Below are 57,671 nucleotides of genomic sequence, written 5' to 3' on the forward strand. Positions count from 1 at the left end.
TCTCCCCACGGAGCATTTCCAACACGATGTTTGCTTTTTGTTCAGCTGTAAATTTTTTTCTCTTTTCCATGTCACCATTATAGCTTAATTTTTTTGTTTTTGTGTCTTAACCTATGGGTCCATTATAAGTTGGCTGGCCTGGTACCAGCCAGAAGCTCCACGGGAAATTTCGTCTTGCAAAAACCGCATTTTATCCCAATATTTCCTCATTATATCCCACAAATGGATCCGATTAGGAAAAGTGATGGTAAAATAGAGGTAGCAAGAATAGGGAGGGGGAGATACCGTTGGATTAATTTAGAAGAATTATATAAAATGTAACCCCGGTGAAGGGAGAAAGTGGATGAACTAACAGCATGCGCAGCAAAGTGAAGTTGCTGTAATAACAAAAAATAATGTTAAAGACATGTTAGAAAAGGCTAATAAAGGCGACCAAGCTGCCATTAAAGCACTTTCCAAATTCTCAATTTTTGACTCCAAGAAAGTTGCAGAAAAAGTTAATGGTGTACGAGTATACGCTGGCCAAACCAAAACCATTGATTTCGGAGACGGAAGTGCCATTACATTAGACTATCAGATAACTTCCGGTGGAACTCAAATCCCAGCCTATTATACATGGGAAGGCGATTACGTACATGCTATAGCGATGCATAAGTGGTTTCTTTTGGGAGTAGAAGTTGGAAGATACGAGTTACATTTCATTTATGATCCTAATGGCAACAATCCCATTCTCAAGGAAAAATGGGATACTGGGTCTGCTATTTATGGTAATCAGGTGAATCCGCTTGGAACAGATGTGTTAACCGATGTTGGCCCTTACGCAGTTGGTGTTACTGGTAGGGGTATTTGGTCAACAAATATGGGGGCAAGCCAAACAGTAAAAATAAACGCTTATGGATACTTTGATCCCTCTCTCAATTGGGCTGAAGAATGGATATATTATTAGTTTAACCTAACGGGGGGTCTATATGCTAATGCCTCCAGAGGCACCATGGTATGCCGGTTTCTACAACTCCTTCCTATTGCTAATTCCTATAGTGATTATAATTGTTTTTGGGATCTTATTAACGACGATTATTGTTTTATTGCTTAGATTGAAGAAAATGCAAGAAGAAATAACCATAAAATTGGACAGAATATCTAAAGAGGTTACGAACAGGATTAAGGAGAAATAACCCCTCACACTTAAAAGCAGTAAACCGACTGAACAACTTATGAATCGGGAAAAAATAGAGGGCGCTGTGCGTCTAGCTGGCGAACAGCGCCTTATAAAGGGAAAATTTTGTACTAAAGTGCGATTTCGAGCAGCCTGGAGGAGGGCATATGATCTGATAGCCTGATGGTGCTCCGGAAAAGCATTTCAAGCATAAGTTAAATGTTAGCTAAAACACGTTCTTTATTGCTGCCGCCCGGCGCGTTGTTGCCAGGCGGTTTTTTATTACCCTTCCTGGCGATATAGAACCAGCCGCGGAGTGCCATTCTATGACAGGAAAATTTAGGTTTATGGCGAATAATGACATTAAATACAGTGTAGGGAAAACCGGTCCGAAAGGCTGAGACATAAAGCCATGCATTTCATCCGCCAAATACCGCATCATATCCTTCTAAAACCGCATTTTGCCCTAATTCGGGAGGAAAGAGAAGCCGGTCCAAGAATATCTTGGAGGTAAAAAATATGGATAAAATGCCGTTAATAAATTTGGCCTTACAGTCATTCCCGGAAAGTATCCTGTTATTGCTTTTTGGCTCAGGCCTATTTAAACGTTGTCCCAGCATTTACAGGCTACTAATTGGGGCGGCCCTTTCCTCCATAATTTCCTATTTTATCAGGAGATTGCCTTTTCCTTATGGCGTTCATGCCCTGATAGGGGTTGCGGTTTTAACTCTAATATTTTGGCTAATATTTAATTTGGATTTCAATCAAAGTTTGGTAGCATCGCTGGCAACCCTGGCCACCCTTGGCGCTATTGAAATAATTTTACTGCCAGTGGAGAGTCATTTATTAGGATTAAGCCGGTTTAGTGACGCCTGGCCTGATCCCAAATTGCGCCTGCTTATGGCCATACCGGAATTGATAATTCTATTATTAATAACATATTTACTATATAGGGATAACCGCTGTTTTAAAGGAGATTTGTGAATGGCTACCGCAAATCATAGTTACTGGTTAATCGCGGCCTTGCTAGGTCAGTCCTTACTAATAAACATTGCTGTCCAGAGCCTGCAGCTTTCCCAATATACCTACTATAAACCGATAGTCATAGGAGCGAACCTTGTTAGCCTGTCATTTTACCTTATGGTTCTCTTATTGATTAAAAAAATATCGGAATTAAAGCAGCAACAGCAAGTCCTGGAGCGAAAAGAAACGGAGCTGGACAGCGTTCAGAGCCTCTTGCGCACCGTACGCGCCCAAAGGCACGATATCATTAACCATCTTGACACTGTCTATGCCCTGCTTTCCTTGGGAAAAGAAGTCCCGGCCCGGGAGTACGCCTCGCATTTAGTGCAAATTGCGGGCAATACCAGCCACCTGATACGGTTGGAGCAACCGGTGATTGCTGCCTTCTTACAAAATAAACTCAATCAGGCTTTAACTAAGGAAATAACTATGTTAATTGACGTAAGTACGGATTTGAAGGATTTGGCTGTAAAGCCGTATGCTCTAATTACTATCCTGGGGAACCTCCTGGAAAACGCCATGGAGGCGGTAGAGACCTTACCGCCCGATCAGCGCTGGATAGAATTGGAGATATCCAGGGCCAACCTGTATTATCTATTTACCGTCAGCAATTCCGGCCCTCCCTTAGACTCCGCAATTAAAGATGTTATCTTCCAGCCGGGCGTCTCTACCAAAGGGCCTGACCGGGGCCTGGGCTTGGCTACGGTAAAGGAAGTGGTCGAGAACCACGGCGGGACAATTGAAGTCGAGGCTTACCCGGTTACTTTCCGGGTTAAGTTTCCCTGTCAAAGTACATAAGTGGAAGATGAGGTGATTATATGCTGACAGCTATAATTGCCGATGACAACGAGGCGGAAAGGACTTATTTTTGCAAATTACTCCGGGAAACTAAAAAGGTAAAAGTACTGGGCGAAGCCGCTGATGGCCTGGCAGCCTTGGATTTAGCCTCCCAACTGCGGCCGGATATTGCTTTTTTAGATATCGAAATGCCCGGTCCGAACGGTCTTGAAGTAGCCAGGGAAATCATGGCAATAATTCCACCAATTTCAATCATCTTTTTTACGGCTCATGCGGAGTATGCCGTCGATGCCTTTGAAATAAACAGCGTCGATTATCTTCTCAAACCCTTTGACGCCTTCCGCCTAAGGAAAGCCCTGGCTAAAATTGAAGAAAAGCTGGCCCTCAGACAAGTTAATAAAAGAAGTCAAAAGTTAAACAAACTGGCTTTAAAAAGCAGGGGAGAAATAATCCTTATCGACCTCAACGAAATAGTGTTTATCGAAAAGAGCGGCAAGAACACAACAATAGTCCATACCGTCAAAAGGGACTATACCACGAGTCAAACCATTGGAGAACTGGTAGAGCAACTGGAGAGACATGACTGCTTTCAAAGGGTTCATAAGTCATACCTGATTAATTTAAATATGGTGGAAAGGATCAGCCCTTTTGCCGATAACTCCTTTGTGGTCAGGTTTGCCGGATATAAAAAGGATGCCCTCATTAGCAGGAACAATATTGAATTGGTCAAAAAGCATCTTAATCTTATTTAAGCAAAGGACTGATTGAATGCTTCATAACCTATCGCTGCGCCTGGCAAAGTCTTTGGCCTTTAACGGCGGCCTTGATCCCTCCCGGATACCTGTTATTACTTATGGACTGGAAATAATCCTGGGAATTGTAGTTAAAACATTTTGTTTTTTAGCCATTCCCTCTGTACTGGGCGTTTTGCCCCAAACCCTGGCAGCCTTCACGGCTTCAGCCCTTTTCCGCCTCCCGGCCGGGGGCGCCCATTGTACGGGCTTCGCTCGTTGTTTATTTGGAAGCATTGTTGCTTTTACAGTAATTGGGATCCTTGCCAGGTTTATCGGGGGATTGGGCGATTGGACATTGACACTATTTTATATTGTCCTCGGCCTGGCCATCCTGTTAACTCTATCCCAGGTTCCCGTAGATAATCCCTCCAGACCGGTTAAAAAACCGGAAGAAAGGTCACATATGCAGAAATGGGCTTTAGGAGTTTTGTTTTCGTACGTTTTGATGGCAAACGTCCTGCCACTTACGAACGACTTGATTTTCGCGGCTTCCTTAGGGCTACTGCTGCAGCTATTCACGCTACTGCCGGCAGGTTATAAATTGATGCACCATTATGACATGTTATTAATAAAAGTTACCAGCTCTATTACTAAAGGGGGGAGGTGATCCGGATGAGGAGACGCTTTTTATTTACCCTAGTGGCTAACTTAGCGATATTTGTCGCCCTGCTGGGGGTCCGGCCGACCAGCTGGCTGGCCTGGTACCAACCGGAAGCTCCCCGAGAATTGTTGAAGTAAATTACTAAAAGGGGACAGGGAAGAAACCTGCCCCTTTAAAATTTGTCAAAGACCCCTGAACCGGCACTGCTGATTTCGTCTGGCAAAAACCGCATTATATCCGCTAAAAACCGCATTATATCCCAAAAAAAGATCGGATTGGGTAAAATGGTGATAAAATGGAAGCAGGAAATGAAAAGGGGGAGAGATTCCAATGGATCGTTCCTGTCGTTTTAGATATCTTTATTCAAATTAAAGAAAGGAGTGTTTATGAGAATGAGGAAAATTTGTATAGCGATAATTACTCTGGCCGTAAGCATATTATTCTGTTCAGTTGCTATAGCTTCTGTGCCCGAGAAAACCCAGCTAAAAAGCAAAGTTAATCAGGAAATAGTAGACGAGTTAATGAAATCGCTTAGTTATAATCAAGATTCCTCACCAATAAAGGCTATGGCTTCAGCTAAAGATAAAGATGGCAAACTCCACGAACTCCCGGTTAAAATAGCAACAAAAAAATTAAGCCAAAAAGTTGCTTCTGATGGTACAATAACTACAGAATATATTACCCTTGCCAGTGTAGAAACATATCAAAGTTCTAGATCATATGATGGTAAAATAAAAGAGTGTATGTTAACAGAATATGAAACGACTACTGCTAATGGAGGTTTATACTACATTAGATTTCATTGGACGGAAGGATGGTGGGAACGAAATAATTTTTCCTATGACGTAAGAAATGCATTTGTATACACTAGCCAAGAAGGACAAAAAATAGATGGAACTTTTTTCTCTGACAGTGATCAGTATGATATAGGCGAGCCAATTTGGAATACTTACGGTACCAAAACTGCAGTTTATTCAAATAATACCTGGGACTTCCCTTTTACCCAAAAGGATCCTCCAGGAGCGTGGGGCACCAGAGTGGGCTCTGACCTGTATGTAAACGGACAATTATTATATGACGATTGGTGGATCGATTTTTATTCAATATATTAATGTAAACAGAATACCTATTCCTTAGGTCTGAGCTTTTACAACGAATGTAAAGTGGGCTCAAACCTATTTTTACCGCAATGGGAGTTGATCAAAATGCTTTATAATAACCGTTCCCATATAAAGTGGCAATTACTTGCTATGGGGTTGATATTGGTATTTCTAATTATTATAGTGGGATGCCTTTATAAAGAGACCAAGGTTTTTTTGACGCCTGAAGAAGCATTGTTCTCTATCAATCAAGGGATGCGTATTATTGACAAAAAACCTTTAGGAAACGATTTTATCTTTTTTGCTAAAGAAAAAAACAATGATTATATAGTACGAGTGGAACATAAAGGAAACGGTTGGGTTGTAGTTCCAGGCATATCTTCTTCTTCAATGCTGTCTGCGTCTGACAATATGAATGTAGGAATTGATACGTATAAAAGTGAAGATGAAGCAAAATCTTATACTCTAGTGTATGGAACTGTATATAATCCAAATATATTTGTAATAGAGATCCATTTTCCTGACAGCGTAATAATGAAAGAAATGGTTAATGGTGAAGGATTTTTAGTAGTTAGGGAAGGGTTTTACCTAAACAGGGGTGAAAAAATACGCGTGCTAGGATTGGATGATAAAGGAAATAAGATGTGGCAAAGTCAATAGTTTTATAAAGGGTGAGCAAATATGGACCCTGGGTGACCTGGAACCTAATTGGATCGAGTTATGTATTAATTCCAACTTTCCTTCTCTGCCAAAAGGAGGAAGAAATAATGTCACAAGTGCCCGGGTTCATCGGGTGGGCTTGCAAGCTTGCCATCACCCTGTTATTCTCGCTAATCCTTTGGACACAGGTGCCACTGTCCACAGGGCAAGCACTTGGGCAGAACCCTGGCGACCAAAGGAGTAACGAAACTGGCAATTCAGCACCGGCTTTTACAGATATCCAGGGTCATTGGGCGGAGACCGTAATTCAAGAAGCGGCGTCCGTTGGCTATGTGCACGGCTACCCGGATGGTACTTTTCGTCCTGATAATCCGGTCACCCGGGCCGAGGCGGTCACCTTTATCGTGAAAGCTCTGCAGCGGGTACAGTACCTACCAGATATTAACTTGCCGCCGGATATGATGGCCGAATATTTCCCGGATACTCGGGACCACTGGGCCGGGCAAAAAGGCTCCTTACCCCTTGCCTTTTCAGCCTCCCTGGTAACCACCGAAGATGCCCGGGCGGGCAACCGGTTTGAGCCCGATGCCCCTGCGACCCGGCTAGAGGCTGTCATATGGCTGGCCCGGGCCGTAAACCCCGCCCTGGAGGCGCGTCGTCGCATTAAAGAAGAGCGCCAAAGGGAAGGATGGTCGGCGGAGGCCCAAGCGGCTGTGCTCACGGGATTAGAAAACATCCGCTGGCCATTCCGGGATACGGTAGCAGAAAAAGTAAGAAGCTATGTTATGCAAGGGATTAAATCAGGGCTGATCAGTGGCTTCCCGGATGGGAGATTCGGTGGCAATGAAATCGTAACCAGAGGACAAATGGTCGCGATGCTACAGCGCTTGCAGCCGATAGCATCCCTGTCAACCCAGCATCCCGAGATTAACGAGCCCGTAATGCCAGAACGTGGTCGTATTATGGAAGCACGTCAAAGCTGGCCTCCGGCTGCAGGAAAATCGCCGCGTATTTTAAATGGCGATAATAAGGAAGACTGGCCGGCGCTGAACCGCTTGGTAATGGCCTTACGCAGTGTAGAAAAATTCGAACCCCCGTCCGGGGTAGGCGATCTCCCGGTTGCACCACCGCACAGGGAAATGTTGTATATTCGTTTCGCCGATGGCAGTGAAGATATCCTGTATCCAGCAGTACGCTGTGAGACTACCCCCACAGGTGGACGACGCTGCACACCGGAACCGGATTGGATGATCCTTAATAGTCAGGTCGTTCATTCACCATTACTCTGGGATTATTACCACGGACAGATGAAAATGGACATGCCACTTGTACTTTCGCCGGCAACTTGAGGGGATAGATTGGGTTCATGTGAACTCAAGCGATAGAAGTAATATGATAGAAGTAATATAGAGAAAGCAAATCCGAAGGGATAGGTCTAACAATATCCCTTCTTCGTTTTTGACTAATATTGAAATTTGATCCAGCGTTATCTTTATCACAAACTTATATGAAGTTGCAAAATAGGAGAGATCGATATGTCTAAGTTGAAATTAATCGCTCTTCTGGTCATCGGCCTATTAGTTTTGGGGACGGGGTCAAAATTTATATTATCTGGAACAACAACGAACAACGGTGATGTTGCCCGGGAGCAGTCAAAAGGAAGGGCAAGTATAAAGCCCCCGGAAAGTAAAGACCAAAAAGAAAACCCTGAGGAGAAAGAAACGATTCCCTATAAAACAGTACCCCATGCTATCACTGTCGCTGGCGTGAACCATGAAGGAGAGATTATTGTAACTCTACCCCATCCCCACAACCCCGGGGATATATCATTAACCTACTATTGTTTCGATCCATATGAGCAAAAGCTTTATGAGCTGGCCAGTCCCTTAAGTTCAAAAAGGAAGATTCATTCTATATGCAAATATGGACCCTGGGTGGCCTGGATTGAAGGGACTACCGATTTTGAATCCGAAGATTGGCTCCTGGCAGCCAAACACCTCCCTACCGGCAAGATAATCGAAATCAGCAAGAACAGGGTTGAGGAAATTAAGATCGAAGGCCCCGGGCCTTCTGGTATTCGCTATGAACCCGGGGATCTATCTATATTTGGCAATAAAATTACATGGGCACAATATGAAATTATAGACGGGAATTTGACAAGCGTCATATATATCTATAACCTCGACCAAGGGCGTCTAGAAGCAATCGAGGAGTTGCCCGGCGCTCCACGAGTTATATTAAACAGTCCGGACATATATGACAATAAGCTGGTTTGGTCCCAGGCGCGTTTCGTATATGAAGAAATACGGGCGGAAAGCGATGTGTTCTTTAAAGATTTAGTCACCGGAAAAAAGTTTCGCCTAACATCCAACCATTGCAGCTTTGCACCCCGGATAAATGGCAGGAATGTTACCTGGCTGGCCAGAGACACAAGAGTGGGTAAATACGGCGAAATTGTCAAATATAATTTAGATACTGATGAATCTATCCAGATCACCAATAATAGTGCCCATCGATACAGCACTACACCAACTATTGGAAATAAATTCATAACCTGGATGTGGAATGTTCGGGAGGAGGTCCAAGCATATGATCTGGAAATGAACGACGTCAGGGTTTTCGATACCGGTGTTATCGATTTGATTTATACCGGGGGGAATGTGCTGGCCTGGAGATGGAGAGACCCCTTTGAGATGGAAAAGTGGAGAAACAGTGAAACAGATCAAGTTCCCAGGAGTGAGGTCCGGTTCGTAATTATCGAACCTTAATTTTTTGAGAGGGCACAAATCCAAAAAGCGGGGCTGTCACGAAAGCCAGTCGTGCAGCCCCTTTCCTCTGTAATATTATAATGAGCTTTAAACTTGTTAAGTAGTGTGATACATTATAGGCAAAAAGGCAGATAGCATGATAGGTCCCCGCAATGAAAGCAGTCCCCTGCAGTCACAGGGGGCTCAATTTTTCTTCCCGACGGAGGATTATGACGTCACCCTTGCGGTCGATGAGCTGTGCGGCGACAGTACTGCCGCCGGGCTCTACCAGCAGGTAGCAGCTGTTTTTTTCACGGCAGACAGTACCGCGGGCGGAAAGTTTACAAAAGGTTTCCCGGCGGCGCTGGAGGGCTCTTTCTCCGTCCAGCAGGCGCAGGGCCAGGGTATCCATATTTAAAAGGCAGGGCAGGACCTGGTTGCCGGCCAGGATCAGCCGGGTGCGAAAGAAGCCCTCGACGTAAGGCTCAAAACTTTTTACTTTGCTACCGACCACATAGCCTGTCCCGCCCTCATCACGGCAGCGGGGCCGGCGCAGGCGTAAAGGTACCAGGACCATTTCCGGCCCCAGGACAATGGGGGCCAGGTGACTGCGGCCTTCCCTGGACCAGGCGGTATACTCCTGCCGCCAGGAAACCCCCAGATGAGAGGCCAGGGCCTTCAGGACGGTCTTTGTCCGACGGCGGTCCAGGATTTTTTGGCCGTCGTCCAGCCAGACCTCGGTGTAGTTACCGCAGTCGTCGCCTGTGCCGTAGACCGGCACCAGGCAATTAAGATTTTGCCACAGACCTTTCTGTATCCAGCTGACTGCCAAATATACCACCTCCTGCCTAAGTTATATTATAAACGAACAGAAGTTCGCCCATCAAGACGGCCATTAATCACGAATCGACATAACGGCAGCAGCCGGCCTGCGGCACCGGCCGGAGCTTCAGTTTACGGCCCCGGCATTGGCTTTAGCCCGGCGCGGCCCTGTTCAAAGATTGGGCCAGGGCTTGGATGGCCGCCGTCAGGTCGTCGAGTTTTTTCTCCACCCTGACTAAGAGGTAAAAGGCGATGACCATGGGGAAGCCATAGTTGCCGATCTGGACCCAGAGGTTTTCCATGTCAGGCTCCCTCCTTTTCCTCGCTGAAGTTCCACTCCTGGACTACCTTTTCCCGGCCCTGGCCCAGGAGTTCCCCCCAGGCGGCGGCGCATTCGCCGCAGAGAATAAGGTCGCCGATGAGGGCAGTATCCTCCAGGAGCAGGATTTTACCTTCCAGGGTTTGCTGGCGGTCGCAGCAGTTGCAGCGTCCCCGCCGGGGCCGGGCGAAATAACTAAATTTGACCTGCAGCATACCAGGAGCCTCCTCTTCTTATTTCCACCATTCGATGGTGGCGGTATGTCGCCATGAGCGGCTCCTCCAAAGCCACCTTGAACGGTTCCTGCTAAATTAAGGGGATGGGGTGAGCTACGAGTACCTCAACCCGCTCACCCCATCCTGGAATAACTAACCGCAAAGCTTAAGCAGCGATGATGTCGGTGACATCCCTGGTGACGATACGGGCCCCGACGATAGCCGTCAAGTCGCCGCCGGGCGAGGTAAAGATGTTCCTGGCCAGGATAAGGTCCATGACGGCCCGGACTTCAGCTTCGGTCAGGTTGTCGCGTGGGTCCTGGACGGCCAGGGTGGTGCGGCGGCCGGCGGCATTCTGGAAGATCAATTCCAGGCGTTTGGTAAGCATAACTGTTCACCTCCTATAGATTTACTTAGGCGCCGGCACTGAGGTCGTTCTCGTTAACGCGGCTGACGGCGTTAACGGGATGTACCTGCAAGCTGCCGATGGCCTGGGCGACGTCGTAGACATCCTGGTCGCTGGCAGAGGGTTTGACGCGGCTGTAGGAGCGCACCCGGTAAACGGGCTGCCCAGTAGCGTCGGTCCCGGTCTGCACCTGCAGGCGTAAAGTGGTGGCCAGCGGGGTACTGATCACAGCCATTTGTTTCACCTCCCTTCGGACGGCTACATCATAGCATGGTTGCCTGCAAAAACGAACTAATGTTTGCATACAATTACGAGCCAGAACCTGTCGTTAACCGCTAATACCGGCTGCTAAGGAAAGCCAATAAAGCAGAAAAACGAAAGCAGGAATATCGTACCAGGCGGATTACTTTAACTTTTGGCAAAGAGATGGAGAACCAGGCCGGCAGGCCCCTGGCAGGATACCGGAGCGTTTATGTAGATAACAGGTCGCTCCGGATTATATGGAAGGTTACAGAACTGCAGGTAATCGAGGTCGCCATCATAGCCGGCATAGCCGAACGCGAAGGAATGCTGGCCTATAAACTGGTTTCCAGGCGCAGGGAAGAATTGGAGAGGTTTATCAAAGAACTGGTTAAGTAATAACAGGTCTTAATAAAATGCTAAGTAGTATCCAGTATGAACTACTTATCCAGGACGGTGTTACCGGCCTGGTAGAACTTCCAGGGAGCTCTTAACTACGCAGCCATTATACAAAATTAACCTTGTAATCCATTGACGCGCTTAACATATGCTGGTATTATTGTTCATAAAGTAAGCATAAGATATGTCGAAATAAATATAATGGAGCAGTCGACATGGATAGCCATTACGCAGTCCTGGACTGTCTGCAAAGAAACGACAAGCTCACCCAGCGCGACATCGCCCGTTACACTGGCCTTTCCGCTTTCTGCGCTGCAGATCTGGCCGGTATAGACGGCCGCAATACCCTGGTAATCACCTGGCAGGCCGGGGAAGAATACCAGCCCCCGGGGATAGAAGTGGTGAATATAATCCCCCGATTGTAGGGATTAGGGAGTAGAAAAAAATAATAGACACTCATAGTTACATAAAATGGTATTAATTATTAGCGGTAGTAGAACTATTTAAGCAGAGGGCTTTTTAGTATGCTCTTTTAGCTTCTTTGTTGAGGGGAGGGTTAGCGGGTGGAAGAACAAAAAGACGCCAACCTGGCAATGTATGCGGACGAGCACGCCATGCGATTAGAGTTTGCCGATATTGTAAGAGTTGACGCTAACGCGGAAAGGGTTATTCTAACCTTTATTCAACGATATCCAGAAGCCGAGGCAGCAAACCGAACAGAAACTAAGCCCCCTATTCCTGGCGTCCAGTATATGCCGAATGGGCGTATCGTTAGCCGCGTGGTTGTGTCTTGGCCACATCTGATACGTATACGGGATATGCTTAATAAACTTATCTCCGAACGGGCCTCTGATGTAGTAGCTGCCGCCCAAACTATAATGGGAGGGAAAAAAGCTATTGATTCAGAAAAATAACATAATCCAATTCCCCGGCGGAGATCAGACTACTTTTGAACAAACGCCCCGTGATATTACCGTCAATGATGCTGGACTGCCCATTGGGAATATTATAAAAGAGGCATTCCTCGATAGGATTGTATTCGTACCAAGAGTTTCTGAGAGACAGGAGAATCTAAGAAACGAACTAATGCAAAGAATTGTCCAAACGGCGCAGGCAATTAATGAAACAGCCGTTACCCGGGAAGGGGAGACTCAGGTGGACTGGCAGGAGAAATATCTCGATAAGCTGGACCGTGATATCGGCGAAATCAAGCAATCGCTGCAAGCTACCGAGGAGCGTATTGCCGCTATGGTGAGCCAGACCCTGGGTGAAATCCGCGACCGCGATAATCAGCGGCACGCAGAGGTTCAGACCATCAGGGCCGACATGCAGGCTATACGTTCGGATAACGAGGAGACCCGCCGCTGGATAATAGGGATGGCTATAGCTACGATCCTGGGTATAGCTGCAATGGTTGTTACTGTTCTACTAAAGTGAAGGTGAGGTTCCGCATTTGGCATTAGAGCGACAGGAGCCTGAAGAGGGTAATTTGTCCCCTCGCAAACGCGAAGAAGTTGAGAAAAAGCTTCAAAGAAAAGATAAAATTGAAGATAGTGTGCTTATCAAATAGTATTGTTGTGAAAAAAGAAGATATCCTGGCGGCACTGCGCTACGCAGCCATTATACAAAATTAACCTTGTAATCCATTGACGCGCTTAACATATGCTGGTATTATTGTTCATAAAGTAAGCATAAGATATGTCGAAATAAATATAATGGAGCAGTCGGCATGAATAGCCATTACGCAGTCCTGGACTGTCTGCAAAGAAACGACAAGCTCACCCAGCGTGAGATCGCCCGCCGTACTGGCCTTTCCGCTTCCTGCGCTGCAGACCTGGCGGGTATAGACGGCCGCAACACCCTGGTAATCACCTGGCAGGCCGGGGAAGAGTACGTAGTATTGCAGGGAATTGAAGTGGTGAATATAATCGACCGATTGTAGAGATAAGAGAGTATAAAGAAATTAAAAGGCACTCATAGTAACATATAATGGTATTTTGTGGGGTAGTCCCAGTGTTGCCGATTATCCCTGCTACCAACAAAATCACTATCAGAGTTGTTAATAAACGGCAACAGGAAAGGGTAGTGCGGGCTATTGCCGGGAAATGGAAAGATCGTCGTGACCTGGTCGACGATCTTTTGAAAATTCGGGAGGACGAAGATGACCGCCCGGGAACAAGCCTTGAATAAATATGTTATAGATACCGGAGTGACTTAAACCATGAAAGGCCTTATCCTCTCCGGCGGCAAGGGCACCCGCCTGCGGCCCCTCACATACACCACCACCAAGCAGCTCATTCCTGTGGCCAACCGGCCCATTTTTTATTAAAGGAGCGACCTACATGTCCGTTCCCCATGTCATTACCGAAAAAACTTATGCCGCCGAACTGATACATAAAATCAAAACGCGCCAGGCCAACGTAGCCGTTGTCGGCCTGGGATATGTAGGCCTACCGCTGGCGGTAGAGAAAGCCAAGGTGGGCTTTAATGTTTTAGGCATCGAGCAGAATCCTAAAAGAGCGTTCAAAGTAAACAACGGCGAAAACTATATCCTGGACGTCAAAGATGAAGAGTTAAAATCCCTGGTCCAAGAGGGGAAGATAAAAGCTTATACTGATTTCAACTGTTTACCCCAGGCCGATGTCATCGTCATCTGCGTTCCCACCCCCCTGGACGCCAACCGTGATCCAGATATCACCTACATCAAAAACGTTACGGCAGAAATAGCCCGGCACTTGCGCCCGGGCCAGCTAATTACCCTGGAGAGCACCACCTACCCCGGCACCACCCAGGAGGTCATCCTGCCCCGCTTAGCAGCAACGGGCCTCAAGGTAGGCGAAGATTTCTTCCTGGCCCATTCGCCGGAAAGGGTGGACCCCGGCAACAAGCGTTTTACCACTAACAACATTTCCAAGGTCGTCGGCGGCGTGACACCCGCATGCCTGGAGGTGGCCTGTACCTTCTATGCCCAGACCATCCAGCAGGTAGTACCGGTATCCTCGCCGGCCGTAGCCGAGATGACGAAAGTCTTCGAAAATACCTACCGCGCCGTCAACATAGCCCTGGTGAATGAATTAATGCTCCTCTGCGACAAAATGGGCCTGGACGTTTGGGAAGTAATTGACGCCGCCGGTACCAAGCCCTTCGGCATCCAGACCTTTTATCCCGGCCCGGGCGTTGGCGGTCACTGCATCCCCGTCGATCCCTTTTATCTGGCCTGGAAGGCGCGGGAGTACGACTTCCAAACCCGTTTCATCGAGCTTGCGGGGGAAATCAACATCCAGGTATCTTATTATGTTGTCGATAAGGTTATCGAGGCCTTAAATAGGATACAAAAAGCCGTTAACGGCTCCCGCATCCTTATCCTGGGCGTGGCTTACAAAAAAGACATTCCCGACATCCGGGAGTCTCCGGCCTTGAGGATTATCCCCCAGCTCATCAAACGCGGCGCGGTTTTGAGCTACCATGATCCCTATATTCCCTTTATAGAACCCCGGGAATGCCCTCAATTCAGCGCCGCCAGCGTGGAGCTTTCGGCCGAAAGAATCGCCGCCGCCGATCTCGTCCTGATTCTCACCGACCACTCCGGTATCGACTACCAGTGGGTGGTGGATCAGGCCAGGATCGTCGTTGATACGCGCAACGCTACTAAACACGTAAATAATAACCGGCACAAGATCATCAAAATTTGAGCCCTGGAACGAAAGGGAATGACCTATGAATGTAGGAGTAATCGGTGCGGGGAACTGGGGTAAAAACCTGGTGCGCACTTTCCACCGCCTGGGGGAACTGGCCGGGGTAGCGGAGGTAAATCCCGAGCTGCAAAAGGCCATCAGGACAGATTACCCCGGCGTTACGGTTTATAAAGAAGCCGGGGAAATTATCGCCAGCGACGTTCCTGCCGTAGCCGTGGCTACACCGGCCCATACCCACTACCGGGTAGCGCGGGAGGCCCTGCTGGCCGGTAAAGACGTATTTGTCGAGAAACCCCTGGCCCTATCCCGGGCCGAGGCTGAAGAACTGGTAGACCTGGCGGCGGCTAAAAACCGCATCCTGATGGCCGGGCACCTTCTCCTCTACCAGCCAGCCATCCAGTGGCTGAAAAACTATATTGCCTCCGGCGCCGTCGGCGATGTAGCCTACCTCTCCCAGGAAAGGTTGAAGCTCGGTCGCGTGCGCGCGGTGGAGAACGTCCTGTGGAGCTTCGGCGTCCACGATATTGCCGTGCTCCTCTACCTGGTGGGAGAAAAGCCACAGGAGGTCAAGGCCGCAGGCCAGTGTTTCCTGCAGGAAGGTATCGAAGACGATGTCCACGTGCATCTCAAGTTTAGCGGCGGCGTGCAGGCCCACCTGCATGTATCCTGGCTGTGGCCGGAGCAGAGGCGCCGCCTGACCATAGCCGGTTCCAAAGCCATGCTTACCTATGATGAACTGGCGCAGGAGGTCGTTCTGCATAAAAAGCGGATAACCCCGGAGCTGCATAACCGTGATGAGGGCAGCGAGGTAGTCTTCCGGGGCAGTGAAGAACCACTCCTGCTGGAGTGCCGCCATTTCCTGGAGTGTATAAAGGAGCGGAAAGAGCCTTTATCTAACGGCCGGAGCGCCCTGGAGGTAATCGAAGTCCTGGAGAGGGCCGGAAAACAATTGAAGGAAGATGGAGTATGAGCGAAAAAGATTATTTTGTCCACGAAACGGCCTGCGTAGATGCCGGGGCCAGAATCGGCAGGGGAACGAAGGTCTGGCACTTCTGTCATATTATGCCGGGAGCGGAAATAGGTGAAAACTGCAACCTGGGCCAGAATGTTTTTGTGGCCCGGAACGTAAAAATAGGCAACAACGTCAAGATCCAGAACAACGTTTCCGTTTACGAAGGGGTTATCCTGGAAGACGACGTCTTTTGCGGGCCGAGCATGGTCTTTACCAACGTCAGAACGCCGCGGGCGGCTTATCCCCGCAATACCAGCAGCGATTACGCTAGCACTCTGGTGAAGAGGGGGGCCTCCATCGGCGCCAATGCCACAATTGTCTGCGGGGTGACTATCGGCGAATGGGCTTTTGTTGCGGCGGGGACGGTGGTGACAAAAGACGTGCCGCCCTACGCCCTGGTGGCCGGCGTACCGGCCCGGATCGCCGGCTGGGCCTGCGAGTGCGGCGTACCTTTAAAGTTTGCCGGGAATACCACTACCTGCAGCGAATGCGGCAAGAAATATGAAAAGCGAGGAGAAGCTACCGTTGAGCGGATTGCCTAAAATTCCCGTTTTAGACCTTACTCCCGAGATTGAAGCCCTCTGGGACGAGCTGATGGCTGCCATCCAGGGTGTCTTGAAGTCAGGCCAGTTCATCATGGGTCCCAATGTAAAAGCCTTTGAACAGGAAGCAGCCGCTTACCTGGGGGTCAAGCACGCCGTCGGGGTGAACTCAGGTACCGACGCCCTGGTTATAGCCTTACGCGCCGCAGGAATCGGTCCTGGGGCTGAAGTAATTACCACTCCCTTCACCTTTTTTGCCACCGCCGAGGCCATCAGCCAGGTGGGAGCAACTCCGGTTTTTGTCGATATCGACCCAAAGACTTTCAATATCAACCCCGACCTTATCGAGCCAGCCATCACATCGCGCACCAGGGCCATCTTGCCGGTGCACCTCTACGGCCAGGCCGCCGACATGGACCCCATAATGGAGCTGGCGAAGAAGTACAACCTTAAAGTAATCGAAGATACCGCCCAGGCCTTCGGGGGGGAGTATAAAGGACGGAAACTCGGCACTATCGGCGACGCCGGGTGTTTTTCCTTTTTCCCTTCTAAGACCCTGGGCGCTTTCGGTGACGGGGGGCTTATCGCCACCAATGACGACGAAATTGCGGAAAAAGCCCGCATGCTGCGGGTCCACGGGGCTAAAAAGAAGTATTACAATGAAGTAATAGGCTACAACTCTCGCCTGGACGAGATCCAGGCCGCCATCCTGCGGGTGAAACTGCCGCACATTGATGAGTGGAACGAGGCCAGGCGGCAGGCGGCAAAGCGTTACAATGAGCTTCTAAAAGACGTGCCGGGCATCGTAACACCTTACGAAGCCCCGTACGCCAGGCATGTCTATCACCAGTACACTATACGGGTGCCGGACGGGATGCGGGATAAGATGAAGCAGTTCCTGGCCGACCAGGCCATCGGCACCATGGTCTACTATCCTGTTCCCGTGCACAAACTGCCGGTCTACGCCGGAAGCAACTACCGTCTACCAGAATCCGAAAAGGCGGCTGGCGAAGTGCTGTCGCTGCCCATCTGGCCGAAAATCCTTGATGAAACACAGGCAAGGGTTGCTAAAGTCCTGGAGGCCACTCTGGTATGAGCGCCGGCCTTACCCGTATTAAGGCCCTGCTTCGCAGGAGTTCCTTTGCCCGTAATGTGGCGGTTCTCGCTGGAGGCACAGCGGTAGTGCAGGCCATCGTGGTGCTGGCTTTGCCCATTCTCACGCGGCTTTATAATTTTAGGCCGAGCCGGTCATCTAATTGTTCTCGTCTACAGCACTTTCTGCTCTCGAACCTCAAGATATATTGAGTGTGAGTACCCGGATAACGCTTGGTGATTTTTTATGATTAATCGTCTGCTTCGGCATCCTGTAGGGCAAAACATTCTGTATCTATATGGCGTTCGTTTTGCAGGATACCTTATCCCGCTTTTTACGTTGCCCTACCTAGCGCGGGTAATGGGGGCCGAGACCTTCGGTTTACTTGCTTTCGCGCAGTCGTTTGCCCTCTGGCTGGCTCTTCTCGTGGAGTACGGGTTCAACCTTTCGGCGACCCGCGACGTAGCCCGTTATCGGGAGGACGCATCCAGGGTGGCTGGTATCGCGGCGGGGGTTCTGGGGGCAAAGGGTTTGCTACTGGTTTTGAGCTTGGGAATAGCTGGCCTATCTTGGTTGGCGGCGCCCCTTTTTCACGACCATTCAGCGTTACTCTGGTGGGCCTGGCTGGCGGCTATATTTCAAGGTCTGAGCCCGCTTTGGTACTTCCAGGGGATCGAACGCATGCAAACGCCAGCTTTGCTGGATATCGGCAGCCGTGTGCTCGTGATGCTGGGCATCTTTGCTCTCGTTAAGGCCCGCGAAGATGCCTGGCGGGTACTAGCCCTCCAGGCGTTTGGTAATGGCATGGCGGTTGGACTGTCCCTTAACCTAATGTACAGGGAAGTGCGTTTCCGCCTTCCCACACTTTGGGACACCTGGCAAGCTCTTCGCCTGGGTTTTAGCATGTTCTTCTTCCGGAGCGCGGTAAGCCTATATACGACTGCGAACGCCTTTATTCTCGGGCTCTTCGTTGCACCTGCCCTCGTAGCATACTATGCAGGAGCAGAAAAGATTGCCAAGGCGGTGCTAGCGTTAGTCGGTCCCATCTCCCAGGCCTTATACCCTAGAGTGAGTCATGAAATCGCGAGGGACTATAGTAGGGCGCGTCGTTTGGCCCGGTTTAGCCTATTTGTGATGGGGCTGTCTGGGGGACTGATGGCTGCGGGGCTTATTATTGCGGCACCTCTAGCAGTGCGCGTATTACTCGGTCCAGGATACGAGCCAGCAGTCCCCGTGCTACGGCTCATGGCTTTGTTGCTCCCCATTATCGCGTTGAGTAACGTTTTTGGCATTCAGTGGATGCTACCCCTGGGCCTAGATCGTAATTTCAACGTGATCATTGTTTCTGCTGGACTGCTCAATCTCGTTTTGGCGGTATTGCTCGCCCCTCGCTTTGGCCCGCAAGGTATGGCCTGGGCAGTGGTCATTTCTGAAGCTTTTGTCACATTGGCTATGTATGTTATACTTTCGCGTCTGGGGCTTAGCCCCCTGCAGGAGGAGACGGTATGAAGGTAGATTGGCTGATCGTGGGCGCAGGGTTCACGGGGGCTACGCTGGCCGAGCGGATCGCTTCGGTGATGGGTCAGAAAGTGCTTTTGGTTGAACGTCGCGACCACATCGGGGGCAACGCCTATGACGAGTACAACGAACACGGCATCTTGGTACATCGCTACGGTCCCCATATCTTCCACACCAACAGCAAGAAGGTCTGGGACTATCTATCCCGCTTCACGCGGTGGCGGACTTACCAACATCGGGTACTGGGGATTGTGGAAGGGAAGAAGATACCTATACCGTTCAACTTAAATTCCCTTTACGCCATTTTCCCTCCCCGCCATGCCGAGCGCCTGGAGGAAAAACTCGTCGGCTATTATGGTCTGGGCGCAAAGGTGCCAATTCTGAGACTTCGGGAGAATGAGGACAAGGACATTCGCTTTTTGGCCGAGTATGTTTACCAGAACATCTTCTACGGTTACACTCTGAAGCAGTGGGGACTGAGGCCGGAGGAACTCGACCCTTCCGTAACCGAGAGGGTACCGGTCTACATAAGCCGTGACGACCGCTACTTCCAGGACATCTACCAGGCCATCCCTGGCGAGGGCTATACCGCTATGTTTCGCCAAATGCTCCGGAATCCCAACATCAAGATCTTGCTCAACACCGACTTCCGGGAGATCCTGGATGAGGTGCGCTTTAACCGCATGATCTACACCGGGCCTATTGATGCCTTCTTTGACTATATGCATGGGCCGCTCCCCTACCGCTCGTTGCGCTTTGAGTTCGTAACTTTGCATCAGGAGTGGTTCCAGGAAGCAGGTACGGTAAACTACCCCAACGAGTACGACTTCACCCGAATCACTGAGCAGAAGCACCTCTCGGGGCAGCAATTGCCGGTGACTACCTTGGTTTACGAATACCCAGAGGCCTACCGGCCGGGGGAGAACGATCCCTACTACCCGGTGCTCCGGGAGGAGAATCGGGAAGTCTATGCACGTTGCCTGGAGGAAGCTAAGAAGCTGAAGGGTACAGTACTCTTTGCTGGGCGATTGGCAGACTACAAGTACTACAATATGGACCAGGCTGTGGAAAGAGCCTTGAAGCTATTTGAAGGGGAGGTAGCCAGGTGAACGAACGTGTGTGTGCTGTTGTAGTGACCTATAACCGCAAGACTCTTCTACGGGAGTGTCTGCACTCGTTGATTACGCAGACGCGGCCCCCAGACGAAATACTGGTCGTGAACAATGCCAGCACTGATGGGACGCGCGAGATGCTTCAGAACGAGTTCCCCCTGGTAAAAGTAATAGATCTCCCCAGTAACATGGGCGGAGCAGGGGGATTCCACGAGGGAATGAAGTGGGCCTACGAAGAGGGTTATAACTGGATCTGGTTGATGGATGATGACGGAATTCCGGCGGCGGATTGTTTGCAAAGGTTGCTTGAATTGGGCGACAATGAGCTAAGTATACGAGCTCCATTGGTATTACGAAAGGATGATTCCGAGAAAAGGCTCGCGTTCGGCCTGGTTTACAAGGGGCGCAGAATAGAGAGAGAAAAAGATGCCTTGGGTGCTGCAGTGGGCTTTTTACTGGAAGGTGTTTCTAACCCTTTCAATGGCGTCTTAGTTCACAGGAGCGTTGTAAAAAAGACTGGTCTTCCCCAAAAAGAGTTCTTTTTATGGGGAGATGAGACAGAATATATGCTGCGAGCAAAGAAGTTCGGAGTAAAAATCGGCACTGTTGTGAAGGCTTTATTCTTTCACCCACCAAATCGAATGTTGCCGAAGTCGGTGAAGGTGCTTTGGGTATCATTCAGCGTACACCATACTGAAGATCACCTGAGAAATTTCCTCATTCTCAGAAACGGAGCCTATATTGCTGCGCGGTATTACGGTTTAACCAGAATGCTAAAGCACTTCATCAAATACTTTTTATTCTACCTTCAGGAGTATGGATTAATTGCCGGGCTTTGGAGTTTGCGTGTGGCGTGGATGGGGTTGCGGGGCGATTTCAAAATGCCAGAAGCCCTTAATTGGAGAAGTTAACGTTTATCTAGATCTTGTTCAAGGATGGACATGGTGAATTTATTCTCAGCCTTTGTCACTTTTCTAGTAGGGGTTATATCGTTATGTCATACGAGAGGGTTTGTAGCATTGTTTCTCATAGGTATCCTGCTTTTACCTTGTGTTACAGTTTATGGTTTAACATTGCGTAGTGAGATGATTCTTATACCAGTGCTCTTTGGAATACTCTTGCTCCGGAGATCATTTTCTTTAGCCTTTCCCCGTGTCAGTTGGTTGCTCTTCAGCCTTTGGTTGTGGATTTTCTTAGTTTCTCTGATTGGAGTATTGACCGGAAGCGCAGACAGGATTCTGTGGGCTAACGTGTATGCCTATCTGAGGCCTGTGCTTGTCTTATTGATGTTTTACAATCTAGCCTTGGACCAGACGGGACAGGGGCGTCTCGGTATATGGCCCCTGAGGTATTTTATAGCGCATTTTTAAGCAATCAAGTAAGCGCCCAACCATTTGTGGCATAATCTCCAAAGTTAGGAGGCGAGCCCGTTGGCTGGTGAGGTATGGATGTATCAGTACGTAAAACAGAGAAGCACTGGAGGATTTTAGATGCACGCGGCGTGCCAAAAGTCAATATTAAATTCCTTTTGTGGTACACCGTGATCCTAGTCATTTGGATTCCTGCTCTACCATAGCTTTATATAAGAGGCGGCAGGGTATATGCGCAGAATTGAAGAGAAAATTATATAAAGTTCAGGCTGCTAACTTGAATGATGTACGGCGAATGCTGGAAACCCAAATTATGGGAATGCCTATATCACGGGAAGGATTGAATTGATGAGTATAACGACCTTGGTATCGGGCTTGGGCACTTTTCTAGTAGTATTTACTTCACTGCATCAAGTGAGGCGATCCGCCGTATTGCTTCTTTTGGTCATCCTGATGGCCCCCTATCTAAGCATTTTTGGCTTGGACTTCCGCACCGAAATGATTCTTTTACCCACTCTCTTTGGGGTCCTTTTATTGCGTAGATTTTATTTGGGCTTGGCTATCCCTTCCGTGATCTGGTTGCTCCTAGCCCTTTGGTTATGGCTCTTTACGGTATCCGCGATTGGTATAATGAGCGGAGTTGTAGACAGCGTTTTGTTGATTAACGCTTACGCTTTTGTAAGACCCATTCTGATAGTGTTAATTTTCTTCAATCTGGATTTATCGCATGACGACGCTTGGCGCCTGTTACGCTATTTTGCGTACACGGCTATACCTTTAGGATTACTTTCTATTGGCCAGAGCCTAGGAATTCCGCTGGCAATAATACTAACGGTGGAAGGTTATACTTCGGCATTTCGTACTTCCGTGGCAAATCTACTAGAAGCTACGGGAACAATTCTACGTTCTACTAGCATCTTTGAAAGCCCTGTCTACGCTGCCGTTTATTTTCTACTTGCCCTTGGTACGGCCCTTCTTTGGCTAATGGTACCTCCAGAAAAACTAAACCATAAACAGAGACTTTTTCTAATAATTTCCGTCCTTTGTGCAGCCGTGGGAGGTTTACTAACGTTATCTTCAACTTTCTTCGCAGGAATAAGTTTACTCATAATATGGTTGATGTTTCGTTTGCCCATACGTAGAAAAATCAGGTTTTTGCTTATAAGTATAGTTTTCGCGGTACTGCTGGCTTTTATAGTGAGTTTGCTGGGTAGTCACGAATCTCGCCTTGAGGGCTCTTTATCCTATCAGGTTTCACGAATAGTAAACCTTACCTTATTCGATACACGCTACGATCCAGAGAGAGGATTTCTTGCTAACGCTATTAAGGCGATTTTGGAGCGGCCCCTTACGGGCTGGGGTTGGAGCAGATTAGAAGATGTGTTTGTTGGCGATTCAATTTACGTAGTCTTGGCCTACTACGGCGGTATAATCGCTCTTGGGTTGTTCCTTATAGCTTTGTTCTTTATAGCTCTTGCTGCTCTTCGTAGCGGTTTTTTGGGAGAGATTCTTTTGTTGTGGCTTGTGGTGTTTTTGGCAACTGGTTTAGGTAGCCCTTCTTTTTTTATACCTAGACTAGGGGAATGGTGGTGGGCGCTTGTTGGTATTGCATTAGCGGATAATAGCCGCAGGAGGAGAGTATGTTGCATAAAATAAAGGTACTCCACATCATTCCCAACTTTGGCGCGGGCGGAGCTGAGCGGCTTTTGGTAAACCTCCTTGAGGCCTTTGATCGCGAGCGCTTTGAAGTGGCGGCCGTGAGTCTCTACCCCGAAAGCGTGACGATATTGGAAAAAGAGATTAAGAAGAAGGAGCTTAAGGTATATTTTCTCAATAAGCGCCGAGGGCTAGATCTGCGGATAATACCCCAGCTTAATTCCCTTTTTCGTTCTTTCCGCCCCGATGTTATACATACTCATCTATATGTGTTGCGCTACACTCTGCTGCCAACACTTTTTTGCAAAGTTCCGGTGCGTGTCCACACGGTCCACAATATAGCTCAAAAAGAAGTAGACTGGCTCGGAAAATTAGTGCACTGGATTGCTTTTCGGTTAGGGGGCGTTGTGCCTGTTAGTATCTCACAGGAGGTGGCGAACACCGTTCGGGATATATACGGGCAGGGTATTAATACGCCGTTGATCTACAACGGGATCCCCACTACGCGTTTTGTTTCTAAAGCAAGGCGAAATAATGCTAAAAGTGAAAAGGACGTAGTATTGCTGCATATAGGGAGGTTTGCACCTCAAAAGAATCACAAATTACTTATAGAAGCGTTTGCGCTGGCTGTTAAGGAATATACAACGATGCAGCTCTGGCTTGTAGGAGATGGCCCTTTAAGGCGAGCAGTGGAAAGGCTTGTCAAGGAGAGAGAATTGGAGGAAAAAGTCTTTTTCCTGGGTATACGGGATGATGTGCCTGAGCTCTTGGCAGACTCTGATGTATTTATTCTTCCATCCGACTGGGAAGGGGTGCCGCTGACTGTGTTGGAAGCAATGGCGGCCGACAAGCCGGTAATTGCCACTGCCGTTGGGGGTGTTCCGGAATTGGTAGAGGATGGGGTGACTGGGATTCTGGTGCCTCCTTGTAATTCCTATGCACTAGCACAAGGAATCCTGCGTCTCGTTAAAAACACGGATCTCCGCCAACGCATGGGTAAAGCGGCGCAAAAACGGGCTCTTGAGCGATTTGACATAACCCGGACCGCCAGAGAGTATGAAGCCTTGTATTTGAAGCTCTTGAGGGAGTGTGGACGGGCATGACGCATCTAGCCAGTTGAGTTTCGGGATCGTTGGATTACTTACCAACAGGTTTGGAAAAATCGGGTTAGGGCGCTTGGCGTTAAGGTAATTCAGAAGCTGCGGGAGCCGGGAGAGGTGGTGATCGTCAGGTGAAAATTGCTTACATAACAGCACATGCTCCGTTCGGGCGGGGGGAGACCTTCGTCCTGGAGGAGATGCTCGCGATGGCCGAACTTGGTGTTGAACTCGTCATTGTGCCCCGGAATCCTCCAAAAGAAGTTTTCCACGATCTGGCCCGGCAGCTTTTGGACCGCGCGATATGGCTGCCCTTATTCAACTGGCGAATTTTCCTCTCCTTTTTGAAAACGGTGGCTTTGAATCCTCGCTTGTGGAGGATTCTAGGTAGAATTTTACGTCATTCGCGAACGCTGAAGATCCTGGTTAAGAATCTTGCTGTTGTCCCCAAAGCGGTGTTTATCGCCGGTTTGCTGCGTCAGGCCAGAGTGGAACATATCCACGCCCATTGGGGTTCGACCACGGCCACTATGGCCTGGATAGCGTCGGAACTCACGGGTATTCCATGGAGTGTCACCCTCCACCGATGGGATATTGCGGAGAACAACCTGCTCAGATTTAAAGTAGAACGGGCGGCTTTTGTGCGGTGTATTTCCGAGGACGGGCGGCGCGAGGTACTGTGTATTGTAGGCGAAACGTATCAAGACAAAGTGAAAGTGCTGCACATGGGAGTCCGGCTGCCTGACACGTTGCTTCCGCAATTCCACCCATCGCGACCCGATTTTGTGTTCGCCTGCCCGGCCAATCTTGTGCCCGTAAAGGGCCATCGGTTTCTAATAGAAGCCTGTGCGCTGCTGCTGGAAACAGGGATTCGCGACTTTCGATGCCTTTTCATCGGGGATGGTCCCCTTGAGGCTGAAATTCGCCAGCAAATCGCGCAACTTGGATTGGAGGAGGTTGTCAGTCTCGTTGGCCGTCTGCCCCATGGGGAACTATTGCGGATGTATGAAAGAGGTGAAGTGGACGCGGTGGTCCTCCCCAGTATAGTCACTGGCGATGACGAGAGGGAGGGTATCCCGGTAGCTTTAATGGAGGCCATGGCGTATGGAATCCCTGTGGTTTCCACCAACACCGGCGGCATACCAGAATTGCTCTCAGACGGTGCCGGTATAATTGTAAGGGATAAAGATGCGCGGCAGCTAGCTGGTGCGGTGGAAAGACTTATCAAGGACGAAAAGCTGGCCAGGGAGATCGGTGAGAAAGGGCGTCGAAAGGTTGATGAAGAGTTTAATCTCCATAAGAATGTAAAGCTACTTTTGCAGAAGATCAAAAGCAAGTAGCAAAGAGCTGGGTGGCTTGGGCGGGCAGAGACCTATACCGAAGCTTATGCTAGCGTAGTTCCTGTATTTTCGGGTGAAGAGATTCAAAACCCTCCTGGCTCGATTGAGAGAACATATTACCGTTCGAGAAATTAATCAAAAAGTTCGGCTGGCTCGCTAACGGGGTTTGTTCTCAGATGGTATTGTGTATATAGCTATGTTATGACTTAATTTCACAAAAGCGATAAGATCCTTTTAATGAGTAATTAGGTTAAAGCACTTCTGGAGGCCCTATGAAAATAGTAACCATCGTTGGTGCCCGGCCACAATTTATTAAAGCTGCCGTAGTTTCGCGGGTATTACGGTCAGTATCAAAAGCACGTGAAATCCTGGTTCACACAGGCCAGCACTACGACGAGAAGATGTCAGACATATTTTTTAAAGAATTAGAAATCCAAAGGCCAGATTATCACTTGGGCGTCGGGTCTGGTTTCCACGGCGCGCAGACGGGCCGAATGCTGGAGGCCGTGGAGCAAGTGCTGCTTGAGGAAAAACCCGATTGGGTACTGGTCTATGGCGATACCAATTCTACTCTGGCCGGAGCCTTGGCTGCGGTGAAGCTCCATATTTCGGTTGCCCACGTGGAGGCTGGCCTGCGCTCCTTCAACCGCCGGATGCCCGAAGAGATCAACCGGGTGCTTACCGACCATGCTGCGGACATGCTGTTCGCTCCTACCCGGGCGGCGGTGGAGAACCTGCGCCGGGAGAGTATTTCCGAGGAACGGATCCACCTGGTGGGCGATGTGATGTACGACGCCGCGCTCTACTACGGTGAAAAGGCGCGCCGGGAAAGCCGTGTGCTAGAAAGGTTGGGGTTGAAGCCGGAGAGCTATATTCTGGTCACCATCCACCGGGCCGAAAATACCGACACCCCCTCAAGGCTTCAGGCCATCGTGGAAGGCCTTTGCGAGGTGGGGAAGAGTATTCCGGTAGTTTTCCCCGTACACCCCCGTACCCGCAAGGCCCTGGAGCGCCACAGGCTCTTTGATGAGGCCGTGGCCAGCTTGCGCCTGATCGAGCCGGTGGGATACCTGGATATGGTGATGCTGGAGCAGAACGCCCGCCTCATCGCCACCGATTCCGGCGGGGTGCAGAAGGAGGCGTTTTTCTACCGGGTCCCCTGCGTGACCCTGCGGGGTGAAACAGAATGGGTGGAGATAGTGGAGCTGGGGTGGAATAGATTGGTTTATCCCCATTCTGCTAATGCGGTCGCAAATGGGATAACGGAGGGCCTTGCCTCCACCGGGGGAATGGAGGGAGAGCCTTACGGGAACGGCCGGAGCGGGGAATTAATCGTACAAAGACTGCTCGCCGTATGAGATAACTAAACAGAATTGAGCGAGGTTCTTGTAAGCCTATGAAATATGAAACACGTACAGTGTGGATCCTTAATCACTACGCCATCAGCCCGGACATGGCCGGCGGCACCAGGCATTACGACCTGGCGCGGGAACTGGTCAGGCGTGGATATGAAGTCATCATCTTTGCTTCTGGCTTTGATCATGTTACTCATAAATATGTAAAAATCAAAAAGGGTGAGGGTTTACGGGTCGAAGACCATAACGGCGTGAAGTTTGTGTGGCTGGAGACGAGCCCTTACCAGGGCAATGACTGGCGTAGGGTTTTGAATATGCTTTCTTACGGCTTCAGCCTTTTGCGGTATAATAAAAACTTTAAGAAGCCGGAAGTGATTATCGGCTCATCCATGCACCCCATCGCTCCTTTGGCAGGGTGGTGGCTGGCGAAAAGGTACCGGGCGCGGTTTATTTTCGAGGTTCGGGACCTGTGGCCGCAGACGGCGGTCGATATGGGCGCCATGAAAAGAAACGGCGTGATGGCCCGGCTCCTTTACGCGTGGGAAAAGTTTATGTACCAGAAGGCGGAAAAAATAATCGTCCTGTTACCGAATGCGGGTGAATACATAACCGGGAGAGGCATCAGGCCGGAAAAGATAGTCTGGATACCCAACGGCGTCGATCTAAAAAGGTTTGACAATGTCAAACCCATTGATCCGTCGTCACCGGCGGCAAAGGCTTTTGCTGAACAAAAGGATATGTTCAAAGTTGTTTACGCCGGCGCCCACGGCCCTGCCAATGGGCTCGATACCTTGGTCGAGGCGGCGGCCTTGATGGCTGGTATTGATCCTGGCGTCCACTTTTTTTTAATCGGCGATGGGCCGGAAAAAGGGCGGCTGGTCCAGCTGGCGCAGGAAAGGTCCGCCGCCAATATTACTTTTTTGGCGCCTGTGCCCAAAGATGAGGTAGGGGCTGTATTAAGGGAGGCGGATTTATTATTACACTGCTTGAAAACTATGGAGGTATTAAAATACGGCGTAAGCCCGAATAAGCTTTATGACTATTTAGCAAGCGGTAAGCCGGTCATTATGGTTAGCAATGCAAGCAATCAAATAATTAGGGAAGCCGGCGCCGGTCTTGTTGTGGAGCCGGATAACGCTGAAGCGTTAGTCTGGGGCATTCTCCAGATTAAAGAAATGCCTCCCGAAGAAAGGAAGCTCCTGGGTATTAACGGACGCTCATATGTGGAGCGGCATCACAGCATGGAAGTTCTGGGAGAAAAACTGGCGCGGGTAATAGAAGAAGTGATTCGGAAATAACTTTTCTGAGAAGGAGGTTAAGTGATATGAACCAATCAATTAAGGCTTTACGTGGTGAAGAATTATTAGCTGCGATGGATGAAAAGTTGGCGGATTATGCTGTAAAAAATAAAGATTATACACCTTCAAGTAGAATAATGGAAGAAGAATTAATTAAAGATGATACAAGAACGCCATTTCAACATGATAGAGATAGAATAATTCATTCTCGTGCATTTCGCCGCTTAAAAGGCAAAACACAGGTATTTCAAGCCAATCTTGGAGATCATTATAGGACAAGGCTTAGCCATACATTAGAGGTTGCTCAAATGTCCCGTTCAATAGCTCGTGTTTTCAGATTAAATGAAGATTTAACAGAAGCTATAGCCCTAGGACACGATTTAGGGCATCCGCCTTTTGGTCATGCTGCGGAACGTAAACTTAATCATATTTTGCGAGGAAAAGATAAAAAAGAAATATGCCCCTATGATATTGGCGGCTTTCGCCATAATGTAAATAGCTTAAAGGTAGTTGACTTTTTTGAACGTTATCATGGTAATTTTCCCGGTTTAAACCTTACAAATTGGACCAGAGAAGGCATATTAAAACATACCTCTCTTATTGATAAGGATTATAAGGAACGAGTATTTGATACAACTTTAGATATTTCGACATTACATCCTGAAGTGGACACACCTTGTTTCCTTGAAGGTCAAGTTGTTGCATTGTGTGATGAAATAGCTCAGGTTACTCATGATTTAGAAGATGCTTTTCGAGCAAAAATGATGTCAGTAAATTCTTCTAAATTGCTTGATATAGATATATACCGTCAAGCTTACGAGATTGCTCAAACTGAAAAATTAAAAAATGATATTGACGAATATAACTTAAGGGTTCGATTAATACGCAATCTTATCCGCTTACTAATAAATGATGCGGTTAGTGCAACGGAGGAGAATATAAAAATCTTTAATCCTGGTCGTCCAGTCAATGAACCAATTCGGGCTAGATTAGTAGTACTTAAACAAACTGCTAGTCAAGTAGAAAAGTTAAAAAAAGTACTTGATGAAACAATGTATGATTCATATGAGGTTGCTCGTATGGATATTAAAGGTGATCTTTGTGTTGAGAAACTTTTTGAAGCTTACTATAAGGAACCCGCCCGTATGCCAGACTATGTTTTTCGAAAATATAATGATGCCCTTGAAGTATTCTCCAAGAAAATACAGGAAAAGCCCAAAGTTACATTATGTCGTGAGAATTTACATAAAAAAATAGAAGATATCAAAAAGGAAAAACATCTCAATGAGATATTCCTTCATACAATAGCAGAGCATATAGCAGGAATGACAGATCAATTTGCTTTTAACGAGTACCGTCAATTGTTTCTACCTTAAGCAAAATACTTTTTCAACCCTTTAAACCTTGAAGAGGGTACCGAGTTGTGTAATTTTTTTGCAGTAGTGAGTGATGATTTTGGGAGAGGGGATGACACCCTTTGAAAATCGCTACCATTCTTGACCAGATCGATCTGGGAAGCATGGCCCTGCCTGAGTTTCAGCGGGGGTACGTGTGGAACCGCGATCAGGTGCGCGGGCTGATGCAGTCCCTTTACCGCCGCTATCCCATCGGCAGCCTCCTGGTGTGGGTCACCCGGTCGGAGGGGGCAGCCTCCAGGGGCGACCAGGCTCCGGCCCCGGGAGTGGTTAAACTGCTCCTCGACGGCCAGCAGCGGATAACCACCCTCTACGGCATCATCAGGGGCAGGCCGCCCCGCTTTTTCGACGGCAACGCCCAGGCCTTCACCGGCCTCTACTTCCACCTTGAGGACGAGACCTTCGAGTTCTACATGCCCTCCAAGATGAAAGGCAATCCCCTCTGGATCAATGTAACCGAGCTGATGCAGAACGGAGTGGGCGAGTTTATCAGCCAACTTTACGCGCATCCGGAACTGGCGCCCAGGATGAAGACATACATCCAACGCCTCACAGATATTGATGGTATCAAAAACATCGACCTACACGTGGAAGAGGTGACCGGCGAGGATAAAACCATTGACGTGGTGGTGGACATCTTTAACCGGGTCAACAGCGGCGGCACCAAGCTCTCCCAGGGCGACCTGGCCCTGGCCAAGATATGCGCCGCATGGCCGGAAGCCAGGCAGGCCATGAAGGAGGTGCTTGCCGGCTGGGAAAAGGCCGGTTTCCATTTTAACCTCGACTGGCTACTGCGCAATATTACCACCATCCTCACTGGGGAGGCATCTTTCTCGTCCTTAAAAGATGTAGATACACAAAGGTTCCAGAATGGCCTTACCATGGCGCGGGATACTTGCAATTACCTGTTGAATATGATTTCCGGCCGCTTAGGTCTCGACCATGACCGGGTCCTGGGCGGGCGCTATGCCTTTCCGGTGATGACCCGCTACCTCGTCCTGCGGAGCGGGAAGCTGAAGGATGCCAGGGAACGCGATCGCCTTTTATACTGGTACGTCCACAGTTTCCTCTGGGGCCGCTTCGCCGGCTCTACGGAAACTGTTTTGAACCAGGACTTGAAGGTGCTGGAGCCGGTGGACGGTGCCCTGGACCGGTTGATCGAGCAGCTCCGGCTCTCCCGGGGAAGCCTCACTATCCGGCCGGAAGACTTTGCCGGGTGGAGCCTGGGTGCCAGGTTTTACCCCATGCTTTATCTTTTGACCAGGGTGTGCGGCGCCCGGGACTGGGGCAGCGGCGTGCCCCTTTCGGCTAATCTCCTGGGCAAGCTTAACGCCCTGCAGGTGCACCACATCTTTCCCAAAGCCCTTCTCTATGAACACGGCTACCAGAAGGCGGAGGTCAACGCCATTGCCAACCTTTGCTTCCTCACCCAGGGTGCCAACCTGGCCATCAGCGACAGCAGGCCCGAGGTTTATTTAGAGGAAGTAGAAAGAAGGTTCCCCGGGGCGCTGGCCTCCCAGTGGGTGCCCCTGGACCGGGAACTCTGGCGGCCGGAAAACTACAGGGAGTTTCTTGCTGAGCGGCGGCGCCTCCTGGCAGCGGCGGCCAACCGGTTCCTGGATGAACTGTTGAATGGTTCGGCTGCAGCCTCGGTGGCGGTCAATTACTCAACGGTCCTCAACCCGACGACTGCACCCGTTCCGGTGGAAGACGATGAAATTCGAGCCTTGATTGAATGGGTGAAATTAAACGGCCTGCCCAAGCCTGAGCTGGATTTTGAAGTATGCAGTCCCACCGGAGAGGTTCTGACCGTGGTGGACCTGGCCTGGCCCGCCGGGGTTCAGGAGGGCTACAGCCAGCCGGTAGCCCTGGTCTTACAGGAGGATAAGGACCAGAATAAAATTCTCAATCAGGCAGGCTATCGCTACTTTACAAGCGTAAAGGACCTGCGGGCTTATTTGGAAACGCTGGTGGGTATCAGCACTGATCATGAAACTTCGGTGGTTTAGCCTGGTAAGATATATTTAGCGGGTCCCTGGAGAATTATTCGCATTAGTCGGAAGATAGATAGGCAGAAAGCATAAAAGAAACTTCACCAGGCTCTATTTTCACCTGGAGGATGAAATTTTTGGGGGTCGGTAATGGTGCAGCAAGTCCCAAAAAACCGTCAGCTTCTTGCTTTTCTAAAAAACTTTGCGACCCTTCGGCGGAAGCGCGTTACAGTTTATGGGAGCGGGGATAGGGTTCTGTGGCTGGCCGATCTTCCCCACAATTTACCTTCCCGTTGGAAGGATGCATATAGGTCAGTTTTTAGCGCGGATAATCCGGATGAGATACCCGACTTGTGGCTAGAGATCCGTAAGAAGCGCAGGCCAAACCCACCGCCTGTCCCGGAAGAAATTAAATGCTGGCTTCCGGAAAAGTTTCTAGATAAACCGGAAGAATATGTCGGGAGGAACACAGAAGATTTACTTGGCTTGCTGCGCGAGAAGATCACCGTGCTTACCCCTAAAAAGAGCCTGGAGCCTTATGCACCACCCGACCAGCCTTTAATAGTGCCTCAAGATGTTCTGGAGGAGCGACTTTTGAAAGATCATCCGGAAGTGGAAGAGGCATGGCTCGAATATTTGGTAAATCATTGGGAATCCTGGGCACAAGAAGTGCACATTTGGCAGGAAGTGCAGCGAGTTTATGAAGACGTGGATTTTATGCGCCGGCGCCTCGAGGAAGCCGAGGAGCGCTACGAACTGGTGCTCGCGGTAGGGCTTTTGCAGTGGCGCGATCCCTTTGACGTCACCATTAAGCGCCACCTCCTTACGGCTCCGGCAGAGATTTCGCAGGACGCTGCCCGCGGCATACTCACAGTAACTCCTGCCGCTTCTTTTGACGGGTTCCGGATTGAGTTAGATATGCTGGAACTCCAGCACCAACCGGATCTGGGCCCTGTAAAAAAAGAACTGGAAGACCTACTTGAGGAACTGGATGTCAGGGTCTGGGACAAGGCCAAGGTAGGAAAAATCTTGCACGTCATTGCCAACCGGGCAAGCTCGGATGCTTGGGTGGATGAGGAAGGGTGGAAACCCCTTGAGCGGGTAGATAAGACATTCCGCATTGTTCTTGCACCAGCCCTGGTCTTGCGCGAACGGCGCCCCACGGCATACGATGAGCTAATCAACCGCTTCCTGGAGGCATCAGAAAACGAACAGCTTTTTTCTCCGACGGGGCCCTGGAAGCAGTTTGTTGCCGAAGGCGAAGCTTCAAGCGGTTTGGACGAAGTGGTGCCTGCAGACGATACCGTATCCGGCAGCGGCGGCGATCGCCTCTATTTTCCTCTTCATACCAACGAGGAACAAATGAAGATAGCCGAACGCCTCAGGGTACGGCCATATGTTCTCGTCAAAGGCCCTCCTGGAACGGGGAAGAGCCACACCATAGCTAATCTCATTTGCCATCTTTTAGCTTCGGGAGAGCGGGTTTTGGTGACGGCCCACGCACCAAAGGCTTTGGCTGTGTTGCGTGAACTCCTGCCGGGCGATATTCCGAACCTCTGCGTCATGGCCTTCGGGTCTACGCGCGATGATCAAAAGCTCTTAGAAGACAGCATTCGCAGGATTCTTGCGCGGAAGAATGAGTGGAACCCTCAGTGGGCGCAGCAGGAAATAAAAAGACTCGATGAGGAATTGTCAAGACTGGAGGAAGAGCAGGCAATAATCGATGGCCAACTGAGGCAATATCGTGAGGCGGAGACGCACTGCCACACGTTATTTGGCGGCTACCAGGGTACGGTAGCACAGATTGCAAGGCAGCTGGAGCGCGATCAAGATACCTATGGTTGGTTTCCGGATGTTGTTAGTCCTGATAGCCGGTGTTCGTTGCAGGCCTCTGAGTTGGTATTCTTGGCCGGGGTTCATGGCTCGCTTACAGAGGAACGCTTAAATGAGCTTCATTTGGAGGTTGGTGACTTTCCGCTTCCCGATCCTGAAGCATTCCGGCAGGCCCTAGAAGCCCTATCTGCTGCCGAACAGAGATCGCAAGCCCTTTGTAAGGCAGTAGAGCTGGAAGAGCTTGGCCGGTTACAGCATTTTCCGGATGCCGCCTTGGAGAACTGTAAGGCGTTTTTAAACACTCTCGAAGGGGAAATTATACGAGCCGCTCGTGTGTTCGGTAAACTCTCAGGGGAAATACTGAAAGACTTGCTTTCAGGTCAGGAAGTACGATGGCTGAGGCTTATCCAGAACCTTGAACCGTTACTTGCTCAAATCAAGGCAGCTTGCGAGAAGTTGGGAACTGCCCGGGTAGAGCTGCCAAGAGAGGTGGAACGGTCAAAGCTTTTGGGGGATGCCCGGCGGCGCCTTGAGCATTTCAGAAGGGGTGGCCGGCGGGGCTTTAGTTTTTTTGCTCCTCAAGTCGTGCGCGAGACACGCTATGTGGAGGAGAGCTGCTGGGTGAATGGGGAGGTGCCGCGGGAGCCCAGCTTGCTTGAAATTCTAGTAACGTTTCTTGAATTAGAGGCGCTCATCCAACAGTTTTCCGCCACCTGCCCTGAACTGGCTAATTTAATAAACCAGCCCGACCTCCGGGGAGCGGCTCAAATCGCTGAAGAATTGGTTCGTGAACTGGCCTGCCTGCTCAGGTTGTTTGAAGAACAAGAGCAGCATCCCCTGACGATTATCCCCATTCATGAAAGGGTCTTGCTTGTCGAAACCGGTGAGCTCCGGAAGTGGCTTGCGCTCCTTGAAGCGGAAATGGCCCGGCGGGCAGCGGAGCGGGCTAAAGAGGCACCCGCAACCTGGCTGGGGAATATTCGTAGCTTATCGGAAGGTAATTTGCATCCCTGCATGCACGAGCTGGCCGGGGCAATTGCAGAACGTGATGTAATTAAGTGGAAGGCTGCCTGGGAGGCAAGGGAACGTTTTAAGGAAGAAAAAGAGCGCTTTAACCGCTATCAGAAACTGGTCAACCGGCTGGAACAGGAATGTCCCGGCTTGAAGAGCCTGTTGCATTCTAATTGCGGGAATCCTGAATGGCGGGAGCGAATTTTGCGGCTTGATCAGGCCTGGGCCTGGGCCGCCGCCCGCGCCTGGCTCCGTCAGGTAATCAATAAAGACAATTATAATGTGCTGACGGAGCAGAGAAAGCGAATTAATAAAAAAATCGAAGCAACAATTTTGCGCCTCGTGGAGCTCAGGGCCTGGAAATCCTTCTTTGACCGGTTGGACGATAGGACGCAGCAGAGCCTCATTGCCTGGCAAAAAGCTATGGCCCGTGTAGGAAAGGGGACGGGGAAGTATGCCTTCAAGCATCGTCGCGCGGCCCGCAGTTATTTGCTGGATTGTATCCAGAAGATTCCGGCGTGGATTATGCCTACCCATAAACTTTGGGATACAGTAACTGCTGAGGCCGGCATGTTCGATACAATCATTATCGACGAGGCTTCCCAGGCCGGAATTGAGTCGCTTATCCTACTCTTGCTTGGGAAGCGCATAGTGGTCGTTGGCGACGACAAGCAGAACAGCCCGGAAGCGGTCGGTGTTCTGGAGGAAGATATTGCCCGCCTGGCGCGGGAGCACTTACGAGATTTCCGCTTCCGGGAAGAATTCAGACCAGATACTAGTCTCTATGACCATGCTGAGCGGGCCTTTGGAAATGTAATTTCTCTCCGGGAGCATTTTCGCTGCGTACCGGAGATCATTCGCTTCAGTAACGACCTGTGTTATACTGATGCACCATTGATTCCTTTGCGTCAACCCCCGCCCGATCGGCTTCCTCCGTTGCAAGTTACCTTTGTGCCTGAGGGATTTTGCGAAGGAGAAGGGCAGCGACTTATTAATCGAGCCGAAGCAGACGAAATCGTGCGGACGATACAAAAGTGTCTTGAAGATAAGGCCTATAAGGGCAAAACTATGGGGGTTATTGTTCTTCAAGGTAACGCTCAAGCAGAGCTGATCGAGAGAAAACTTGCCGAAGTACTTGAGCCTAAGGAACGTGAGGAACGAAAACTCCGGTGCGGCGTACCGGCTACCTTCCAGGGCGATCAAAGGGATGTAATTTTTCTTTCGTTAGTGGTGGCGCCCAACCATTCGTACAGAGCACTGACCGGTCTTCCGGACCAGCGGCGCTTTAACGTTGCCATGAGCCGGGCCAAGGATCAGGTATGGTTGTTCCATAGCGTGCGACAGCATGAACTCAGCCGTGAGGATTTACGTTGGCGCCTCCTGCATTTCTTCTATAGTCCCGGCCAGGGGGCGCTTGAGGAACTCTATGAAGAGCGGGAACGCTTGGAACGCGAAGGGAGCCGGAGACCACGGCAGATCGGCACCCAGCCGGACCCCTATGAGAGCTGGTTCGAGGTAGACGTCGCTTTGGAGCTTCTACGCCGGGGTTACAGGGTACGACCGCAGTATGAGGTCTCAGGCTATCGCATCGATTTGGTGATCGAAGGATTGGAGAATCGACTGGCCGTAGAATGCGATGGCGATGCATGGCATGGTCCGGAACAATATGAACGCGATATGGCCCGACAGCGGCAACTCGAACGGGCAGGCTGGACCTTTGTGCGCATTCGCGAGTCGGAGTTTTACGCGAATCGAAGGGATGCTTTACAATTAATTGAGGAAGGGTGTAAGTGGCTAAAGATTCATCCCATGGAACTGTAAGACGAAAAGGTGTCCACCTAGCCGGGACCTGGGAAAGTACGGGAAAATAGGAGTGTTGGTTGAATTATAACAATAACGGCCGGTGGCGGCTATAATATTAAGCTTTGCGCTATGGTAATGTCTATGATCTGGAGAGAATCCCCACGGCGAGGCGGCCATTGTACAGGGCCAATGTATGAGAATGAAAAAGGTGGTATCAATTAAGTATTATGAGATACGAGATCCCATATTCGGCTTTATCACGATCAATGAATGGGAAAGGGAAATCATTGATCATTGGGCTTTTCAGCGCTTACGCCGTATTAAACAACTGGCCTGGACGGATATGGTATATCCGGGAGCCACCCACAGCAGATTCGAACATTCCCTGGGCGTGATGCATATTGCAACGCAGATGTTTGATTCCATAGTACATAAAAATGCCGAATTTTTGAAATCCGAAATGAATTTTACTGATGCTGGTTTCCAACGTGACCGGGTACTGGTCCGGCTAGCTAGTCTTCTACATGATGTAGGACATGCTCCCTTTTCCCATGCAGGAGAGGAGGTCATGCCTAAAAATCCCGCAACCGACAAGCCCTATAAACATGAAGCATACTCGGAAGCTGTTATTCGTTATTTGATGAAGGATGTAATTGAGAATCATCCTTTGAACCAAAATTATCACATTAAAGCTGATGATGTAGCTGATTTTCTCGCGGGCAAACCTTCGGTTCAGCGTAGCTTGATCTGGCGTAGTTTGATATCTGGCCAACTAGATGCCGACCGGGCCGATTATCTTTTACGGGATTCACTTCATATAGGGGTAGAGTACGGCAAATATGATTTGAAACGACTTTTAGTAACACTAACTGTAGCCTACGATGAAAATGGCGAACCTGTACTGCAATCTCCAGTGTTGTTAAAGGTTTAAATCCTATAAAACAAAGAAGGATTTATGTGCCTTTGGAGAGAAAAAAGGAAGCAGAAGACAAATTAAAAAAGTATCTTGGAGGTGTATAAAGTGAAATTAAATATCCCCTGGCATCAATATGCTTTGATAGTGCTCCTGACGGAAAAAATGCAGGAAAACAGACAGCGGTTCGGCAAAACCGCCCTGCAAAAGTTAATTTACCTGCTGCAAACAGTATTTAAAGTGCCAGTTGGATATCAGTATAGCCTGTATATCCATGGTCCTTTTTGCAGTGAACTAATGGATGACCTGGACTATGTAAGCTATATTGGCGGCGTGTCCGTAACTATTGACCCCGGCTATAACGGTTATATTATTTCACCTTCTAATAAGGCGGCTTTGATAAAAGAAAAAGCAAATGATTTTCTATCTACTTATCAGCCGCAAATAGAAAATTTGTTATGGGAATTCGGCTCGATGCGCGTCAGAGATTTGGAGTTGCGTTCTACCATAATTTTTGTTGACCGGGATATTGTAAACAGTAACAGGGCGATGTCGAGAAACGATTTTATTCAGGAAATAAAAAGTATCAAACCGCATTTTTCTTATGAAGAAATCGAAGAAGCCATGGCTGAGCTGGAAAGCCGCGGTTATATTGAGAGGCGTTGAGCAGAAGGTTATTTTGGGAGATAATAAGTAAACCGTAAGGCTCTACTCCCTTAAAGTATGGAATAAAAGTAAAGGAAAATTAGGTGAGAACTGCTGTGCCTATCGCTTCGCTAAGATATCATCTAAAGGCCAGGTAACCATCCCGGCAAAAATACGCAAGTTTTTAGGCGTCGCACCGGGCTCACATCTTCGCTTTTTATAATAAGGAAGGTACCGTACAGATTGAAAAAGGTAGTCATGGCATAGCCGCCCTGAAAGGTAGCGTGCCGGTAGAGGGGGAACAGGATTTTTTGAAGGCACGTCACCAGGTCATGGAGGAGGTTGCCAGAGAAATTGCAAGTCGGTGGCCAGGAAAGCTCTCGAGTGGTATGTAGAAAAGAATGTTGATTGGACGGATACTTTCGTTGCTGCTAAAATGGCAGCGGAAAAAAACTGGAGATATATTCTTACGATCGTCATTTTGATAAGTTTCCGGAAATTAAAAGAATTGAGCCTTAATTATGCGGGGAAACCGGTGAAGATGATATGCGTTCGTTGTTTGCTAAACGCTTGATTAACTTTTTGGGGGCTTTTAAGTTTGGTTGGTAGAGGCAGGAATTTTTTCTTTTGGTGTAGAAATTTACCTTAAGGTGAGAAATAGACCCATGGGGGAGGGTCTTTAGCCTCTTGCGCTGGACAAAGTTAGTGAAGATCCTGGGGGATCTCTTCCTTATTAATTTTAGTTTTTATTTGGCTTTCTTGATCCGTTTTCACGGGCGGATTCCCCATGCCAACTGGCAGGCCTACTGGACGACGGCTATCTGGATCACCCTGGTGGCCTTTATTCTTTTTTACAGCTACGGACTTTATGTCGGCGGCCGCTACCAGTGGATAGAGATCTTTGCCGCCCTGGTGTGGGTAGTCGTCCTGACCACACTTTCCGGCATTGCCCTGTCATATATGTTGCAGAAATACGCCTTTCCCCGCTCTGTTTTCCTTTTGACGGCGCCGTTGCAGCTTCTGCTATTAAGCGTCTGGCGCTATGCCGTCTGGCGTTACAGCATTTGGCGGCAGGGGGTACTAACCCTGGTAGTTATTGGACCGTATGATGCAGCCGTCAGGCGGGCGCGCCAGCTTTATAGTGAAGGCGGGCGCCTATACCGGGTTCTGGGGCTGGTAGTTGAGCCTGGAGCCGGGGCCGCACGAATAGAGTTTCCGGTACTTGGTACATATGAAGAGCTGGCGAAAGCTCTGGATAACAGTAGGCCCAAGGCGGTTTTGTTTTGTGACGGGCTCCCTTTGGCGCTGCGGGAAAGGATGCTGCGGGAAATTACGACCCGCAATTTGGCCGTTTTTATTGTTCCTGATTTTTATGAAATACTCCTCTCGCAGGCAAGGATTGGGCAGCTTGACGGCATACCAATTTTAAGGGTAGACGGTTTTACTTCGGCACCTTCGGGCGCCTGGAAGCGAATTTTTGATATCGCCCTGTCATTATGCCTGGGTGTTATTGCCATACCTTTGATTCTACTGGCAGCTATAGCGATAAAATTAGAATCTCCGGGTGGGCCGGTATTTTACCGCCAGCAGCGGGTAGGTCAGGGCGGCAGGGTGTTCCAGCTGGCCAAACTGCGGACCATGGTGCCTGATGCTGAGAAGTTAACCGGGCCGGTGCTGGCTTCGGCTAAAGACCCCCGTATAACCCGGGTGGGCCGTATCTTAAGGGCTACCCGCATTGACGAGCTGCCCCAGCTCTGGAACGTTTTGAAGGGAGACATGAGCTTCATCGGCCCCAGGCCGGAGCGGCCGGTTTTTGTGGAGCAGTTCAGGAAAGAAGTGCCGGGCTACGACTGGCGCCACCGGTTGCCGGTGGGCATCACCGGCCTAGCCCAGGTTTTGGGGCGCTACAGCACCACCCCGGCGGACAAGCTCCGCTATGACCTGCTCTACGCTAAAACCCTTTCTCCTTTGAATGATGCCCAGATTCTTTTACATACTTTGAAAGTCATGTTGATGCGTGATAAGGCTTCATAAATTTGGTTCGACGCTGCGGGGCTTGATCGCTTCTTGGCCCTTGTTTCCCAGCCCGGCTGGCGGGCGGACATGGCCGGTGTGGAGGAGCTTTTGCACCTGGTGCTGGCGGGTTTTCGGCTCAAGAAGGAAAAGGAAATGATGCAGGTGGGATAAGACGGGATATAGGAGGTACATATCATGACCAAAGTATTGGTAACCGGCGGGGCGGGGTACATCGGCAGCCACGTGGTGAAGGCCCTAGGGGAGAGGGGTTACCAGGTGCTTACCTACGACAGCCTGGTCACCGGCCATCCCTGGGCGGTTTTATATGGTGAACTGGTGGTGGGCGACCTCCTGGACGCCGCCAAACTTGAGGCGGTAATACGGGAGTTTAAACCGGACGCCGTCATGCATTTTGCCGCCTTCATCGTGGTCCCAGAATCGGTTGCCCAGCCGTTAAAGTACTACATCAACAACGTCCAGGGGACTTTAAGCCTTTTGGATGCCATGAAAAAATGTGGGGTGGAGAAACTGATTTTTTCTTCCAGCGCCGCCGTCTACGGCATACCGGAGCAGATCCCGGTGCCGGAAGAGGCCGTTTTAAACCCCATCAACCCCTACGGTCAGAGCAAGGCCGTGGTGGAGAAGGTGCTGAAAGACCTGGCGGCCGCTGGAGATTTGAGTTACGTGTCCCTCCGGTATTTCAACGTCGCCGGGGCCGACCGGGAGGGTAGGATCGGCGAGGGCAAAGAAGACGCCACCCATCTCATCACCCTGGCCACCCGTACAGCGGCGGGCAAAAGGCCTTATTTAAGCGTCTTCGGCACGGACTACCCCACGCCGGACGGCACTTGCATCCGCGACTACATCCACGTGGAGGACCTGGCTGCGGCTCACGTCCTGGCCTTGGAGTATCTTTTGGACGGTGGGGGGAGCGATGTTTTTAACTGCGGCTACGGCCGGGGGTACTCGGTGCTGGAAGTGATTGAAGCGGCTAAAAAGGCGACAGGGGTGGACTTCCCGGTGCGGTACGAAGGCCGGCGGCCGGGTGACCCGCCGGTCCTGGTGGCCGACGCCGAGAAAATCCGTGAACGTCTCGGCTGGGTACCGGCTTACGATGACCTGGAGGGCATCATCTACTCCGCCTGGCAGTGGGAGCAGAAGAGGAATAGCGTCCTGGCTAGGCCCGCGATTATTTCACCCAGGCGGTAACCAGTGAGTAAGAGATCAGTGAGCAAAAAGATAGTCCTGGGATTAGGAGCATGTAGAAAGCGACCGTGTGAAGCCTGTAAAGAGAAAGATGCTTCATATCCAACCTTTTAGTGCGCTTAACCAGTAAAGGGCAAATGACTATTCCCCAAAGTATCAGAGCGTGCATCCTGAAGTGATACTGGTAAAATACCGGGCTTCGCGGAGCAATGCCGGGATATTGAAGACAAATCGCTGGTATAAGCTGCTGGCACGCCCGGGGCGCTGTAGGGTGGCACATTTGACGCCTGCGTAACGGCCGAACACTAGCGCTTTTTCATGGAGGATAATATGGCGCGTAAATTATCTAAATACCTGAAGGCAGATATTGAACGCGGTTTTATCCTGGCCTATTATGAAATGGTAAAAGGCTGTACGGTGAGCCTGGATATTCCCGGGGAAAATATTGTCCCGGTAGTGGCTTTTGCCCATAAACCTGGAGAAATTTACGGCATGGATTTTTCCAGTACATACCATTTTGCAGCAAAAGAGAAACTGCAAACAAGGTTACGCCGGGTGCAGAAAAAAGTTGCTGCTCTCCAGCGCTATGCAGAGTTTGCAGCATTGCAAATGGAAATGAAGTATCAGGTGGTCTACGAAATCTGGTGTTTCATGCCGCCCAACAAATTAGTGCTTGAAACAGTGAGTAAAGCCAGAGAAGAGGGAATGCCGGTAGAGCTGGTATCTGTACAAGAGGTACATGCCCGCTTAAAGCAGGTAACCCTTCTCGAACCCATGGACAAGGACATTATTTACGAGAATGCTTTCCTGTGGGCGGCAAGTCTTTTCCGTAATGCCGGCGCCTGGAAATAGCCGGATAGCCTATTAGGAAAAGAAGCAACTATAATAATCGCAGGGATAGGGTGGGTATGATTATACCGGATTTAGTAGAACTAATCGTTTTGGCGGCAGGAAAGACAAATCTGCGCTGCCTCCGGTTGCCGGAACGAAAGATTATTACCTTACGGCCGGTCGGAGGCGTCAGGGATGAAACGGAGGGAGAAATCCTCAGGGTCATCCCCAAACTTCGTCTTTACCTGAGTGGGTAATTGCTGTTCTGAAAGCAGGTCCCCGTGAGGTATTTGAAATGGAGCAAATTATCCCAGGGGCGAACCCTGAGGAAATGGAGGACCCAATATCCCTGGCGGTTGAATATGCTCATCAGGGCAATATTGATAAAACGTGGGAAATTTTGCAGTGGTGCCTGACCAAAGATCTGCGTTGCATTGATGCCTTCGTCCACCTGGGCACATATACGTTTGGAGATGGGCGCAGCGCCTGGCATGCAAAAAGAGCGATGCAACGTTACCTCGCAGGGGTTAAAGTTGGCGAGCAGGCCCTGCCGCCAGGCTTTAACGGACTGCTTCCGTGGAGCTGGATAAATAATCGCCCTTTTCTGCGCGCCCTGCACGGGCTAGGCCTCTGCCAGTGGCGCCTGGGCCAGTTTGATGCCGCCCGCAATACATTCTGGCGCATTTTAATGTTTGATCCCATGGATGCCCTGGGATGCCGGTTTATTCTCCCGGATGTAGAAAAGGGTCACGATTACCTTGCAACTGTAGCGGATGAAAATTGGCCTTGTTAGAGGTGATTACGCCGGCTTGATCATCCAGTGTTATATCCATTGGTTACTCATATAATCTGCGGGGATTTAAAGAATAACTTAAAGACCGGCCCGGTTAAAGCCGGCCGGTCTTGGGAAGCGAGGGTCAATGTTTAATGGCAAGTCCCGGAAAAAGGTGGTTAGCAGTTCCTTGAACAGGCGGTCGTGATCAACGGGCATTGGCGGTTTCTCCTGTTTTTCTTTATTTTACCTGAAGAGGGTCAGGCTGAGGAAGGGTTAGTTATTTTTAATATTTTGCTAAAGGACCGGTCGCGGAGCTGCAGTCCCATCCAGTTCCCCCGGCAAATCTGCAGATGTTATTTTTGTCCTCTCGGGCGAACAGGGCGGGCGGGTGGCGACCGGGATAAAGCTCTACCAGGAAGGCCTGGCTCTAAGGCTTCTGATGCCGGCGGCCCCGTAAAATGGAACGTAACAGCGGCTGACATCATGGCCGACCAGGCAAAATTCCTGGGGGTACCGGAAAAGGATATCGTCCTTGAAAAGTGGGCTATCAGCACCTATGAGAACTCCTTTTACAGCCTTATGGCTCCAGGACCGGGGAATAGAAGTGGTGGGCCTGGATATCCTTATGTTATTTCAATGCCGCCGGGGTGTCGCCGGCAGGGGATATTGGGGAGGGCGGTGCGGGACTACATCCACGTCGACGACCTGGCGGCAGCCCACGTCCTGGCCCTGGCGGCCCTGGAGCAGGGCAGCCCCACGGCGGCCTATAATCTGGGCAGCGGTCGGGGCTATTCGGTTTTTGAGGTAATCCGGGCGGCGGAAAAAGTGACGGGGCAGAAAGTACCTTACCGTGTCGGTCCCCGGCGACCCGGCGGTGCTGGTAGCCTCGGCAGAAAAAGCCATGGCGGAGTTAGGCTGGCGGCCGGGATATACAGAACTGGAGGACATCATTGCTACTGCCTGGCATTGGCACCGCCGCAGGCCGCGGGGATTTAACGGTTGAGTTATACCAGGGTCATAGGGGAGCAAATGCGGCAGGATGGTGGGGTATTTAAACGAAGAAGAAACAGATACCAGATTGAGTTGGAGACGTTTTTGGGGTATAATCTTACAGAATATAATTGATATTAATCTCGAGCCTTAGGAGTGATGGCATTGCTACAGGTTAAGAGAAGAGTAGAGCCAGGCGGAAGAATTACCATCGGAGAAGTATTGAAAATGGCCAAAATTAAACCTGGTGATTGGGTAGAGATTATCCCGGGTACGAACAAGATAACCATTAAGCTGACTAAACGTAGTAAATCAAAAGGTGCTGTCCTGGCGGCTGCGGGTATCTTAAAGGACCATCCTGAATTGGTTGAGGAGATGTTACGCATCAGGGAGGATGAAGATGATCGATCAGGTGTCGTACCCGAATAAATATGTGGTCGATACTAACATAATTATTTATACACTGGCAGGAGTAAAAGCAGCAGTTTGGGCAATGAAGAAACTAGAAGACGACGATATAGAAGTCTATTATTCAACAATAGTCGAGGCAGAGCTGTTTTCATTCCATGAACTAACTCTTGAACAAAAATCAAAGATAAGAGGTATTTTGGATATAGGAGAAATAGTGGATGTTGATTCTAAGGTCGCTCTTAAAGCCGCCGAATTACGCGCCCTTAGTAAAAAGGATTATAATCGTAAGCTAAAATTACCAGATGCCATCGTTGCAGCTACAGCCTTATTATTATCGGCTGTTTTAGTCACACGGAATGTTGAAGATTTCAAACATCTTCGCAGGCATGGTCTACATTTATACAATCCTTTTGAACATGAGGAAGATAATAGTCAACGGTTTGTTAGTGAATTGGAACAAAACTGAAATCAAGCCTGTCTAACAGGCGCACCTCATCACCCTCTGCACCAGGGCGGCGGGCAGGCGGCGTTATTTGAGGGTATGTGATTCATTATGGAATTTAGTCCTGGAGAAGGCCCTGGCCTTCTACAGCCGCGCCTATGACTTCCGCGCTATATCACTGCGTTATTTCAACGCCGCTGGGGCGTCATCAGCAGGGGATATTGGGCACGGCGGTGCGGGACTACATCCACGTCGATGACCTGGCGGCAGCCCACGTCCTGGCCCTGGAAGCCCTGGAGCAGTGCGGCCCCACGGCGGCCTATAATCTGGGCAGCGGCCGGGGCTATTCGGTTCTGGAGGTAATAAAAGCGGCAGAAAAGGTGACAGGGCAGAAAGTACCTTACCGTTTCAGTCCCCGGCGGCCCGGTGACCCGGCGGTGCTGGTAGCCTCGGCAGAAAAAGCCATGGCGGAGTTAGGCTGGCGGCCGCGGTATACTAGTTTAGAGGAAATTATTGCCACTGACTGGATGTGGTACAGCAACAACCCCGATGGGTTTTCTGCCAGCTGTAGCCAGATGTCGTAAAGGTTTTGCGATACGGGCTATAATTACAAAATAAATTGATGTTATTTCAGGAGGCTAACAAGGTGAAATCGGTAATGGAGCCAATTTATAACTTCTTCTTGGAGCCGTTTATTCCGTGCTTGCCTATAGTAGCAACAGATGGTACGGGTGACGAACTCTCCTCTCTGAGAGAGGTTAATGATAAATCTTTGTCACAAATTATCGGTCACGCTGTCAAGCTCCATAGGCTCTATGGAGTTGAAGATGCCTACTATGCTCTTTACAACCCTAATTGGAAATTTGTAGATATTCCTCCTAAGACCTTGATGCAATATTACTATTTCCTAACGGTTATTAACATAGAAAGATACGACCTGGAAGAAATGAGAAAGTACCTGGATAAATTAAGTGATTATTTAAAGGGTATGGAAAAATTGGAGGATGAATGGCACCGGCGCATCCATTTGCTAAAGGCTATGGCGGCAACTCTGCGAAAAGCTGAAGGGTGGGCGGAGCAGGTATTGCCGTTGTTTGAAGGAGAGCTCCATTCGGAACCCTGGTTCAATTTCGCCCTTTATTTCGGATGTATGGCCAGGGAACAGGAGCTTTATGACGAAGCTGATACGCTTTTAAAAAAGGCGTTATCCCTTGCGCCAACTGAACTTGAAAGGGCCATTGTCTGGTGTAACCTGGGAGCCCTGTCCTTTGCCCGGGATGACTGGCAAACCGCACTTAAACATTATAAGGCTGCTGACGCCATTTTAGACGAGCTGGTGGAAAATATTCCGGATAGTGAGTTGGGCCTTTATCGCCAGGAAGTCAAGAGAAATATACTGGTTGTTCAAAACCTACTTTTAATGAGTAGAGATGAATTCCAAATAACGGGAAGGCTGCCACGATTAGCGGAAGGGGAAATGGCCCTGGCCAATAAATGGGAAGATATTGCCCTAGGTTATGTAAGGAATGAGGTATATGAGGAGAACCTTGCAACGCGCAATTCTATCCGGTTTTCCAACAATCTTTATGAGGCTATTCGTTACTTCAATCGTAGCGAGGCTGCCAATGCGCTGCTGGGCAATGTTTTAGCGAATAGAACGCTCTTTGACCGTGAGGTCAAAGCATTTATCAACGCAGGTTACGTAACCAATGATCGCAGGTTACTCCAGATTGCTCTTCAACAGGCCGTGGAAATTAATGAAACAAAGGCTATCAAGGGGCTAATTGGTGACACTATACCCTTTACAACATTAAGAGAGTTAGAAGAGTTTTGTCAATGGATTTTTAAACCCGTGAAAGGACGCAGGGCAAAGATTGGCCGGGTTAATTGCCTTGCTATGCTGGTTGATTACCTGCCGGATGGCTATATTTTACAAACTTTGAGCCTTGCTTTAGAAGCTTTATCCGGTCAGTTTTCCTTCACTAGAGAACTGGACTTCAAGAGGCCAGGTATAAAGCTCCTCGGGGGATTGCTTCACCGACTGCCAGCTGAAAAACAAGAAGAAATGATTAAAAGATTGTGGGAGGAATTTGAAAAACAGCAAAACTACCTTATACGAAGTGAAATTGTCGAACAACTGCAGGTCTACAAGCAGTGGCACCAAATATCTTCGTCTTATCGTGATGAACTCGCCGTAAAAATGCTTGAATACCTGCAAGGCAAAGCAGGAGGCAAAGACCTCTGGTCTTCCCAGTTATTTTATGCCCTTGTTAGCCTCTCCCAATATCTTTCAGAAGACATGCAAAAAAAGGTTGCTGCTTATGTTATTGAAGAAGCCAGACAGAGAAACTCTGATGCCATCGCTGTGCTCCACAATGAATGGTTGTTGCCCTTTGTCCCGGATGATTTGTGGGTTGATACTGCTAATCATCTGGTAGAACTTATGCGGAAAGAAGTCGCCGAAGAAAGTGACCGGCACCGCAGCTGGGGAGGGCGTGTTTGGGGGGCTCTTTTAGGGATTTACCTTCCCTACCTTAAGAACGACATACAGGCCGAGGCCTTGCGGGCACTGTTTAACTACATCGATGCCGACAACCTGCTTTCCTACAACCGGGCCCTAGCTTTGCATAACTTGAGCATTTTCTTAAGTGAAAACATGGACGTTGCGGTCGAGTATACAGAGTCAATAAAAAAGATATGTCACAACTGCCTGGAGGCCCCACGCAAGGAAAAAGAAAGGGGTTTTTGGTATGACCTTGAAGATACTGATGTATTGGCTGCCAAGGCTGCATGGTTGTTAGTAACGTTGGATCATGAAGATACCCGGCAAGTTGTTCATGCGATAATGCGTCGATCTCTGGCAGCCGAATCTGATGGATTGCGGGAATGCTTACTGTTTTTGGGTAGGTACGCCCACAATTTTCAAGTGGATGATGGACTTTTAGGTGAAATTTTGGGCAGATTCCTTGGAGAACTGAAAAACCCGGACGAGCGCATTCGAGGGGCTGTGGCGTATTATCTGCCCATTGTAGCTTGCAAAAGCAAAACCGAAATGTACTGGCCATATATCTTGGAAATCGCCAGGAGATTCTCAAAGGACGAGTCACGGGCAGTACGCCTTAATCTGGTTCAGGCGATTGGGGAAACCATCTCTTCCTGGCCCTCCAAGTATAGATTAGAAGCCAGACCGATACTGAAGGATTTGAAAAACGATTTAAGTTTTAGAGTGAGGAGCGCGGCAAGGGTGTGGGATCGTGAACATTAGTCTTAATCGACAACAGCTTATCCCCTTGCCGATAGCTGATCTCAGGAGAAGGATTCCCGACCCTGTAATTAACATTGGCAGTACGATTTTGAAAGCCGATTTTCTGTTTCTGGAAAACGAATTACCGGATGTTTTCAATAATCCTATACCGGCGATTAAAAAAAGATTGCATGCAGGGGTTATTTTGGCCAAACAGGAGGTTCAGGATGAGAGCCTCATCTCAATGAGTTCAGACTTGCCGGCAAGAATACGTTTTATTCATGGTAACCGGTTAGTAACGTTAAACGACTGCCGGCTCTTTACACAGAATGCCGGAACTATTTATTTTCAATCTGACGACCAAAGATCCGAAGAACTAGAAGGAGATGCCCTAAAGCTTACAGCATATTATTTATCTAACGTAGTTTCCAGACGGTTTGAAAAAGTGGTCTTCGTCATTGGTGCCGGCGCTTCGGCGGAGCAGCTTCCGCTAGGACAAGATTTATTAACCGAACTCCTTAACGAGGGCAACTCTAGTGACGATCTGGTTCGTTTTTTAAAAACAGTTTTCAGGATCGACCCATCCTTACCGGCCTGCAGCAGACCAACGATTAATGAAGTATTGAACCTTATTGAGATCGCTTTAGAAAAAGATGAAGCCTTAACGCCAACCTATAAACCGGACTTATTAAGGGAATTAAAAAGAACAATCATAACTAGGTTGCTACAACTTTTTACTGATCTTACGACCCAAATAGATAGTAGAAATAGCTATGTGCAGCTGGTTAAAAACATGGTCAAGATGTTGACAACAGGTGCCTTGGAAGAGGTAGGTTTTATTACCCTTAACTATGATCCTTTTTTAGACCAGGCTTTGATAGAGGCAGTGGGGGAGGAAAATATAAACTATGGCATACAACTAGAACCTTGGGGAGGATGCGAACGAAGGGCGATAAACGTATCCCGGGAAAAGCTGCGTAAACCTATACAGTTGGTGAAATTTCATGGCTCCATGGATTGGATGTTCTGCCCCTATTGCCACAAAATATATCGAATTTCTACCGGGCGAGCTCTTTCCCAGGATATGCCACAATGCTCCAGTGATGGAACACCCCTTAGTTGGTTTCTTTACCCACCTATGCGTGAAAAATATTTCATGCCTGAAGCATGGTTGCACCTACATATGCAAGCTGAAGAACTGCTGCGCAAAGCGGACCGGGTCATCTTTATAGGGTATTCTCTCTCTGATGAGGATGCCTATTTTCGCTACAGGGTTAAACGAAGTCTTTACCGGGTTGAAAACCCCGTAGATATTGTTGTGGTAGACAAAACTCTAAAGGAAGAAAAACGCCCTACGAGCGTCGAGAAGAACTATTGGCATTTCTTTGGTCCAGTAGACTACCGGCCAGTAGGATTTCCAGCATTCTCACTTGCACCATTTTAGAAGACATCCTGGGCCGGGAGCCGGTCCGGGTCGACCTGGCGGCCATGGCCGGTTACCTGGCGGGGGAAGTGGTCCTGGTGACCGGAGCCGGCGGTTCCATCGGGTGCTGCGCCTGGTCCTGCCGGACTTCCGGCTGGAGAAGGGACAGGAACTGGTGCAAGTGGGGTAGACACCGATTTTCAATGGTATGCCTACGAAGTTGGGTTTTTCTTGGTACCCAAGGGAAATGTACGGTTTGGTATTTTTGGGCTAACCGGTTAAAATAGTGCTAAATAAAAAACCTTTACGGAGGGATAATTGTGGAGAGCGTAGTATCTGCAAAGAAAGGAGTAGTAATTGGTCCTACACCCATTGTTCTGGCATATTTTGCTGAGAAGAAAAGAGGTACCAGGAAAGAAGTAACGAGGGTTGTTTTCCAGGTCGCTAAGCGGTTGGAAGAGACAACAATTCATATAAATGCTGTATTTAGGGGAAATATATCCGGGACTGGTGATGCCATTGTTAGTGAAACAGTAGATGAGGAAATATGGTATTGGCTTTCTAATCATTTTTTACGTGAATGCCCGGACCCAGGCGAAAATGATATATGCTTTGAAGCAAGCAAACCCTTTGAGGAATATCGTTTGGATAGGATATCGCAAAATTTAAGGGAGATAGGATGGCCTTCTGAAAAAGAAAGGCAGATTTTTTTAAGAGTATTAAGGGAGGTTATTTCTCTTGAACCATGGCGGGAAAACCTCTAAAATAATCCGCGATGTAGTGCATGGGTATATATCTTTATGCGAAAATGATCTACATATAATTGATACACCACTTTTTCAACGTCTAAAGCGTATCCGGCAAACAGGTGCCTATTCTGTTTATCCTTCAGCTAATCATACCCGCTTTGAGCATTCGCTAGGCGTTATGCATTTAGGCATGAAAGTTTTGGAATCATTAGGTATTGATGCGGATGAAAGGATATCCAACACAGTACGATATGCCTGTCTATTACATGATATCGGGCATGCCCCTTTTTCTCATCTCGGGGAGGCTTTTTATTCAAAAGAAGAGCTTATTAACTGGCTTAACATTGGTCTTAATAATGTAGGGCTAACAAATACTATAATGGGTTCAATGGGATCTCCACATGAATTATGTAGTTGCGTAATAGTCTTGAATAAATTTGCCGACAGGTTATTAAGCTATGGCGTTGACCTTGATTTACTTTGTCGAATGATAACGGGGCAAAAGTATAATACATCGGATAAATTTACAGAAGATTGTCTCATAGATATTCTTAATTCTGATATTGATGTAGATAAGCTTGATTACGTTTTACGGGATGCTTTTATGTCCGGCGCTGAGCTAATAGCTATAGACGCTGAACGGCTTATTTCGGCATATACAATTCATAACGGAACATTGGCGTTCTCTGGTAAAGCCCTCAGTACTATAGGCAACCTTATATATGGAAGGAATGCACTTTATTTTTGGGTGTATAACCATCATATCACTGTTTATACTGATTTTCTTTTCCGGCGTCTTATTAAATACTTGATTAATACAGTACCTGAAGGGCGGGAAAAGTTATTTACCTATGAATCAATAGCGGAAAAGTTGGCAGATGACTATGATTTGATTACCTTTGTTCGTAAATATATGAGTATTGATGATTACGCCCGGGATCTATATAATCAACTATTTAACCGGGCTTTTTATAAATCGCTCTGGAAAACACCTTTTGAGTTCGAAGCAATAATAAAGGACCCTGCTCACCAGGATGCGTTCATCAGGCTTGTTGGCCAGTTTCGCAAAGAAGAAGACGGGTTAGAAGAACTTGAGCGAAGGATTATAGAAGCAAATAATGGCCTTACTAAGGGAGATTTCTATATTGCCGTTGCTGATTTTAAACCCTTTGTTCCTGTTGCTGGCAAGGCGGTTTATATTATGCTTGGTGATAAACGTAAGAGGTTCCAGGAGATCTTTCAGGAAAGTATCTATCAAAATCCTTTTCGTGAGATCCCTTACATTTTTGTAAAGAATGAACAAGTAAAAAATATTTTAGTAAACAGGTTAAATGAGGGGAGGTTGTTGTAAAAAGTGTGTCACCCCCTAGTTGACACTGGTTTTCACCAACTTTCCCTAGGTACCTCAAACCGGGAGGGGTCCTGGGCAGCCGGGGCAGCGTGGTACCCCTTTTTCAGCGCCAGATTGCCGCCAGCGGCCCGGTGACGGTGACCCACCCGGAGATGACCCGCTACTTTATGACCATTCCAGAGGCGGTGCAACTGGTCATCCAGGCCGGCGCCCTGGTCCGTGGCGAGAATAAAATAAAAGGAGCTGTTGCCTCATGGAAGAAGTATCCTTACGAGAACTTATAGAAATCTTAATAAGACGCAAGCGGGTTATAATATTTATTACAGTTGTGGCGCTCATTACCAGTGGCGTTCTGAGCTTCTTTGTTTTGCCTCCAGTATATGAAGCCACGGCTACCCTGCAGGTTGATCTTCCTGCGGTGCCCAAAACCCCGGAAGGGAACAGCCCGCTCGAAGCCCTGCTCCAATCGCTGGCTGTTGCCAGCCATCAGGCTTCCCTGGAAACGTACCGTTACCAGGTGACAAACCCAACTGTATTGGAACGTGTCCAGAAGAAGCTGGCCCTCGACCCTCAAGTCTATTCCCTTCAGGCATTGGCAAATATCATCAAGGTGGAAAATCCCAAGAATACGAATTTATTGGAAATACATGCAAATAACTCTGACGCCAGGTTGGCCAGGGATCTGGCCAACACTGTGGCCCAGGAATACATAGCTTTCATGCAGGACTTGCAGGCCCAGAGGCTAAACCAGGTGAGTTCCACCATTGAAGCCCAGCAAAACAAAGAAGAAGAAAAGCTGAATCAAGTCATGGAAGAATACCGGCAGTTTCTGGCTCAGCCGCGCAGCGTCAAGCAGCTCAATGCCGAGCTGGAAGCCAAAGTGCAGTTGTTGACGGAATTTAAAACAAATCTAAGAAAAACTCAGGTGGAGTTGGAAGGCACCCGTCGTGCTTTAGAAGCTGCCGAAACGAAACTGGCAGGAACGCCTGCTACCCTGAAGACTGTAAAGGTGGTGGGGGACGATCCATTATTGTTGAATATAACTGAAAGTAAAACCGGCCGTCCGTCTCAAGAAGTAGCCGGGCTTAAGCTGGAAGACGAAGAACCCAATCCAATTTATCTCTCTTTAGCGACACAGGCCAATACTTATAGGATGCAGGTAGCCCAGCTGCAGGAAAAAGTTACTTCTCTGCAGGAACAAATAAGAAGCACGGAAAAGGAGCTGCAGGCGCTGCAGGAAGAGCTCGCCGAAAAACAATTGATCGATGATAAGTACCAGGTCCAGATCAAAAATTTGCAGGAAAATTTCCGATCCTTACTGGTTCGCAGTGAAGAAGCGCGCGTTGCCGGTTCCCTGGATACTAGTGTCCAGACGCGTCTAATCGCCCCGGCCGTGGAGCCCTCGAGTCCCGTCAGGCCGAGAAAATTGTTGAATACGGCGGTGGCCACCTTGCTGGGACTAATGGTAGGAGTTTTGGCGGCCTTTTTCTTGGAAATGTGGAACGCGCCGGTGCCTGGAATTGAAAATATTAAGGGATAACCTACACATCTATGATTGGAAGGTGGTATGGCAGTTATACGAGTGCCAGTTCTCATTTTTTAGCCCAACCCGAGCCCATTGTCGCCGATTAAACATTCCGCAATCCGCCCATGGATTCAACACTCTAATAACGGGATAAGAGCCTAGATTTATTCGAAAAGATTTTTCTGTTATAATACAAACGTGATTCCTGGCAGCTTACGAAAATAGCCACTTCCTTTAGCCCCTGGTAGAATGAGGTGCGAAAGAGGTGGGCATCATGGCCAAAGTGACGGCGCCCTTTAAAAATGTGGCAGTCCAGTCCGGATCCCATTCTGTCTGATTTGTCGAAACGTATAAGGTGTGTTGGAAGAGGATGACTTGAGGAAACTTCGCATGGCTGCCCTTTTACATGATATTGGTCATTACCCCCTTTCACACGTAGGTGAAGCGGTTTTTATGCGCATTCAATTCGAGAAAGAGCAAGTTGTTCAAAAGAAAACACCCGATTTTGGAGAAAGTGCCTTGACCAGAGCAGGTGATAAAATCTTTGTTACAAATTATCGGTCACGCTGTCAAGCTTCATAGGCTCAAAGGTTATGGCTGCAACTCTGCAAAAAGCTGAAGGGTGGGCGGAGCAGGTACTGCCGTTGTTTGCAGGAGATCTCCATTCGGAACTGTGGTTCAGTTTTGCCCTTTATGCATCGAGAAGAACTATTAATATTTCTTTGGCCCAATAGACTACCGGCCAGTAGGATTTCAAGCATTCTCACTTGCACCATTTTAGAAGATATCCTGGGCCGGGAGCCGGTTCAAGTGGACCTGGCGGCCATGGCTGGTTACCTGGCGGGGGAAGTGATCCTGGTTACCGGCGCCGGCGGTTCCATCGGGTGCTGCGCCTGATCCTGCCGGGCTTTCGGGTAGAGAAAGGGCAGGAACTGGTGCAGGTGGGGTAGGGTGTTAATTGTCAGGCTCCCTTCCTGCCGCCTGGCAGGTTATGAAGTTTATAAACTCAAAATAGCAGGATTTCTACGGTTAAGCTAGAACCTATTTCCATTAGGTTATCTAACCTATATCGGGGGCATAATATGGTAAGGGTTTTTATAGGTTTTCATGGTACTAGTAAAGCAAGTGCTGATATGATATTATTGGATAAAAGATTTTTACCTTCAAATAGAGAAGATGAATGGTTGGGGAAGGGTATATACTTTTTTGAGGATGATCCTGACCAGGCTATTGATTGGTGTGTACGCGCCAGGAAATATAAAGAATGGGCTATCTTAAAAACTATTATTGAAGCCCAGGAGGTTCTTGATTTAACACGAAAACGGGAATGGGATATGTTTTTGTCGATAATAAAACAACTACAGGGCAAAATGAAGCAGACAAAGTATAAAGGAAAACGCCTTTTAAATGGTGTGGCTATAAATTTTATCTGCCAACAATTTCCTTATGAAGTGGTTAGAGCTGTTTTTCTTGTGCCCGGCCGGAGTTATCCGTACGACATTACTAATATTCCCCCGGTACAAATTCAAATATGCGTAAAAGAAGAACGGTGTATAAAATCTATTGAACAATGGAGGTGCAGTAACGGTGGATTTTAAAGAGGTAGTTGAGCAGATAAACCAATATCTTGCCCAGGTAACTATTGAACAATTTGAAAGGGATTTACAGAGGGCTGGTATTGAGCAATGTCCCGATATTGGGGAGGAAGCAGATAGTGAATGGCAACCAGAAAGGTTAATCGTTGAATATAGTATTCTTGAGGAACCATATAGCGACTTAACAAATGGTTATATTGCTATTGCAAATGGTGAGGCGGCATGATAGACAAGTCTATAGAGAGCAATTTGATTTTTCGGGGGTATAAAGTTTTACATTTATCTTATAAGTTGAATCAGAACTTTAAATCACAGAAGAATAAGTCTATACCGCTTGACTTCAAAGTACGGACTGAATCAACTGTTGATGAAACAAATAATGAGATTACCGTTGATTTATTTTGTAATATATTTGAAGAAAGCCCCGAAAAAGATAATCCATTTCACTTAGAAGTTAATTTACGGGGCTGGTTTAAAACTAACTCTACTGTTGAAAAGAATGAGTTGTATCGTTATGCAGAAATTAACGCGCCGGCTATTCTTTTTCCCTTCTTGAGAACAGTTGTTTCGAGTATTACTATGGCTGCAAATGTTCCACCAGTAATACTTCCATTAGTTAACATCAATCGTTTAAATGAGCTTCAAAAACAATAATAATCGCGCAATGGTCACTGAATTAAAATAGCACTTAGAAACAAGAAGTCGTTATGGAAGTTCGCCAGGCGAAAGGGAATAAATTTACTATCCTGCAGATTGAGAGAGCTTATTTACAAATGCAAGAGTGGGGCATGCTATCGCCGGAGGGAGAGGCGTAAAGCGCAACGTCCTAGGCAGCCGGGGCAGCGTGGTACCTTTATTCCAGCGCCAGATTGCCGCCGGCGGCCCGGTGACGGTGACCCACCCGGAGATGACCCGCTACTTTATGACCATCCCCGAGGCGGTGCAGCTGGTCATCCAGGCCGGCGCCCTGGTCCGGGGCGGGGAGATTTTTGTCCTGGATATGGGGGAGCCGGTGAAAATAGTGGACCTGGCACGGAGCATGATTATCCTGTCCGGCTACGAACCCGGGAAGGACATTGAAATCGTCTTTACCGGCGTCCGGCCGGGAGAGAAGCTCCATGAAGAGCTCCTGACGGCCGGGGAGGGGGTCAACGCCACTTCCCACGAGCGGATTTTCATCGCCCGGCCGGAGGAATTCGACGCCGCCAGGCTGGAGCACTTCCTGGCGCTGGTCTCCCAGCCCGGCTGGCGGGCCGACATGGCCGGGGTGGAAGAACTGCTGCGCCTGGTCCTGCCGGACTTCCGGGTAGAGAAGGGACAGGAACTGGTGCAGGTGGGTTAGGTTGTGTACCGTGTACCACAATATGAAAGCACTAAAACATAAAGGCCTGGGACTGTTAATTATTACCGCAGGTCTCTCTTTATTTTTGTTGACAACGAAAAGTTTCTGGTTACCATTTGTAGCCAGCTGGCTGATGGTAGGAGACAAAGATTTACAGCCTGCAGATGTGATTATTGTCCTCTCGGGTGAGCAGGGCGAGCGGGTGGCGACCGGCGTAAAGCTCTACCAGGAAGGCCTGGCTCCAAGGCTTCTGATGACCGGCGGCACCGTAGAATGGAACGTAGCAGCGGCTGACATCATGGCCGAACAGGCAAAATTCCTGGGGGTACCGGAAAAGGATATCATCCTGGAAAAGCGGGCTGCCAGCACCTATGAAAACGTCCTTTGTAGCCTTATGGCTCCAGGAGCAGTACATTATTTCAACGCCGCCGGGGCGTCGCCAGCAGGGGATATTGGGCACGGCGGTGCGGGACTACATCCACGTCGAGGACCTGGCGGCAGCCCACGTCCTGGCCCTGGAAGCCCATCATGGGGGAGCAGATGCGGCGGGATATGGTTGCCGGGCAAGGCGGCTGGGAAAAATAGGGCAGGTGCTTAAATATAGCTTTATGGTTGCTACGTTCATTAAACGGAGTGGGTACGGCGATGGTGCGGTGATGTTCGTCCTGAGCGGTTAAGTGCAATTTAATGCCGGAAATAAGTTCTGTTGTACCGGCAGCCAGCCGTGCATCCCGCTGCCTTACTTCTGTACCAAGTTTAATATTTTCTCGCGCTACGGGAAACTTTTTTCAGGGAGGGAATTTAAACTGGTAAGAAATCCTTTGCATCCTGATGGTAACGTATACCGGTAGCTGTATTCTCGGCAGCTTACGAAAATAGCCACTTCCTTTAGCCCCTGGTAGAATGAGGTGCGAAAGAGGTGGGCATCATGGCCAAAGTGACGGCGCCCCTGATGTCCCTGGATGCCAGCGGCGCCTTGGGGAAGGCCCTGGTTTTTGCCAAATGGAAGGGGATCAATTACGCCCGGCGCTATTTTGTGCCCATGAACCCCAATACTGAAAACCAGGAAAGGGTCCGCAGCTACTTCACTCAGGCGGTGACCAGCTGGCAGGGAGAGAGCCCTGAGACCAGGGCCATGTGGAACGCGGCCGTGCGCGGCCGGCCGCTGACGGGGATGAATTACTACCTGGCCCAGTATATCAAGTACCTATTCAGCCATAACGGCCAGGCCCCGGCCACACCCTTTTTACCTCCGGGCCAGCAGCAATCCTAAAAGATTAAGCTGTGGAAGCGGCAGGGCCGGAGGCTTTGCCGCTTCTCCCCACTGCAGCCTACCAGCCTCCCTTATGCTCTATTTGCCACAAAGATGATTATTAATCACAGCTAAAACATCGGCTAAAGTGTTTTCGTAAGAACAAAGTACTTCTTTTTTGTGCTTTGTATGTTTATGATGAGGAAACGTGGCTATTTCCCTGTGGTGTTCCTTGTTATCCCAGCCCATAATAACAGTATCTCCATTCAGCCAGTAGTAATTATAACGTTCCAGTTTATCGTCTTGCCAGCGATCATAAATTTCTAAAAAAGAGCCATCAATAAAATAAATCCTACCGGAGATAATGGTACGATTCCGGCGGGTTAGTGTAGTAAAATCTTCGATGGTTGCAATAATAGTTTTATGTTTGTCCAGTGCACCCGTATAATATTGCTTCATTATTGCTGGCCCTCTAATGCTGCTAAAAGCGTTTTAGCTTCCCTGATAATATCGAGCCACATTTCCCATTCGGTATCGTCT

The 57,671-nt window shown here is 48.9% G+C and carries 61 protein-coding genes and 5 pseudogenes (1 of these 66 cut by a window edge); 59 read left to right on the top strand and 7 right to left on the bottom strand.

The annotated features are described in order from the left end of the window. Window positions 1-406 precede the first annotated feature (406 nt). The 10 genes from E308F_RS14030 to E308F_RS14075 all read left to right on the top strand — a co-directional run bounded on the left by E308F_RS14030 (window position 407) and on the right by E308F_RS14075 (window position 8,900). A complete protein-coding gene (locus E308F_RS14030) occupies window positions 407-946 on the top strand; it encodes a hypothetical protein (RefSeq protein WP_141265531.1) in 540 nt (179 codons plus the stop codon). Window positions 947-1,675: 729 nt separating this feature from the next. After that, the gene (locus E308F_RS14035; RefSeq protein ID WP_141265532.1) at window positions 1,676-2,140 is read left to right on the top strand and encodes a hypothetical protein; all 465 of its coding nucleotides are present in this window, start codon (window positions 1,676-1,678) and stop codon (window positions 2,138-2,140) included. Continuing rightward, the gene (locus E308F_RS14040) at window positions 2,141-2,977 is read left to right on the top strand and encodes a sensor histidine kinase (protein ID WP_141265533.1); all 837 of its coding nucleotides are present in this window, start codon (window positions 2,141-2,143) and stop codon (window positions 2,975-2,977) included. Window positions 2,978-2,997: 20 nt separating this feature from the next. Beyond that, window positions 2,998-3,729, top strand: coding sequence for a LytR/AlgR family response regulator transcription factor (locus tag E308F_RS14045; RefSeq protein WP_141265534.1), 732 nt, complete (start codon window positions 2,998-3,000; stop codon window positions 3,727-3,729). 16 nt (window positions 3,730-3,745) lie between these two features. Next, window positions 3,746-4,378, top strand: a complete 633-nt coding sequence (locus E308F_RS14050; RefSeq protein WP_141265535.1) for an accessory gene regulator ArgB-like protein — start codon at window positions 3,746-3,748, stop codon at window positions 4,376-4,378. Between the two features lie 5 nt (window positions 4,379-4,383). Then, entirely contained in the window at window positions 4,384-4,509 is a 126-nt protein-coding gene (locus tag E308F_RS14055) for a cyclic lactone autoinducer peptide (RefSeq protein ID WP_141265536.1), read from the top strand. A 255-nt stretch (window positions 4,510-4,764) separates the two neighbouring features. After that, the gene (locus E308F_RS14060) at window positions 4,765-5,484 is read left to right on the top strand and encodes a hypothetical protein (RefSeq protein WP_141265537.1); all 720 of its coding nucleotides are present in this window, start codon (window positions 4,765-4,767) and stop codon (window positions 5,482-5,484) included. A 93-nt stretch (window positions 5,485-5,577) separates the two neighbouring features. Next, complete coding sequence (locus E308F_RS14065) at window positions 5,578-6,132, top strand: hypothetical protein (protein ID WP_141265538.1); 555 nt, start codon at window positions 5,578-5,580, stop codon at window positions 6,130-6,132. Between the two features lie 107 nt (window positions 6,133-6,239). After that, window positions 6,240-7,481 carry an S-layer homology domain-containing protein gene (locus tag E308F_RS14070; protein ID WP_141265539.1) on the top strand — a complete coding sequence of 414 codons (1,242 nt, stop codon included), beginning with the start codon at window positions 6,240-6,242 and terminating at the stop codon, window positions 7,479-7,481. Between the two features lie 186 nt (window positions 7,482-7,667). Next, entirely contained in the window at window positions 7,668-8,900 is a 1,233-nt protein-coding gene (locus E308F_RS14075; protein ID WP_141265540.1) for a hypothetical protein, read from the top strand. 172 nt (window positions 8,901-9,072) lie between these two features. On the opposite strand, the gene E308F_RS14080 is transcribed toward E308F_RS14075, so the two are convergent. From E308F_RS14080 to E308F_RS14100, 5 genes are all read right to left on the bottom strand, one after another. Then, on the bottom strand, window positions 9,073-9,711 hold the full coding sequence (locus E308F_RS14080) for a hypothetical protein (protein WP_141265541.1): 639 nt from the start codon (window positions 9,709-9,711) through the stop codon (window positions 9,073-9,075). Window positions 9,712-9,853: 142 nt separating this feature from the next. Then, on the bottom strand, window positions 9,854-10,003 hold the full coding sequence (locus E308F_RS14085) for a YvrJ family protein (RefSeq protein WP_141265542.1): 150 nt from the start codon (window positions 10,001-10,003) through the stop codon (window positions 9,854-9,856). Window position 10,004: 1 nt separating this feature from the next. Then, window positions 10,005-10,235 carry a hypothetical protein gene (locus E308F_RS14090; RefSeq protein ID WP_141265543.1) on the bottom strand — a complete coding sequence of 77 codons (231 nt, stop codon included), beginning with the start codon at window positions 10,233-10,235 and terminating at the stop codon, window positions 10,005-10,007. A 166-nt stretch (window positions 10,236-10,401) separates the two neighbouring features. Beyond that, window positions 10,402-10,623 (bottom strand): DUF2922 domain-containing protein, encoded by a 222-nt coding sequence (locus E308F_RS14095; RefSeq protein ID WP_141265544.1) that lies wholly within the window; start codon window positions 10,621-10,623, stop codon window positions 10,402-10,404. A gap of 25 nt (window positions 10,624-10,648) precedes the next feature. Then, window positions 10,649-10,876: a DUF1659 domain-containing protein gene (locus E308F_RS14100; protein WP_054937772.1), complete on the bottom strand. Its 228-nt coding sequence runs from the start codon at window positions 10,874-10,876 to the stop codon at window positions 10,649-10,651. Between the two features lie 191 nt (window positions 10,877-11,067). Here E308F_RS14100 and E308F_RS14105 point away from each other — a divergent pair, with 191 nt between their 5' ends. From E308F_RS14105 to E308F_RS14345, 49 genes and pseudogenes are all read left to right on the top strand, one after another. After that, entirely contained in the window at window positions 11,068-11,280 is a 213-nt protein-coding gene (locus E308F_RS14105; protein WP_172613966.1) for a hypothetical protein, read from the top strand. A 215-nt stretch (window positions 11,281-11,495) separates the two neighbouring features. After that, window positions 11,496-11,705 (top strand): winged helix-turn-helix domain-containing protein, encoded by a 210-nt coding sequence (locus E308F_RS14110; protein WP_141265545.1) that lies wholly within the window; start codon window positions 11,496-11,498, stop codon window positions 11,703-11,705. A gap of 138 nt (window positions 11,706-11,843) precedes the next feature. Further along, window positions 11,844-12,194, top strand: coding sequence for a DUF3467 domain-containing protein (locus E308F_RS14115; RefSeq protein WP_141265546.1), 351 nt, complete (start codon window positions 11,844-11,846; stop codon window positions 12,192-12,194). A 172-nt stretch (window positions 12,195-12,366) separates the two neighbouring features. Beyond that, a complete protein-coding gene (locus E308F_RS14120; protein WP_141265547.1) occupies window positions 12,367-12,717 on the top strand; it encodes a DUF1515 family protein in 351 nt (116 codons plus the stop codon). Between the two features lie 292 nt (window positions 12,718-13,009). Continuing rightward, complete coding sequence (locus E308F_RS14125; RefSeq protein WP_141265548.1) at window positions 13,010-13,222, top strand: winged helix-turn-helix domain-containing protein; 213 nt, start codon at window positions 13,010-13,012, stop codon at window positions 13,220-13,222. Window positions 13,223-13,293: 71 nt separating this feature from the next. Beyond that, the gene (locus tag E308F_RS15990) at window positions 13,294-13,470 is read left to right on the top strand and encodes a hypothetical protein (protein WP_172613967.1); all 177 of its coding nucleotides are present in this window, start codon (window positions 13,294-13,296) and stop codon (window positions 13,468-13,470) included. A gap of 31 nt (window positions 13,471-13,501) precedes the next feature. Next, window positions 13,502-13,606 (top strand): annotated as a pseudogene (locus E308F_RS14130) (sugar phosphate nucleotidyltransferase); the annotation flags it as partial. A gap of 16 nt (window positions 13,607-13,622) precedes the next feature. Then, on the top strand, window positions 13,623-14,972 hold the full coding sequence (locus tag E308F_RS14135) for a nucleotide sugar dehydrogenase (protein WP_141265549.1): 1,350 nt from the start codon (window positions 13,623-13,625) through the stop codon (window positions 14,970-14,972). A gap of 25 nt (window positions 14,973-14,997) precedes the next feature. Next, on the top strand, window positions 14,998-15,945 hold the full coding sequence (locus E308F_RS14140) for a Gfo/Idh/MocA family protein (protein ID WP_141265550.1): 948 nt from the start codon (window positions 14,998-15,000) through the stop codon (window positions 15,943-15,945). Next, window positions 15,942-16,529, top strand: coding sequence for an acyltransferase (locus E308F_RS14145; RefSeq protein WP_141265551.1), 588 nt, complete (start codon window positions 15,942-15,944; stop codon window positions 16,527-16,529). Before E308F_RS14140 ends, E308F_RS14145 begins: the two co-directional genes overlap by 4 nt. A 52-nt stretch (window positions 16,530-16,581) precedes the next feature. Next, a complete protein-coding gene (locus E308F_RS14150) occupies window positions 16,582-17,625 on the top strand; it encodes a DegT/DnrJ/EryC1/StrS family aminotransferase (protein WP_373995963.1) in 1,044 nt (347 codons plus the stop codon). 243 nt (window positions 17,626-17,868) lie between these two features. After that, window positions 17,869-19,131, top strand: a complete 1,263-nt coding sequence (locus E308F_RS14160) for a flippase (protein ID WP_141265553.1) — start codon at window positions 17,869-17,871, stop codon at window positions 19,129-19,131. Further along, window positions 19,128-20,249 (top strand): UDP-galactopyranose mutase, encoded by a 1,122-nt coding sequence (glf, locus tag E308F_RS14165; protein ID WP_141265554.1) that lies wholly within the window; start codon window positions 19,128-19,130, stop codon window positions 20,247-20,249. Before E308F_RS14160 ends, glf begins: the two co-directional genes overlap by 4 nt. After that, the gene (locus E308F_RS14170; RefSeq protein ID WP_141265555.1) at window positions 20,246-21,163 is read left to right on the top strand and encodes a glycosyltransferase family 2 protein; all 918 of its coding nucleotides are present in this window, start codon (window positions 20,246-20,248) and stop codon (window positions 21,161-21,163) included. Before glf ends, E308F_RS14170 begins: the two co-directional genes overlap by 4 nt. Window positions 21,164-21,970: 807 nt before the next feature. Beyond that, the gene (locus E308F_RS14175) at window positions 21,971-23,278 is read left to right on the top strand and encodes an O-antigen ligase family protein (protein WP_141265556.1); all 1,308 of its coding nucleotides are present in this window, start codon (window positions 21,971-21,973) and stop codon (window positions 23,276-23,278) included. Next, complete coding sequence (locus E308F_RS14180; protein WP_253260485.1) at window positions 23,263-24,381, top strand: glycosyltransferase; 1,119 nt, start codon at window positions 23,263-23,265, stop codon at window positions 24,379-24,381. Before E308F_RS14175 ends, E308F_RS14180 begins: the two co-directional genes overlap by 16 nt. A 128-nt stretch (window positions 24,382-24,509) precedes the next feature. Beyond that, window positions 24,510-25,715 (top strand): glycosyltransferase, encoded by a 1,206-nt coding sequence (locus tag E308F_RS14185; protein WP_141265557.1) that lies wholly within the window; start codon window positions 24,510-24,512, stop codon window positions 25,713-25,715. Between the two features lie 272 nt (window positions 25,716-25,987). Then, a complete protein-coding gene (wecB, locus tag E308F_RS14190) occupies window positions 25,988-27,073 on the top strand; it encodes a non-hydrolyzing UDP-N-acetylglucosamine 2-epimerase (RefSeq protein WP_141265558.1) in 1,086 nt (361 codons plus the stop codon). Window positions 27,074-27,111: 38 nt separating this feature from the next. Then, a complete protein-coding gene (locus tag E308F_RS14195; RefSeq protein ID WP_141265559.1) occupies window positions 27,112-28,368 on the top strand; it encodes a glycosyltransferase family 4 protein in 1,257 nt (418 codons plus the stop codon). Between the two features lie 26 nt (window positions 28,369-28,394). Next, the gene (locus E308F_RS14200; protein WP_141265560.1) at window positions 28,395-29,744 is read left to right on the top strand and encodes a deoxyguanosinetriphosphate triphosphohydrolase family protein; all 1,350 of its coding nucleotides are present in this window, start codon (window positions 28,395-28,397) and stop codon (window positions 29,742-29,744) included. 101 nt (window positions 29,745-29,845) lie between these two features. Then, the gene (locus E308F_RS14205) at window positions 29,846-31,792 is read left to right on the top strand and encodes a GmrSD restriction endonuclease domain-containing protein (protein WP_141265561.1); all 1,947 of its coding nucleotides are present in this window, start codon (window positions 29,846-29,848) and stop codon (window positions 31,790-31,792) included. 333 nt (window positions 31,793-32,125) lie between these two features. After that, window positions 32,126-36,439 carry an AAA domain-containing protein gene (locus E308F_RS14210; RefSeq protein WP_172613969.1) on the top strand — a complete coding sequence of 1,438 codons (4,314 nt, stop codon included), beginning with the start codon at window positions 32,126-32,128 and terminating at the stop codon, window positions 36,437-36,439. Window positions 36,440-36,620: 181 nt separating this feature from the next. Then, window positions 36,621-37,352 (top strand): HD domain-containing protein, encoded by a 732-nt coding sequence (locus E308F_RS14215; RefSeq protein ID WP_253260486.1) that lies wholly within the window; start codon window positions 36,621-36,623, stop codon window positions 37,350-37,352. 90 nt (window positions 37,353-37,442) lie between these two features. After that, window positions 37,443-38,000, top strand: coding sequence for a hypothetical protein (locus tag E308F_RS14220; protein WP_141265563.1), 558 nt, complete (start codon window positions 37,443-37,445; stop codon window positions 37,998-38,000). 139 nt (window positions 38,001-38,139) lie between these two features. Next, complete coding sequence (locus E308F_RS16970; protein WP_373995964.1) at window positions 38,140-38,202, top strand: hypothetical protein; 63 nt, start codon at window positions 38,140-38,142, stop codon at window positions 38,200-38,202. Window positions 38,203-38,666: 464 nt separating this feature from the next. Continuing rightward, window positions 38,667-40,013, top strand: a complete 1,347-nt coding sequence (locus tag E308F_RS14235; RefSeq protein WP_141265564.1) for a sugar transferase — start codon at window positions 38,667-38,669, stop codon at window positions 40,011-40,013. Between the two features lie 177 nt (window positions 40,014-40,190). Beyond that, window positions 40,191-41,204, top strand: coding sequence for a UDP-glucose 4-epimerase GalE (galE, locus tag E308F_RS14240; protein WP_141265565.1), 1,014 nt, complete (start codon window positions 40,191-40,193; stop codon window positions 41,202-41,204). A 327-nt stretch (window positions 41,205-41,531) separates the two neighbouring features. Further along, window positions 41,532-42,053 (top strand): hypothetical protein, encoded by a 522-nt coding sequence (locus tag E308F_RS14245; protein ID WP_141265566.1) that lies wholly within the window; start codon window positions 41,532-41,534, stop codon window positions 42,051-42,053. Between the two features lie 50 nt (window positions 42,054-42,103). Next, entirely contained in the window at window positions 42,104-42,289 is a 186-nt protein-coding gene (locus E308F_RS15995; RefSeq protein ID WP_216364564.1) for a hypothetical protein, read from the top strand. A gap of 38 nt (window positions 42,290-42,327) precedes the next feature. Beyond that, on the top strand, window positions 42,328-42,825 hold the full coding sequence (locus E308F_RS14250; RefSeq protein ID WP_172613971.1) for a hypothetical protein: 498 nt from the start codon (window positions 42,328-42,330) through the stop codon (window positions 42,823-42,825). A 465-nt stretch (window positions 42,826-43,290) separates the two neighbouring features. After that, window positions 43,291-43,803 (top strand): NAD-dependent epimerase/dehydratase family protein, encoded by a 513-nt coding sequence (locus E308F_RS14255; RefSeq protein WP_253260487.1) that lies wholly within the window; start codon window positions 43,291-43,293, stop codon window positions 43,801-43,803. 222 nt (window positions 43,804-44,025) lie between these two features. Then, window positions 44,026-44,226: a hypothetical protein gene (locus E308F_RS14260; protein WP_161952788.1), complete on the top strand. Its 201-nt coding sequence runs from the start codon at window positions 44,026-44,028 to the stop codon at window positions 44,224-44,226. Next, on the top strand, window positions 44,198-44,674 hold the full coding sequence (locus E308F_RS14265) for a type II toxin-antitoxin system VapC family toxin (protein WP_141265567.1): 477 nt from the start codon (window positions 44,198-44,200) through the stop codon (window positions 44,672-44,674). The genes E308F_RS14260 and E308F_RS14265 overlap by 29 nt, the downstream gene beginning before the upstream one ends. A 134-nt stretch (window positions 44,675-44,808) precedes the next feature. Then, window positions 44,809-45,234, top strand: a complete 426-nt coding sequence (locus E308F_RS14270) for a GDP-mannose 4,6-dehydratase (protein ID WP_141265568.1) — start codon at window positions 44,809-44,811, stop codon at window positions 45,232-45,234. A 62-nt stretch (window positions 45,235-45,296) separates the two neighbouring features. Continuing rightward, window positions 45,297-47,915 carry a hypothetical protein gene (locus E308F_RS14275; RefSeq protein ID WP_141265569.1) on the top strand — a complete coding sequence of 873 codons (2,619 nt, stop codon included), beginning with the start codon at window positions 45,297-45,299 and terminating at the stop codon, window positions 47,913-47,915. Window positions 47,916-48,696: 781 nt separating this feature from the next. Further along, on the top strand, window positions 48,697-49,338 hold the full coding sequence (locus tag E308F_RS16975; RefSeq protein ID WP_373995965.1) for an SIR2 family protein: 642 nt from the start codon (window positions 48,697-48,699) through the stop codon (window positions 49,336-49,338). Window positions 49,339-49,637: 299 nt separating this feature from the next. Further along, window positions 49,638-50,081: a hypothetical protein gene (locus tag E308F_RS14290; protein ID WP_141265572.1), complete on the top strand. Its 444-nt coding sequence runs from the start codon at window positions 49,638-49,640 to the stop codon at window positions 50,079-50,081. Then, on the top strand, window positions 50,056-51,417 hold the full coding sequence (locus tag E308F_RS14295) for an HD domain-containing protein (protein WP_141265573.1): 1,362 nt from the start codon (window positions 50,056-50,058) through the stop codon (window positions 51,415-51,417). The genes E308F_RS14290 and E308F_RS14295 overlap by 26 nt, the downstream gene beginning before the upstream one ends. Before the next feature lie 62 nt (window positions 51,418-51,479). Beyond that, window positions 51,480-51,641, top strand: a pseudogene (locus E308F_RS14300) (polysaccharide biosynthesis protein); the annotation flags it as partial. 29 nt (window positions 51,642-51,670) lie between these two features. Next, window positions 51,671-52,957 (top strand): GumC family protein, encoded by a 1,287-nt coding sequence (locus tag E308F_RS14305; protein WP_141265575.1) that lies wholly within the window; start codon window positions 51,671-51,673, stop codon window positions 52,955-52,957. Between the two features lie 342 nt (window positions 52,958-53,299). Further along, a complete protein-coding gene (locus tag E308F_RS14310) occupies window positions 53,300-53,524 on the top strand; it encodes an HD domain-containing protein (RefSeq protein ID WP_256369483.1) in 225 nt (74 codons plus the stop codon). A 111-nt stretch (window positions 53,525-53,635) separates the two neighbouring features. Further along, window positions 53,636-53,839 (top strand): hypothetical protein, encoded by a 204-nt coding sequence (locus E308F_RS14315; RefSeq protein ID WP_141304195.1) that lies wholly within the window; start codon window positions 53,636-53,638, stop codon window positions 53,837-53,839. A 185-nt stretch (window positions 53,840-54,024) separates the two neighbouring features. Continuing rightward, window positions 54,025-54,540: a hypothetical protein gene (locus tag E308F_RS14320; RefSeq protein WP_062283222.1), complete on the top strand. Its 516-nt coding sequence runs from the start codon at window positions 54,025-54,027 to the stop codon at window positions 54,538-54,540. Continuing rightward, window positions 54,530-54,763, top strand: coding sequence for a hypothetical protein (locus tag E308F_RS14325; RefSeq protein ID WP_106005760.1), 234 nt, complete (start codon window positions 54,530-54,532; stop codon window positions 54,761-54,763). Before E308F_RS14320 ends, E308F_RS14325 begins: the two co-directional genes overlap by 11 nt. After that, window positions 54,760-55,191 carry a protein-export chaperone SecB gene (locus tag E308F_RS14330; RefSeq protein ID WP_141265578.1) on the top strand — a complete coding sequence of 144 codons (432 nt, stop codon included), beginning with the start codon at window positions 54,760-54,762 and terminating at the stop codon, window positions 55,189-55,191. Before E308F_RS14325 ends, E308F_RS14330 begins: the two co-directional genes overlap by 4 nt. A 166-nt stretch (window positions 55,192-55,357) precedes the next feature. Continuing rightward, window positions 55,358-55,879, top strand: a pseudogene (locus E308F_RS14335) (polysaccharide biosynthesis protein); the annotation flags it as partial. A 133-nt stretch (window positions 55,880-56,012) separates the two neighbouring features. Then, a pseudogene (locus tag E308F_RS16610) lies at window positions 56,013-56,252 on the top strand (YdcF family protein); the annotation flags it as partial. Between the two features lie 82 nt (window positions 56,253-56,334). Beyond that, window positions 56,335-56,436: pseudogene (locus E308F_RS16980) on the top strand (NAD-dependent epimerase/dehydratase family protein); the annotation flags it as partial. A 371-nt stretch (window positions 56,437-56,807) separates the two neighbouring features. After that, window positions 56,808-57,152 (top strand): hypothetical protein, encoded by a 345-nt coding sequence (locus E308F_RS14345; RefSeq protein ID WP_141265581.1) that lies wholly within the window; start codon window positions 56,808-56,810, stop codon window positions 57,150-57,152. Between the two features lie 78 nt (window positions 57,153-57,230). On the opposite strand, the gene E308F_RS14350 is transcribed toward E308F_RS14345, so the two are convergent. Beyond that, window positions 57,231-57,590, bottom strand: coding sequence for a toxin-antitoxin system TumE family protein (locus E308F_RS14350; protein WP_141265582.1), 360 nt, complete (start codon window positions 57,588-57,590; stop codon window positions 57,231-57,233). Continuing rightward, a protein-coding gene (locus tag E308F_RS14355) for a hypothetical protein (RefSeq protein WP_062283200.1) crosses the window boundary here: on the bottom strand, window positions 57,590-57,671 show its end. It continues 236 nt past the right edge of the window; the window shows 82 of its 318 coding nt (coding positions 237-318); its start codon lies off the right edge, out of view — the gene reads right to left on this strand; it ends in the stop codon at window positions 57,590-57,592. Before E308F_RS14355 ends, E308F_RS14350 begins: the two co-directional genes overlap by 1 nt.

It is taken from the genome of Moorella sp. E308F (genome assembly GCF_006538365.1).
Classification (GTDB): domain Bacteria; phylum Bacillota; class DSM-521; order Neomoorellales; family Neomoorellaceae; genus Neomoorella.

Bases quoted from the DNA above. Each gene is read 5' to 3' on its own strand.
- E308F_RS14030 (WP_141265531.1), top strand. From the start codon at position 407: ATGTTAGAAAAGGCTAATAAAGGCGACCAAGCTGCCATTAAAGCACTT.
- E308F_RS14035 (WP_141265532.1), top strand. From the start codon at position 1,676: ATGGATAAAATGCCGTTAATAAATTTGGCCTTACAGTCATTCCCGGAA.
- E308F_RS14040 (WP_141265533.1), top strand. From the start codon at position 2,141: ATGGCTACCGCAAATCATAGTTACTGGTTAATCGCGGCCTTGCTAGGT.
- E308F_RS14045 (WP_141265534.1), top strand. From the start codon at position 2,998: ATGCTGACAGCTATAATTGCCGATGACAACGAGGCGGAAAGGACTTAT.
- E308F_RS14050 (WP_141265535.1), top strand. From the start codon at position 3,746: ATGCTTCATAACCTATCGCTGCGCCTGGCAAAGTCTTTGGCCTTTAAC.
- E308F_RS14055 (WP_141265536.1), top strand. From the start codon at position 4,384: ATGAGGAGACGCTTTTTATTTACCCTAGTGGCTAACTTAGCGATATTT.
- E308F_RS14060 (WP_141265537.1), top strand. From the start codon at position 4,765: ATGAGGAAAATTTGTATAGCGATAATTACTCTGGCCGTAAGCATATTA.
- E308F_RS14065 (WP_141265538.1), top strand. From the start codon at position 5,578: ATGCTTTATAATAACCGTTCCCATATAAAGTGGCAATTACTTGCTATG.
- E308F_RS14070 (WP_141265539.1), top strand. From the start codon at position 6,240: ATGTCACAAGTGCCCGGGTTCATCGGGTGGGCTTGCAAGCTTGCCATC.
- E308F_RS14075 (WP_141265540.1), top strand. From the start codon at position 7,668: ATGTCTAAGTTGAAATTAATCGCTCTTCTGGTCATCGGCCTATTAGTT.
- E308F_RS14085 (WP_141265542.1), bottom strand. From the start codon at position 10,003: ATGGAAAACCTCTGGGTCCAGATCGGCAACTATGGCTTCCCCATGGTC.
- E308F_RS14090 (WP_141265543.1), bottom strand. From the start codon at position 10,235: ATGCTGCAGGTCAAATTTAGTTATTTCGCCCGGCCCCGGCGGGGACGC.
- E308F_RS14095 (WP_141265544.1), bottom strand. From the start codon at position 10,623: ATGCTTACCAAACGCCTGGAATTGATCTTCCAGAATGCCGCCGGCCGC.
- E308F_RS14100 (WP_054937772.1), bottom strand. From the start codon at position 10,876: ATGGCTGTGATCAGTACCCCGCTGGCCACCACTTTACGCCTGCAGGTG.
- E308F_RS14105 (WP_172613966.1), top strand. From the start codon at position 11,068: ATGGAGAACCAGGCCGGCAGGCCCCTGGCAGGATACCGGAGCGTTTAT.
- E308F_RS14110 (WP_141265545.1), top strand. From the start codon at position 11,496: ATGGATAGCCATTACGCAGTCCTGGACTGTCTGCAAAGAAACGACAAG.
- E308F_RS14120 (WP_141265547.1), top strand. From the start codon at position 12,367: ATGCAAAGAATTGTCCAAACGGCGCAGGCAATTAATGAAACAGCCGTT.
- E308F_RS14125 (WP_141265548.1), top strand. From the start codon at position 13,010: ATGAATAGCCATTACGCAGTCCTGGACTGTCTGCAAAGAAACGACAAG.
- E308F_RS14135 (WP_141265549.1), top strand. From the start codon at position 13,623: ATGTCCGTTCCCCATGTCATTACCGAAAAAACTTATGCCGCCGAACTG.
- E308F_RS14140 (WP_141265550.1), top strand. From the start codon at position 14,998: ATGAATGTAGGAGTAATCGGTGCGGGGAACTGGGGTAAAAACCTGGTG.
- E308F_RS14145 (WP_141265551.1), top strand. From the start codon at position 15,942: ATGAGCGAAAAAGATTATTTTGTCCACGAAACGGCCTGCGTAGATGCC.
- E308F_RS14150 (WP_373995963.1), top strand. From the start codon at position 16,582: ATGGCTGCCATCCAGGGTGTCTTGAAGTCAGGCCAGTTCATCATGGGT.
- E308F_RS14160 (WP_141265553.1), top strand. From the start codon at position 17,869: ATGATTAATCGTCTGCTTCGGCATCCTGTAGGGCAAAACATTCTGTAT.
- glf (WP_141265554.1), top strand. From the start codon at position 19,128: ATGAAGGTAGATTGGCTGATCGTGGGCGCAGGGTTCACGGGGGCTACG.
- E308F_RS14175 (WP_141265556.1), top strand. From the start codon at position 21,971: ATGAGTATAACGACCTTGGTATCGGGCTTGGGCACTTTTCTAGTAGTA.
- E308F_RS14180 (WP_253260485.1), top strand. From the start codon at position 23,263: ATGTTGCATAAAATAAAGGTACTCCACATCATTCCCAACTTTGGCGCG.
- wecB (WP_141265558.1), top strand. From the start codon at position 25,988: ATGAAAATAGTAACCATCGTTGGTGCCCGGCCACAATTTATTAAAGCT.
- E308F_RS14195 (WP_141265559.1), top strand. From the start codon at position 27,112: ATGAAATATGAAACACGTACAGTGTGGATCCTTAATCACTACGCCATC.
- E308F_RS14200 (WP_141265560.1), top strand. From the start codon at position 28,395: ATGAACCAATCAATTAAGGCTTTACGTGGTGAAGAATTATTAGCTGCG.
- E308F_RS14215 (WP_253260486.1), top strand. From the start codon at position 36,621: ATGAAAAAGGTGGTATCAATTAAGTATTATGAGATACGAGATCCCATA.
- galE (WP_141265565.1), top strand. From the start codon at position 40,191: ATGACCAAAGTATTGGTAACCGGCGGGGCGGGGTACATCGGCAGCCAC.
- E308F_RS14245 (WP_141265566.1), top strand. From the start codon at position 41,532: ATGGCGCGTAAATTATCTAAATACCTGAAGGCAGATATTGAACGCGGT.
- E308F_RS14250 (WP_172613971.1), top strand. From the start codon at position 42,328: ATGGAGCAAATTATCCCAGGGGCGAACCCTGAGGAAATGGAGGACCCA.
- E308F_RS14255 (WP_253260487.1), top strand. From the start codon at position 43,291: ATGGCCGACCAGGCAAAATTCCTGGGGGTACCGGAAAAGGATATCGTC.
- E308F_RS14260 (WP_161952788.1), top strand. From the start codon at position 44,026: ATGGCCAAAATTAAACCTGGTGATTGGGTAGAGATTATCCCGGGTACG.
- E308F_RS14265 (WP_141265567.1), top strand. From the start codon at position 44,198: ATGATCGATCAGGTGTCGTACCCGAATAAATATGTGGTCGATACTAAC.
- E308F_RS14270 (WP_141265568.1), top strand. From the start codon at position 44,809: ATGACTTCCGCGCTATATCACTGCGTTATTTCAACGCCGCTGGGGCGT.
- E308F_RS16975 (WP_373995965.1), top strand. From the start codon at position 48,697: ATGTTGACAACAGGTGCCTTGGAAGAGGTAGGTTTTATTACCCTTAAC.
- E308F_RS14305 (WP_141265575.1), top strand. From the start codon at position 51,671: ATGGAAGAAGTATCCTTACGAGAACTTATAGAAATCTTAATAAGACGC.
- E308F_RS14315 (WP_141304195.1), top strand. From the start codon at position 53,636: ATGCATCGAGAAGAACTATTAATATTTCTTTGGCCCAATAGACTACCG.
- E308F_RS14320 (WP_062283222.1), top strand. From the start codon at position 54,025: ATGGTAAGGGTTTTTATAGGTTTTCATGGTACTAGTAAAGCAAGTGCT.
- E308F_RS14330 (WP_141265578.1), top strand. From the start codon at position 54,760: ATGATAGACAAGTCTATAGAGAGCAATTTGATTTTTCGGGGGTATAAA.
- E308F_RS14345 (WP_141265581.1), top strand. From the start codon at position 56,808: ATGGCCAAAGTGACGGCGCCCCTGATGTCCCTGGATGCCAGCGGCGCC.
- E308F_RS14350 (WP_141265582.1), bottom strand. From the start codon at position 57,590: ATGAAGCAATATTATACGGGTGCACTGGACAAACATAAAACTATTATT.